Source organism: Aureimonas sp. AU40, from assembly GCF_001463785.1.
Classification (GTDB): domain Bacteria; phylum Pseudomonadota; class Alphaproteobacteria; order Rhizobiales; family Rhizobiaceae; genus Aureimonas.
Window position 1 is genome coordinate 56939 of sequence record NZ_BBWL01000051.1, and the last position, 51462, is coordinate 108400.

At 68.3% G+C, this 51462-nt stretch carries 43 protein-coding genes and 1 pseudogene (1 of these 44 running past the window's edge); 23 read left to right on the forward strand and 21 right to left on the reverse strand.

Annotated elements, in window-relative coordinates; all coding sequences use genetic code 11:
- On the reverse strand, window positions 1-697 hold the 5' portion of the coding sequence (locus AUL32_RS19385; RefSeq protein WP_082659855.1) for an aromatic ring-hydroxylating dioxygenase subunit alpha. The gene continues 392 nt to the left of window position 1, outside the view; 697 of the gene's 1089 nt are visible here — the first part of the coding sequence; it begins with the start codon at window positions 695-697; the stop codon falls past the left edge of the window.
- A 114-nt stretch (window positions 698-811) separates the two neighbouring features.
- Here AUL32_RS19385 and AUL32_RS19390 point away from each other — a divergent pair, with 114 nt between their 5' ends.
- A complete protein-coding gene (locus AUL32_RS19390; RefSeq protein WP_062118670.1) occupies window positions 812-1735 on the forward strand; it encodes a LysR family transcriptional regulator in 924 nt (307 codons plus the stop codon).
- Window positions 1736-2264: 529 nt separating this feature from the next.
- Here the strand turns inward: AUL32_RS19390 and AUL32_RS19395 are convergent.
- From AUL32_RS19395 to AUL32_RS19415, 5 genes are read right to left on the reverse strand one after another with little or no spacing between them, the layout of a single operon-like run.
- On the reverse strand, window positions 2265-3992 hold the full coding sequence (locus AUL32_RS19395; RefSeq protein WP_062118673.1) for an acetyl/propionyl/methylcrotonyl-CoA carboxylase subunit alpha: 1728 nt from the start codon (window positions 3990-3992) through the stop codon (window positions 2265-2267).
- Window positions 3989-5605 (reverse strand): urea amidolyase family protein, encoded by a 1617-nt coding sequence (locus AUL32_RS19400; protein ID WP_062118676.1) that lies wholly within the window; start codon window positions 5603-5605, stop codon window positions 3989-3991. Before AUL32_RS19400 ends, AUL32_RS19395 begins: the two co-directional genes overlap by 4 nt.
- Before the next feature lie 11 nt (window positions 5606-5616).
- Window positions 5617-6417, reverse strand: a complete 801-nt coding sequence (locus AUL32_RS19405; protein ID WP_062118679.1) for a putative hydro-lyase — start codon at window positions 6415-6417, stop codon at window positions 5617-5619.
- Window positions 6414-7184, reverse strand: a complete 771-nt coding sequence (locus tag AUL32_RS19410; protein ID WP_062118682.1) for a LamB/YcsF family protein — start codon at window positions 7182-7184, stop codon at window positions 6414-6416. Before AUL32_RS19410 ends, AUL32_RS19405 begins: the two co-directional genes overlap by 4 nt.
- A 22-nt stretch (window positions 7185-7206) precedes the next feature.
- Window positions 7207-8481: an NRAMP family divalent metal transporter gene (locus AUL32_RS19415; protein WP_082659857.1), complete on the reverse strand. Its 1275-nt coding sequence runs from the start codon at window positions 8479-8481 to the stop codon at window positions 7207-7209.
- Between the two features lie 335 nt (window positions 8482-8816).
- Between AUL32_RS19415 and AUL32_RS19420 the strand changes: the two genes are divergently transcribed.
- Window positions 8817-9479: a GntR family transcriptional regulator gene (locus AUL32_RS19420; protein WP_244497986.1), complete on the forward strand. Its 663-nt coding sequence runs from the start codon at window positions 8817-8819 to the stop codon at window positions 9477-9479.
- Window positions 9480-9492: 13 nt separating this feature from the next.
- On the opposite strand, the gene AUL32_RS19425 is transcribed toward AUL32_RS19420, so the two are convergent.
- The 6 genes from AUL32_RS19425 to AUL32_RS19450 all read right to left on the reverse strand — a co-directional run bounded on the left by AUL32_RS19425 (window position 9493) and on the right by AUL32_RS19450 (window position 16597).
- Window positions 9493-10923: an amidase gene (locus tag AUL32_RS19425; RefSeq protein ID WP_062118687.1), complete on the reverse strand. Its 1431-nt coding sequence runs from the start codon at window positions 10921-10923 to the stop codon at window positions 9493-9495.
- A complete protein-coding gene (locus AUL32_RS19430; RefSeq protein WP_062118691.1) occupies window positions 10923-11780 on the reverse strand; it encodes an ATP-binding cassette domain-containing protein in 858 nt (285 codons plus the stop codon). Before AUL32_RS19430 ends, AUL32_RS19425 begins: the two co-directional genes overlap by 1 nt.
- Window positions 11777-12601 carry an ATP-binding cassette domain-containing protein gene (locus AUL32_RS19435; protein ID WP_156421543.1) on the reverse strand — a complete coding sequence of 275 codons (825 nt, stop codon included), beginning with the start codon at window positions 12599-12601 and terminating at the stop codon, window positions 11777-11779. Before AUL32_RS19435 ends, AUL32_RS19430 begins: the two co-directional genes overlap by 4 nt.
- The gene (locus AUL32_RS19440; RefSeq protein ID WP_082659861.1) at window positions 12601-13455 is read right to left on the reverse strand and encodes an ABC transporter permease; all 855 of its coding nucleotides are present in this window, start codon (window positions 13453-13455) and stop codon (window positions 12601-12603) included. The genes AUL32_RS19435 and AUL32_RS19440 overlap by 1 nt, the downstream gene beginning before the upstream one ends.
- A complete protein-coding gene (locus AUL32_RS19445) occupies window positions 13452-14399 on the reverse strand; it encodes an ABC transporter permease (protein WP_062118695.1) in 948 nt (315 codons plus the stop codon). Before AUL32_RS19445 ends, AUL32_RS19440 begins: the two co-directional genes overlap by 4 nt.
- Window positions 14400-14809: 410 nt before the next feature.
- Window positions 14810-16597 (reverse strand): chloride channel protein, encoded by a 1788-nt coding sequence (locus AUL32_RS19450; RefSeq protein WP_062118698.1) that lies wholly within the window; start codon window positions 16595-16597, stop codon window positions 14810-14812.
- A 558-nt stretch (window positions 16598-17155) separates the two neighbouring features.
- Here AUL32_RS19450 and AUL32_RS26305 point away from each other — a divergent pair.
- Together AUL32_RS26305 and mqo are read left to right on the forward strand one after the other, a co-directional pair.
- Entirely contained in the window at window positions 17156-18196 is a 1041-nt protein-coding gene (locus AUL32_RS26305; protein WP_280137593.1) for an HWE histidine kinase domain-containing protein, read from the forward strand.
- Window positions 18197-18581: 385 nt separating this feature from the next.
- Window positions 18582-20264, forward strand: coding sequence for a malate dehydrogenase (quinone) (mqo, locus tag AUL32_RS19460; RefSeq protein ID WP_082659865.1), 1683 nt, complete (start codon window positions 18582-18584; stop codon window positions 20262-20264).
- Window positions 20265-20341: 77 nt separating this feature from the next.
- On the opposite strand, the gene AUL32_RS19465 is transcribed toward mqo, so the two are convergent.
- The 5 genes from AUL32_RS19465 to AUL32_RS19485 form a co-directional block, all read right to left on the reverse strand.
- Complete coding sequence (locus AUL32_RS19465; RefSeq protein WP_062118707.1) at window positions 20342-20533, reverse strand: hypothetical protein; 192 nt, start codon at window positions 20531-20533, stop codon at window positions 20342-20344.
- A gap of 258 nt (window positions 20534-20791) precedes the next feature.
- A complete protein-coding gene (locus tag AUL32_RS19470) occupies window positions 20792-21583 on the reverse strand; it encodes a DUF1684 domain-containing protein (RefSeq protein ID WP_062118711.1) in 792 nt (263 codons plus the stop codon).
- 137 nt (window positions 21584-21720) lie between these two features.
- Window positions 21721-23178: an FAD/NAD(P)-binding protein gene (locus AUL32_RS19475; protein WP_062118713.1), complete on the reverse strand. Its 1458-nt coding sequence runs from the start codon at window positions 23176-23178 to the stop codon at window positions 21721-21723.
- On the reverse strand, window positions 23175-24350 hold the full coding sequence (gene ssuD, locus AUL32_RS19480) for an FMNH2-dependent alkanesulfonate monooxygenase (protein ID WP_061978112.1): 1176 nt from the start codon (window positions 24348-24350) through the stop codon (window positions 23175-23177). Before ssuD ends, AUL32_RS19475 begins: the two co-directional genes overlap by 4 nt.
- 44 nt (window positions 24351-24394) lie before the next feature.
- Window positions 24395-24943 carry a flavin reductase family protein gene (locus AUL32_RS19485; protein WP_062118717.1) on the reverse strand — a complete coding sequence of 183 codons (549 nt, stop codon included), beginning with the start codon at window positions 24941-24943 and terminating at the stop codon, window positions 24395-24397.
- A gap of 504 nt (window positions 24944-25447) precedes the next feature.
- On the opposite strand from AUL32_RS19485, the gene AUL32_RS19490 reads away from it, so the two are divergent.
- From AUL32_RS19490 to dhaL, 10 genes are all read left to right on the forward strand, one after another.
- Window positions 25448-26251, forward strand: a complete 804-nt coding sequence (locus tag AUL32_RS19490; RefSeq protein ID WP_062118719.1) for a MetQ/NlpA family ABC transporter substrate-binding protein — start codon at window positions 25448-25450, stop codon at window positions 26249-26251.
- Between the two features lie 25 nt (window positions 26252-26276).
- Window positions 26277-27440, forward strand: coding sequence for a methionine ABC transporter ATP-binding protein (locus AUL32_RS19495; protein WP_062118722.1), 1164 nt, complete (start codon window positions 26277-26279; stop codon window positions 27438-27440).
- Entirely contained in the window at window positions 27433-28086 is a 654-nt protein-coding gene (locus AUL32_RS19500; RefSeq protein WP_061978108.1) for a methionine ABC transporter permease, read from the forward strand. Before AUL32_RS19495 ends, AUL32_RS19500 begins: the two co-directional genes overlap by 8 nt.
- A gap of 5 nt (window positions 28087-28091) precedes the next feature.
- Window positions 28092-29294: an SfnB family sulfur acquisition oxidoreductase gene (locus AUL32_RS19505; protein WP_244497987.1), complete on the forward strand. Its 1203-nt coding sequence runs from the start codon at window positions 28092-28094 to the stop codon at window positions 29292-29294.
- Complete coding sequence (locus AUL32_RS19510) at window positions 29285-30538, forward strand: SfnB family sulfur acquisition oxidoreductase (protein ID WP_062118728.1); 1254 nt, start codon at window positions 29285-29287, stop codon at window positions 30536-30538. The genes AUL32_RS19505 and AUL32_RS19510 overlap by 10 nt, the downstream gene beginning before the upstream one ends.
- Window positions 30539-30550: 12 nt before the next feature.
- Window positions 30551-31912 carry an LLM class flavin-dependent oxidoreductase gene (locus AUL32_RS19515; RefSeq protein ID WP_062118731.1) on the forward strand — a complete coding sequence of 454 codons (1362 nt, stop codon included), beginning with the start codon at window positions 30551-30553 and terminating at the stop codon, window positions 31910-31912.
- A 795-nt stretch (window positions 31913-32707) separates the two neighbouring features.
- Window positions 32708-33655, forward strand: a complete 948-nt coding sequence (locus tag AUL32_RS19520) for a substrate-binding domain-containing protein (RefSeq protein ID WP_062118735.1) — start codon at window positions 32708-32710, stop codon at window positions 33653-33655.
- 77 nt (window positions 33656-33732) lie between these two features.
- A complete protein-coding gene (locus AUL32_RS19525) occupies window positions 33733-35262 on the forward strand; it encodes a sugar ABC transporter ATP-binding protein (RefSeq protein ID WP_062118745.1) in 1530 nt (509 codons plus the stop codon).
- Window positions 35252-36256, forward strand: coding sequence for an ABC transporter permease (locus AUL32_RS19530; RefSeq protein ID WP_062118748.1), 1005 nt, complete (start codon window positions 35252-35254; stop codon window positions 36254-36256). Before AUL32_RS19525 ends, AUL32_RS19530 begins: the two co-directional genes overlap by 11 nt.
- Window positions 36257-36277: 21 nt before the next feature.
- The gene (gene dhaL, locus AUL32_RS19535) at window positions 36278-38056 is read left to right on the forward strand and encodes a dihydroxyacetone kinase subunit DhaL (protein ID WP_062118750.1); all 1779 of its coding nucleotides are present in this window, start codon (window positions 36278-36280) and stop codon (window positions 38054-38056) included.
- Between the two features lie 51 nt (window positions 38057-38107).
- Here the strand turns inward: dhaL and AUL32_RS19540 are convergent, their stop codons facing one another.
- Complete coding sequence (locus AUL32_RS19540) at window positions 38108-39043, reverse strand: sugar-binding transcriptional regulator (RefSeq protein WP_244497989.1); 936 nt, start codon at window positions 39041-39043, stop codon at window positions 38108-38110.
- A 376-nt stretch (window positions 39044-39419) separates the two neighbouring features.
- Here AUL32_RS19540 and AUL32_RS19545 point away from each other — a divergent pair, with 376 nt between their 5' ends.
- The 9 genes from AUL32_RS19545 to AUL32_RS19585 all read left to right on the forward strand — a co-directional run bounded on the left by AUL32_RS19545 (window position 39420) and on the right by AUL32_RS19585 (window position 48752).
- On the forward strand, window positions 39420-40463 hold the full coding sequence (locus tag AUL32_RS19545) for a substrate-binding domain-containing protein (protein ID WP_062118756.1): 1044 nt from the start codon (window positions 39420-39422) through the stop codon (window positions 40461-40463).
- A 122-nt stretch (window positions 40464-40585) separates the two neighbouring features.
- A complete protein-coding gene (locus tag AUL32_RS19550; RefSeq protein WP_062118760.1) occupies window positions 40586-41824 on the forward strand; it encodes an urea ABC transporter substrate-binding protein in 1239 nt (412 codons plus the stop codon).
- 58 nt (window positions 41825-41882) lie between these two features.
- Complete coding sequence (locus AUL32_RS19555; RefSeq protein ID WP_062118762.1) at window positions 41883-42749, forward strand: branched-chain amino acid ABC transporter permease; 867 nt, start codon at window positions 41883-41885, stop codon at window positions 42747-42749.
- Entirely contained in the window at window positions 42749-43798 is a 1050-nt protein-coding gene (locus AUL32_RS19560) for an ABC transporter permease subunit (protein ID WP_062118766.1), read from the forward strand. Before AUL32_RS19555 ends, AUL32_RS19560 begins: the two co-directional genes overlap by 1 nt.
- A 1-nt stretch (window position 43799) precedes the next feature.
- Entirely contained in the window at window positions 43800-44528 is a 729-nt protein-coding gene (locus AUL32_RS19565) for an ATP-binding cassette domain-containing protein (protein WP_062118768.1), read from the forward strand.
- Window positions 44528-45229 carry an ABC transporter ATP-binding protein gene (locus AUL32_RS19570; RefSeq protein ID WP_062118770.1) on the forward strand — a complete coding sequence of 234 codons (702 nt, stop codon included), beginning with the start codon at window positions 44528-44530 and terminating at the stop codon, window positions 45227-45229. Before AUL32_RS19565 ends, AUL32_RS19570 begins: the two co-directional genes overlap by 1 nt.
- Window positions 45230-45312: 83 nt before the next feature.
- Entirely contained in the window at window positions 45313-46827 is a 1515-nt protein-coding gene (locus tag AUL32_RS19575) for an amidase (RefSeq protein ID WP_062118773.1), read from the forward strand.
- A 9-nt stretch (window positions 46828-46836) separates the two neighbouring features.
- Window positions 46837-47133, forward strand: coding sequence for a putative quinol monooxygenase (locus AUL32_RS19580; protein ID WP_062118776.1), 297 nt, complete (start codon window positions 46837-46839; stop codon window positions 47131-47133).
- A gap of 14 nt (window positions 47134-47147) precedes the next feature.
- Window positions 47148-48752 (forward strand): GMC family oxidoreductase, encoded by a 1605-nt coding sequence (locus AUL32_RS19585; protein ID WP_062118777.1) that lies wholly within the window; start codon window positions 47148-47150, stop codon window positions 48750-48752.
- A 25-nt stretch (window positions 48753-48777) separates the two neighbouring features.
- On the opposite strand, the gene AUL32_RS19590 is transcribed toward AUL32_RS19585, so the two are convergent.
- The 3 genes and pseudogenes from AUL32_RS19590 to AUL32_RS19600 form a co-directional block, all read right to left on the reverse strand.
- The gene (locus AUL32_RS19590) at window positions 48778-49194 is read right to left on the reverse strand and encodes a MarR family winged helix-turn-helix transcriptional regulator (RefSeq protein ID WP_062118779.1); all 417 of its coding nucleotides are present in this window, start codon (window positions 49192-49194) and stop codon (window positions 48778-48780) included.
- A gap of 364 nt (window positions 49195-49558) precedes the next feature.
- Window positions 49559-50740 carry a hypothetical protein gene (locus AUL32_RS19595; protein ID WP_062118782.1) on the reverse strand — a complete coding sequence of 394 codons (1182 nt, stop codon included), beginning with the start codon at window positions 50738-50740 and terminating at the stop codon, window positions 49559-49561.
- Between the two features lie 17 nt (window positions 50741-50757).
- A pseudogene (locus tag AUL32_RS19600) lies at window positions 50758-51462 on the reverse strand (amino acid deaminase); the annotation flags it as partial.

Sequence of the window (51462 nt, forward strand, 5' to 3'; positions counted from 1 at the left end):
GCACGAAGATCGCCTTGATGATGGCGTTCGAGGGATAGCGCACCTCGTAGTGCTGCTTGCGGTCGCAATGGCCGCTGAATTTCAGGAAGGGCGCGTAGAAGGGCGCCGGCTCGGAATCGATCATCCAGCGCCAGACCGTGACGCCGTTCGGCGCGACCGTCGTTTCCAGCGGCGTCTCCTCGCAGGCCGAGCTGGCGAAAGAACTCTGGTGAACCCAGGCGACATGCGAGGGGTCCAGCAGATTGTCGGTCATGTAGAGATAGTTGCAGGCGAGCGTCATGGACTCGCCGCGATTGATGCCCCAGGCCGGATCGCCCCAGTGCTCAACCGTGAAAATTTCGGCCGGGTCGGCCTTTTCCGCCTCGCCCATCCAGATCCAGAGCAGGCCATAGCGCTCGTGGATGGGGTAGGCGCGAACGCGCGCCACATGCGGAATGCGCTCGGCGCCAGGAACGCGGGTGCAGGTGCCCGTACCGTCGAAGGTGAGGCCGTGATAGCCGCACTCGACGTCGTCGCCCTTGATGCGGCCCATGGAGAGGGGGAGCTTGCGATGCGGGCAGGCATCCTCCAGCGCGGCGACCGCGCCGTCGCGGCGGCGATAAAGGACGATGTTCTCGCCGAGCACGCGGACGGGCATCAGACCCTCGGCGACTTCGTGATCCCAGGCCGCGACATACCAGGCGTTTCGCAGAAACATCGATCGATCCTCACCGTCTCATTCCCAACATTGTCGAAACTTTCGGCAGACGGAGCAACCGGCTGAAAACTGTGCTATGTTTTAGTTATTCTAAATCCAAACTGCCTGAGGACCATGGCGCCCATCCCGCATCTCAAAGCGCTCCAAGCCTTCGCCGCCTTCGGCACGCATGGCAGCGTGAGCGAAGCGGCACGCGAACTCGGCGTTTCGCCCGGCGCGGTGACGCAGCAATTGCAGAAGCTGGAAGAGCATCTGGGCCTTTCGCTGATCGAGCGGCGCGGCCGGCGGATGGAGCTGACGCGCTGGGGCCGGCTCTACCATGCCGAGATCCATGCGGGCTTCGCGCGGCTGGCCGGCGCGGCGGAGATCGTGCGCCGGGCCCGGGGCGACACGGCGCTCAGCCTCAGCGCGCTCACTTCGGTGCTCGGCAAATGGATCGGGCGCGAGATCTTCGAGTGGCGCGCGCTGTGTCCGGGCTCGGTGGTGCAGCTCGTCGGCACGGAACAGGAGCCCGATCTGGAGCGGGACGGGATCGACTTTCGCATCTTCTACGGGCCGCAGCCGCGCTATCTCCACGCGGCGGAACTCTTCACCGACTGGGCCGTGCCGGCCTGCTCGCCGCGCCTGATCGAGGGGCGGCGGCTGCGAGAGGGCGCCGACATTCTGAGCTTCCCGCTGCTTCACATCGTCTGGGCCGGGGCCGCCTCGCTGGCACCGAGTTGGGAGGACTGGGCGGCGGACGTGGGCGCGCCAGCGGGCGAGATTCCGCGCGACCTTTCCTACATGCTGTCCTCCAGCGCGATCGACGCCGCCGTAGCGGGGCGGGGCTTCGTGCTGGCGCAGATGTCGATGATCGCAGACGAGTTGGAAAGCGGCCGCCTGGTCGTTCCCTTCGACCGCCGGCTGCGGCTGGCCGCGCCGTATTTCCTTGCCTGGAGCCCGCCCTCGCTGGACAAACCTTTCGCGCGGGACTTCCACCGCTGGCTGATCGCCAAGGGGCGCCGGCAAGGAGCGCTGTCGGCGCCGGTGCCGCAGTAAACTGACGGGCAGCTATCAATCGCAAATCATTGAGGAGACGTTCAAACGTCGACGGGGTCGGTCGGCGAGGTCGCGGGATGGTTGCCGAGCGCGGGTCAAGTCCCGGCCGCGCCGGCTGAGATTGCGTCATCGGGATTGGAGATATTTCGCCAGGGCCGTCAATTCCGCGAACTGCTAGGCAACATCTCCTCTGGTAGCTCGCTCGCACAACCCTCTGATTAAGATGAGAAAAACTCAAGCTTCATAATTTGTCTTATGGAACACGAATAATGGGGTGAGTGTCAGCTGGCAGTCCGTTGCCCAAGAAGCCCGGTGCGGGCCGATCAAGATCGCCGCATCTAGGCTGACAACGTCCAAAGTGCCGTAGGCAGAGCCAAGTGGCAAGCCGCCCCTTATGCAAGAGCACGAGCCGAACGCCCTCAAGCGCCGACACCGGTCGCCCAGGTTCAGCGCCGTGCCGGCTCGCGGCGAACGGAAGCGCCGGGCCGACCATCGCCCCGACGCATCGCGCCGCCGTGCGGCACCTGCCTCAGGCGGGCTCGATCCGCCCCAGAACCGCGCCAGCCTCCTGATATCCGTCCTTGGAAAGGATGCGCAGGCGACCCGCATGCGGCGCCGTCACGTTGGTCTCCATCTTCATGGCTTCCATCGTGACGAGGATCGCGCCGGACTCCACCGCGTCGCCGTCCGAGAAGCGCCAGACCTGGAGCGTTCCGGCGACGGGGGCCGTGACCGCGCCGGGATCCGCCACGGCACTCGACACCGAGGCTTGCGCGGGCGCGGCGAGCGGGTTGAGGCCGGCGGCGAAGGATGCGGGCAGGCCGAGCAGGACGCGGCGTCCGTCGATTTCCACGGGAAGGCGCAGCATGGGCGCTTCACCGAGAGGCGCGGGCCGCGCCTGCTCGGCCAGCGTGTCGGCGAATTCCGTCTCGATCCAGCGCGTGTGAACGCCGAAACCGTCTTCCGCTGTGAAGGCCGACGCATCGAGAACCGCGCGGTGGAACGGCAGCACCGTGGCGACGCCCTCGATCGCGAACTCGCCCAAGGCCCGGCGCGCGCGGGCGAGCGCCTCCTCGCGCGTCGCGCCGGTCACGATCAGCTTGGCCAGCATGGAGTCGAAGGCGGGGTGAACGCGCGAGCCGGCGATGACACCGCTATCGAGCCGGATGCCGGGGCCGGAAGGCGGGTCGAAACGCGTCACCTCCCCCGGCGTCGGCAGGAAGCCGCGCGCGGGGTCCTCTGCGTTGATGCGGAACTCGATGGAATGGCCGCGCGGCGCCGGAACCTCCGAAAAGGACAAAGGAAGGCCGTCGGCGATGCGGAACTGCTCGCGCACGAGGTCGATGCCCATCGTCTCCTCGGTCACGGGATGCTCGACCTGCAGCCGCGTGTTGACCTCGAGAAAGGAGATGATCCCGTCGCGACCGAGCAGGAATTCTACCGTTCCGGCGCCGGTATAGCCGGCCTCCGCGCAGATGGCGCGGGCGGATTCATGGATGCGAGCGCGCTGCTCGTCGGTGAGGAAGGGCGCGGGCGCCTCCTCCACCAGCTTCTGGTTGCGCCGCTGCAGCGAGCAGTCGCGCGTGCCGAGCACCGCGACATGGCCGTGCCGGTCGGCGAGGACCTGCGCTTCCACATGGCGCGGCCGGTCGATGAAGCGCTCCACGAAGCACTCGCCGCGCCCGAAGGCGCTGGTCGCTTCGCGCACGGCCGACTCGAAGAGCTCGGCCACCTCGTCCATCTCCCAGGCGACCTTCAGCCCGCGCCCGCCACCGCCGAAAGCGGCCTTGATGGCGATGGGGAGCCCGTGCTCGCGAGCGAAGGCCAGAACCTCCTCCGCGGAGGCGGCCGGGCCGTCCGTACCGGCCACCAGCGGCGCGCCGACGCGCTCGGCGATGCGCCGCGCCTCGACCTTGTCGCCCAGCGCCTCGATCACCGCCGGGTCGGGGCCGATCCAGGTGAGGCCGGCGTCGATCACGGCCTTTGCGAAATCCGCCCGCTCCGACAGGAAGCCGTAGCCGGGATGGACGGCGTCGGCGCCGGCCTTCAAGGCAATCGCGACGAGTTTCGCGCCGTCGAGATAGGTGTCGGCCGGCTTGTCGCCGCCCAGCGCATAGGCCTCGTCGGCGGCGCGGGCGAAGGGCGCGTCGGCATCCGCGTCGGCATAGACCGCGACCGAGCCGAGCCCGGCGTCGCGGCAGGCGCGAACGATGCGAAGAGCGATCTCGCCGCGATTGGCGATGAGGACTTTTTTCATGGCGTGGTCTCGTCAGCGAGAGGCCCGATCTCCGCAAAGGGGCGGATCGGGCGGAAGCGGATGCGGGCATGAACCGGGATCTGGCCCGCGAGGTCGAGATGGTATTCGGCGACCGTCGCGATCACGGGATAGCCGCCGGTCAGCGGATGATCGGCCAGGAACAGGACGGGCTGGCCGCTATGGGGCACCTGAATGGCGCCGGTCGCCGTGCCCTCGCTCGGCAATTCGCCCATCCCTTCGCGCTTGGAAAGAGGCACGGCGCCCTCGAGACGGATGCCCACGCGGTTCGACTGCGGCGTGACCTCGAAGACCTGAGACGCCAGGAGCTCGATCGCCTCCTCAGTGAACCAGTCCGTACGCGGCCCCATGACGACGTCGAGCACCACGGTCTCGCCGCGCGTCGGGCAAAGGAAGGGCGCTTCGAGCGCGGGGGTCGCCGCGCCGACGATCGCTCTCGCGACCGGGTCGGCGCGCAGCACGGCCCCCGCCGTCACCACCGGCGGGCCGACATGGGCGAGCGTGTCCGTGCTGGCGCTGCCGAGAACGGGCTCCACGGCGAAGCCACCGCGCAGCGCCAGATAGGTTCGCACGCCGGCTTTGGGCGCGGCGATCTCCAACCTGTCGCCGGGCTCCAGGGCCAGCGCGCGCCACGTCTCGGCCGGCACGTTGCGCCCAGCCGCGTCGGTCAGCGACAAAGGCGCGGGCGCGCCGGCGATCGCCACAACGGCGCTCGCTCGCGCTTCCAGCCGAAAGCCGCCGCCGGTGATCTCCAGCACCGGCGCGTCGGTCCGGTTGCCGACCAGCCTGTTGGCCGCGCGCATGGCGCCGCCGTCCAGTGCGCCGGAGGCAGAAACGCCCTGGCGCGTTTCGCCGAAGCGGCCGCGATCCTGAAACAAGGCGGGCATGGGCGCGGCGAGAACGGCCAAGCCCCCTGCCCGCGCCTGCGCCTCGGCCGCGGGCACGGCGGCCGTGGCCTCCTCGCGAAGCCGCTCGGCCTCGACCGGCGCGATGGGGACGAAGCGCACCCGATCTCCCGGTTGGAACAGGGCCGGCGGGGTGCGAGCGAGGTCCCACATCGGCACGGGCGTCGTGCCGATGAGCTGCCAGCCGCCGGGGCTCGGCTGCGGATAAACGCCGCTGAACGGTCCGGCCAGCGCCACCGAGCCCGCCGGAATGCGCGTGCGCGGGCTCTGCCGACGCGGCACGTGCAGCGTCTCGTCGCCGCCGACGAGATAGCCGAAGCCCGGCGCGAAGCCGGAAAAGGCGACGGTGAACTCGGAGGCCGCGTGGCGGCGAATCACCTCCTCGACGGAGAGCCCGGTCAGCGCCGCCACCTCGGCGAGATCCTCGCCGTCATAGACGGTCGGCACCTCGACCAGCGCGCCACCGCGCTCGGGCCGGGCGGCGAGATCGCGCGCGCGCAGGGCCTCCGCCAACGACTCGGGCGAGAGGATTTCGGGTTGGAAGCGGATCATCAGCGTGCGCGCCGCCGGCAGAACCTCGTCGACGCCCGCCAGAGGCTCGGCCTGAAGCGAGGCGAAGAGTGCCAGCGTCTCGCCGAGATCGGCAAGCTCCACCAGCACCACGCGAAGACTGACCGGCAGGATGCGCATCGGAAGAACTCTCAAACGTGATAGGCCGCGTCGGGAATGTCGGTTACGAACATGTGGCCCGGCGAATGGGTGATGGCGAAGGGCACGCCGGAGGCCATGACCGCCGCCTGCGGGGTGACGCCGCAGGCCCAGAAGACCGGGATCTCGCCGGGCTCGATGCGAACGGGATCGCCGAAGTCGGGCTTGGCGAGGTCGGATATGCCGATCCGCTCCGGTGCGCCGACATGGACGGGCGCGCCGTGCACGGCGGGAAAGCGCCCCGAGATCATCGCCGCATCCGCCACGCGCTCGGCCGGAACTGGGCGCATGGAGACGACGAGATTGCCCCTGAGGCGCCCGGCCGGGCGGCAGGCGCGGTCGGTCAGATACATCGGCACATTGGTGCCGTCGGTGATGTGGCGCACCTCGATGCCGGCCTCGACCAGCGGCGTCTCGAAGGTGAAGGAGCAGCCGATCAGGAAGGCGACGAGATCGGGATGCTCGGCCCAGGCGGCTGTCGCGTCCGGCACTTCCTCGGCCAGCTTGCCGTCCCGCCAGATGCGGTAGAGCGGCAGGTCGGTGCGAAGGTCCGCTTGCGGCGCGAGCGTCGTGGTGACCGACCCCGCATCCGTGATGTCCAGCACCGGGCAACTCTTGGGGTTGCGCTGGGCGTAGAGCAGGAAGTCGAAGGCCCAGTCGCGCGGCAGGACGATCATGTTCGCCTGCGTCAGGCCCGGCGCGACGCCGGCCGTCGGCGCCACTTGGCCGACGCGGTAGCGAAGCCGCGCCGCGCGGGCGCTTTCCAGCTGCGCCTGCGTGGCGACGGCACTCATGCCCGCTCTCCCGTGAAGGGCCGCACGGCGATGGAGGAAGCCTCGAAGGCCTCGCGCACGGCGCGCGCGATGGCGACCGCGCCGGGGCTGTCCCCATGAACGCAGATCGACTGCGCGGTGAGGCGCACGGTGGAGCCGTCGATCGCTTCCAGCGTGCCGGACTGGGCAAGCTGCACCATGCGGCGGGCGACCGTTTCGGGATCGTGGATCACCGCGCCTGGCTCGCGGCGCGAGACGAGCGTGCCCTCCGGCGTATAAGCGCGGTCGGCGAAGGCCTCGGCCACGGTCGCCAGCCCCGCCTCGCGGGCCTGCGTGAGGATCGGCGCACCGGCGAGCCCCATCAGGACCAAGGTGGGGTCGGCCAGCTTGATCCCTTCGATCACCGCCCGTCCCTGGCGCGCGTCGCCGGCGATGCGGTTGTAGAGCGCGCCATGCGGCTTGACGTAGGTGACCGAGGTGCCGGCGGCGCGGGCCAGACCCTGCAGCGCGCCGATTTGGTAGACGACGTCGGCCACGAGTTCCTCGTGCGCCACGTCCATGTCGCGCCGACCGAAGCCGACGCGATCGGGGTACGAGACATGGGCGCCGACCCGGACGCCCCGCTCGGCCGCCTCGCGCAAGGTGCGCAGGAGACCGGCGGGATCGCCGGCATGGAAGCCGCAGGCGATGTTGGCGCTGGAGACGATGGAGAGCATCGCCGCGTCGTCGCCCATGGCCCAGGCGCCGTAGCTTTCGCCGAGATCGCTGTTGAGGTCGATGGCGGACATGGGCGTTTCGTCCTTTCGCGGGTCAGCGGCTGAGGAAGGCGAAGATCGGGCCGATGGAGCGATAGCCCATCCACCAGGTCAAGGCAGCGGTGGCGACGCCGAGGCCAAAGAGCCAGACGGGGTGACGATAGTCGCCCATCAGATCCCGCCGTGCCCAGGCGGCGTAGAGGATGATGGTGAGGCCGATCGGCAGGACAAGCCCGTTGAAGCCGCCGACGAAGACGAGAAGCGCGGCGGGCGTGGTGCCGATGGCGAGGAAGATGGCGAGCGACACGGAGATGAAGACGACGGTGGCGTAGGACCGGGCGCGATCGCTCATGCCGGTCTTGAAGGCGGTCATGAACGAGACCGACGTATAGGCCGCGCCGATGATCGAGCTCATGCCGGCGGCCCAGAAGATCAGGCCGAAAACGCGGAAGCCGAACTCGCCGACGGCGTGGCCGAAGGCCTGGGCGGCGGGGTTGGCGGTGCGGCCCGACAGGTCCAGCGTGACGCCGGACGAGACGACGCCGAGAATGCCGAGGAACAGGATGAAGCGCATGATGCCCGTCACCGTGATGCCGTTCAGCGCGGCCTTGGTGACGGAGGGGATGTTCTCCTTGCCGACCAGCCCCTTGTCGAGAAGGCGGTGGGCGCCGGCATAGGTGAGATAGCCGCCGACCGTGCCGCCGACGATCGTGGTGATCGTGGGGAAGTCGATCGTGTCGGGCCAGACGGTCTGGCGCAGCGCCTCGCCGACCGGCGGGCTGGCGGAATAGGCGACGAACAGGATCAGCGCGATCTTGATGACACCGAGCGCGATCATGGTGCGGTCCATGACCCCGCCGGCGCGCTTGTTGAGGAAGATCCCGATGGCCAGCAGCGCCGAGAGCGCGCCGCCGATCTTGGGGTCGAGCCCAACCAGCGCGTTGAGGCCAAGGCCCGCGCCCGCGACATTGGCGATGTTGAAGAACAGCCCTCCCAGGATGACGAGGAAGGCCAGGAGATAGCCCGAGCCGGGGATCGCCGCGTTGGCGATGTCGGAGGCGCGCATGCGCGTGGCGGCGACGATGCGCCAGATGTTGATCTGGACGATGTAGTCGATGACGACCGAGGCCAGAATGCCGAAGGCGAAGGCCGCGCCCATGGTTTGGGTGAAGGTCGCGGTCTGGGTGATGAAGCCGGGCCCGCTGGCGGCGGTCGCCATCAGGAAGACGGCCGAGACCAGGGCGAAGCGCTTGGACTCGTTGCCCCGCCCGAAGGTCGAGGACGCGGCCGGCACGTCCGGCCGGGGGGAAGGAACTGGATCCATCGTCATGCTCCCATGGGGCGGCGCGCGCCGGAGGATTGGGGCCGAATTGCGGTCACAGCTTCCAACGATTGAACGACAAGGTCAATATTGTTCAACGATTTTTGCATGACTGTCCTGCAATTTGTGCAGGACGCAGGCAGAATGTCCAACAAGCGATCAACGTCTTGCGCGGCTCTTGCGCAAAGTCCGGCTCTACCCATCGTCTAGGGTGCGCTCGAGGCTTGATGTCGGCCCCGGCTTGGCCGATGGTCCGCGACGATTCGAGACACGAGCCAAGGAGCGGGGATGCCGGCGCGAACGACCAAGACCGCTTGGGCCAGCTCTGGGCGCGGCCTTTCCGATTGAGCGCGGTCGTTGCCAATCCGCTGGCGCTGACGGCGCGCATCGCCGAGGCGCTGCGCGACCGCATCATCGCGGGCGAGCTTCTGCCCGGCCAGCGCCTGTCCGAAACGGCGTTGGCAAGCGATCTCGCCGTGTCGCGCAACACGCTGCGCGAGGTGTTCCGCCTCCTCACCAAGGAAGGGCTGCTGCACCACGAGCCCAATCGCGGCGTTTTCGTCTCGGTGCCTTCGGCCGCCTCGATCCTCGACATCTACCGTGTGCGCCGGATGCTGGAATGCCAGGCCCTGGCCCAGGCCTATCCCGGCCACCCCGCCGCCGCGCGCATGGCCGAGGCCGTGGCCGAGGCGCGGGCGCGCCATGCTGAGGCCGACTGGCAGGGCGTCGGCAGCGCCAACATGCGCTTTCACGCCGCCGTGGTGGATCTGGCCGACAGCCAGCGCCTGTCGTCCTTCTACGCGCAGGTCGCCGCCGAACTGCGCCTTTGCTTCGGCCAATTGGACGATCCCGAGCGCTTGCACGCCCCCTATATCGAGATGAACGCGTCGATCCTGGCCGAACTCGAAGCGGGCCGGCCCGAAGAGGCGAGCCGCGCCATGGAGCGCTATCTCGTCCGCTCCGAGCGCATGATCCTAGCCGCCCTCGCCCGTCTCTCCACGAGTTGAAGGCCCGAACGGGTCAGGCCGGCAGGAGCGCGTCCTGCGGCGCGGGCGCGGCCATGCGCGGCGGCTCGGGCCAGCGGATCGGCGCCCTCCAGCTTTCGAAGAGTTTCGACAGGCGCATCACCAAGAGATCGCCGAAGCGCGGGCCGACGATCTGCATCCCGATCGGAAAGCCGTCCGGCGTGAAGCCCGCATTGATCGAGGCGGCCGGCTGGCCGCTCATGTTCCAGGGCACGGTGAAGGCGATGTGCTCGAAGGGGCGCCCGGCGGGGTCGTTGGTGGGCGAGGGCCATTCGGCGGGATAGTGCACCACCGGCGTGGTCGGCGAAAGCACGACGTCCACCTCCTGAAACAGGGCGGCGCAGGCGCGTGCCATGTCCAGCGTCCGGTTGAAGCCGCGGGCGACCTCCACGCCCGAGAGCCGCCCGCCCCGCTCGGCCCACTCAGTGATCGCGGGCAGCACGCGCCCGCGCGCCGCCTCGTCCAAGAGCGCCATGTCGCCCCCGAACTTGGCGCGCCAGAAATCGTCCAGCCCGTCCAGCATGGTGCGGGTGAGAACGCCGGGCACCTCGATGATACGCGCGCCCGCCGCCTCGAAGCGTTGCGCCGCCGCCTCCACCACTGCCCGCACGCTCTCGTCCACCGGCAGACCGCAGCCGGCGTCCAGCATCAGGCCGATCCGCAGGCCCGAGACATCCACCGCGAACTCGCCCCAGGCCAGCGCCTCGTAGGGAAGGCTGGTAGCGTCGCGCGCGTCGGGCAGGGAGAGGACCGGCATCATCAGGGCGGCGTCGGCGACGCTGCGGGTCATCGGCCCGGCAGAGCGGCCGACATAATAGGGATCGATCGGAATGCGCCCGTTGCTGGGCTTCAAGCCGAACAGGCCGCACCAGTTGGCGGGCAGTCGCACCGAACCGCCGATATCGGTGCCGAGATGGAGCGGGCCGTAGCCGGCGGCGGCGGCCGCGCCCGCTCCGGCGCTGGAGCCGCCGGGGTTCCGGGCGAGGTTCCATGGGTTGCGCGTCAGCTTGTGGAAGGTGGAAAGGCCGGACGAGAGCATGCCGAAATCGGGGCATGTGGTCTTGGCGAAGAGGATGGCGCCGGCTTCGCGCAGGCGCGCGGCCGAGGGCGCGTCCGCTGCCGCCGGCACAAGCGTCGTCGCCGCCGTGCCGAGCGGGATCGGCGTGCCCTCGGTCGCGATCAGTTCCTTCACCGTAACCGGCAATCCGTCGAGCGGCCCCATCGGCGTGCCCTTCGCCCAGCGCGCCTCGGAGGCCTTCGCCGCCGCACGGGCCGCTTCGGGATCGTAGGCGTAGAGCGCCGAGATATGCGGCTCCCAAAGCTCGATCCGGCGCGTGACCCAATCGAAATACTCCACCGGAGACAGGCGCCGCTCCGCGAAGGCGGCGAGAACAGCGGCGGCGTCGAGAGACAACAGATCGATCATCACGGGGCCTGGACAGGAGCTGGGGAAACGGGCGGGGAGCGCCGGCGGCGGCCGATCGTGTGCAGCGTCGGCTCGGCCGCGAGGAGCCGTCTTGTGTAGTCGTGCTGCGGCCGGTCGAGAACGTCCCGCACGCCCCCCTCCTCCACCACGCGCCCGGCGCTCATGACGGCGACGCGGTCGGCGATCTCGTCCACCACGCCGATATTGTGGCTGATGAAGAGCACCGACAGGCCGTGCCGGTCGCGAAGATCGAGGATCAGCCGCAGGATCTGCGCCTGAACCGAGAGGTCGAGCGCGGAGACCGCCTCGTCGGCCACCACGAGGCGCGGCTGCGTGACGAGCGCCCGGGCGATGGCGATGCGCTGGCGCTGGCCGCCGGAAAACTCGTGGGGGTAGCGCGCCCCGTCGGCCGCGCGCAGGCCGACGCTTTCCAGAAGCCGCGCGACAAGATCGGTTCGATCCCGGCCCTTTGGCGCGTCCGGCACGACATGGAGAGGCTCGGCGACGATGCGCTCCACCCTGTGGCGCGGATCGAGCGAGCCATAGGGGTCCTGAAACACCATCTGGAAGTCGCGCCGCTTGGCGGCGAGCGCGCGGGGCGAGAGACCGAAGAGGTCCTCGCCCTCGATCAGGACCTCGCCCGAGGTCGGGCGGTCCAGTGCCATGACGATGCGCGCCAACGTGGACTTGCCGCAGCCCGATTCCCCGACCAGCCCCAGGATCGAGCCGCGCTCCAGCCGCAGCGACACGTCGTCCACGGCGCGAAAGGCGCGGCTTGCCCCGTTCGCCCCGCGCACGCGGTAGTCGCGCGACAGATGGCGCACGTCGAGAACGGGAGGGGTTCTCGCCTCGCTCATCGCGCCGGCTCCCGATCGGCGGCGGGCGAGGAGGCAAGGCCGGCGCGGGCGCGGCGCGGCAGGGCGGCGAGGAGTTCGCTGGTGTAGCTGCTGGCGGGATGGCGCAGGACACGCTCGGTCGGCCCCTCCTCCATCGTCCGGCCGCGAAGCATGACCAGCGTGCGATCGGCGATCCGCGCGATCACGCCGAGATCGTGGCTGATGAGGATCAGCGCGAGGCCGAGCTCGTCCACCAGCTCCTCCAGAATGTCGAGCACCTCCTTCTGCACGGTCACGTCCAGCGCGGTCGTGGGCTCGTCGGCGATCAGCAGATCAGGCTTCAGCGCCAGGGCGATGGCGATGCCGACGCGCTGGCGCTGGCCGCCGGAGAGTTCGTGGGGATAGCTGTCGATGCGCCGGGCGGGATCGGGAATGCGCACCCGCTCCAGAAGCGCGAGAGCCTCGGCCCGCGCCTCGCGCCGCGTGGCGGACGTGTGCAGGCGAATGCCCTCCGCGATCTGCGCGCCCACGGTCATGGCCGGGTTCAGAGCCGTCATCGGCTCCTGGAAGATCATTCCGATGCGCCGTCCGCGCAAGGCGCAGCGCTCGCGCTCCGAAAGGGCCAGCATGTCTCGCCCCTCGAACAGGATCTGCCCCTCGGCCCGCGCACCGCGCGGCAGGAGGCCAATCGCGGCCAGTGCCGTGATGGACTTGCCCGAGCCGGACTCGCCGACGATGCCCAGCGTTTCGCCGCGTGCCAGCGTGAAGGACAGATCGTCGACGACGCGAACGAAGCCTTCCGGCCGCCGGAAGGTGACCGAGAGCGAACGAACGTCCAGCATCAGACGGCTCCCCTTCCGCGCGGGTCGAGATGGGCGGCGAGCCCCCGACCCGTGAGATTGAGCCCGAGAACGGTCAGCGCGATCGCAAGGCCCGGGATCACCGCCATATGCGGCGCCTGGAGGAGATAGGTCTGGGAATCGGCCAGCATCCGCCCCCAGGTCGGGGCCGGCGGGGTCGGCCCGAGGCCGAGAAAGGACAGGCCCGCCTCGGTCAGGATCGCGAGCCCGAGCTGGATCGTCACCTGCACGATGATCTGGCCGGAAATATTGGGCAGGACATGCTCGGCGGTGATGCGCGCGGTGCCCTTGCCGGCCATCCGAGCGGCGAGAATGTACTCGCGCGCCCAGATCTGGCGCGCCGCGCCGCGGGTGACGCGGGCGAAGACGGGGATCATGAAGACACCGATGGCGGTCGCGGCCGTCAGCGAGCCGGGGCCGAGGATCGCCCCGAGCATGATCGCGGAAAGGATGGGCGGCAGGGCGAACAGCGCGTCGCAGACCCGCATGAGGGCCGCGTCGAACAGGCCCGGCCGGGCGGCGGCGAAGACGCCCGCCAGCGTGCCGAGCGCGGCGCCGAAGCCGACGCTGCCGAGCGCGACGGAGAGGGAGTTGCGCGCGCCCACCATCATCATGGAGGCGATGTCGCGGCCAAGCTGGTCGGTGCCGAGCCAGCCCGCCTCCAGCGGCCCCTTCAGCTTGCGCAGGATGTTGAGCTTGGCCGGCTCGGCCGGGGTCCAGACCAGCGACAGGAGCGCCAGCGAGGCCAGCGTCAGCGTGATCGCGAGGCCGATCAGGAGCGAGCTGTTCCACAGGCGGCGGGGCACGGGCGCGGAGGGCAAGGCCAGCGTGCTCATGCGCGCCTGCGAAGGCGCGGATCGACGATCGTGTGCAGGATGTCCACCACCAGATTCACGAGGATGACGATCACGGCGAAGAACAGGACGACGTTCTGGATCACCACGAGATCGCGCTGCGACAGGGCCTGCCAGGCGAGGCGGCCCATGCCGGGAAGGTTGAAGACGTTTTCCACCAGCACCGCGCCCGCGATCAAAAACGAGAATTGCAGGCCGAGCATGGTGAGCACAGGCACCAAGGCGTTGGGCACGGCGTGGCGCCACAGGGCTCTGGCGGGCGAGGCGCCCTTGGCCCTCGCGGTCCGCACGAAATCCTCGTTCAGCACCTCCACCACGGCGGCGCGCGTGATGTTGACGAGGACCGCCGATTGCGGGATCGCCAGCGCCACGGTCGGCAGAATCAGCGCCCGGACCGCCGGCCAGACGCCGGCATCCCAGCCTGGAAAGCCCCCCGCCGGCAGGAGCCCGAGCCCCAGCGCCACGCCCATGACGAGCAGCAGGCCGATCCAGAAATTCGGCACGGCGATACCGGCCTGGGCATAGAAGGTGGCCGCCATGTCCACCGCGCCGCCGGGCCGGGCGGCGGCGAGCGTGCCGAGCGGCAGGGCGACGAGAACCGCCAGCGTCGCCGCCATCAAGGTGAGCGGCAGCGTCACCGCGAGGCGCTCGGCGATGAGGTCGCGCACCGGCACGCCGTAGGTGTAGGATGTGCCGAGATTACCCATGGCAAGGCCCCCGAGCCACGCGGCGTAGCGCTCGATCAGCGGCGCATCGAGCCCCATCGACGTGCGCAGCGCCGCCAACGTCTCGGGCGTCGCCGAAGTCCCGAGCATCGTGGCCGCCGGATCGCCGGGCATGACCTCCATCACCGCGAAGACGAAGACCGAAAGGATCAAGAAGGTCAGCGCGAAGCCGGCGAGGCGCCGGGCCAGGGCTATGAGCATGGGCAACTCCGATCTCGCGCCTCCTCGCGTCCGTCGATACCGATCCAGCCGCCAGAGGGACGGGATCAGTTCTGCCACACCCCGGGCCCGATCGCGACAGGCGCGGCCAGCGCGAGGGCCGGTCGGCCAAAGCCAAGGGGACGAAAACAACTCGCGAATCGTCCGCCTAACTTACTATAAGCGGTGCACACTCCGATGTGCGAGCCTTCGCGGTGAAATTGATGCACTGCACCTGTCGCCGCAATCTGGAATTCGCGCGATCGGTCTAAGAGGGCGACGCCGCGAGTCCGCTTCCCCGAAGCGGCGATCGGCGCACGGTGCCCGACAAGCCCAATCGCAAAACAAGAGCGCTACCGCGTCTCGACCTGATCGGCGCGAGGCCTGTAGCTCGAAGCGCCCGGCGGTTGGCCTCACGCCACGCCCGTCGCCTCGCGTCGGCGCAGGTCCAGTTCCTCGCTGTAGCGACGCAGCACGTGGCTTTCGGTGAGGAGGCCGACGACGCGGCCCGCCTCCGCCCCATCCACCACGGCCAGCGCCTCGCTCTCGGTCGCTTCGAACAGGGCCATGGCCTCGCGCGCATTCATGGAAGGGCGCAGCGTCGCGTCGGTGAAGCGAAGCAGAGTCGAGACCTCGGCGTCGAGATCGGTGAGCCCGTCGGCATAGGCATCGGGCACGAGCACAAGGCCGGCATAGGCGTCGCTGGCCGGGTCCACCGCCACCACTCGCTGTTGCGAACCGAGCGGAAAGGAGCGGCGGAACGACTTCAGGGACAGGTCGGTCGGTACGGTGCGAAGATCCCGCCGCATCATGCGCCCCACCGTCAGGTTGCGGATCCAGCCGACATCGTGAGCGCTGCGGATGGTCTCGCCGCGCAGGTGGAAGCGCCAGGTGGCGAAGGAATAGCCGAAGGTCCGCCGCACCGCGAGCGAGGTGGTGACGGAAGCAGCCAGCACCAGCGCCGCGATCGGAAAGTCCCCGGTCATCTCCAGCGCCAGAAAGGTCATGGTCAGCGGCCCGCCGACAATGGCGGTGGCGAGCGCGCTCATGCCGACCACGGCGAAGACCACGGGCTCGACGCCGGGCAGAACCGGGCCGGCGAGATCGGCGAAGAGCCGCCCCAGCATGGCGCCGAGAAACAGCGAGGCGAAGAACAGGCCGCCGCGAAAGCCGCTGCCGATGGAGATCGCCGACGCCAGCGCCTTGAGCGCCAGGATCACTGCGAGCGAGGACAGCGACATGGCCGCGTCGATGCGAATTTCCAACGCGCCGTGCCCGGACGAGAGGACCTGCGGCGTCAGGAGCGCCAGGGCGCCGAGCAGCAGCCCGCCCGCAAAGGGGCGGAGCGGCTGGGGCAGCCTTGTCTGGCGGAAGCCGCGCTCCACCAGCGTCACCCCTTGCATGATGAGAATGCCGAGCCCCGCCGCGAAGGCGGCCAGCACCAGCGCGGCGGGCCAGACCGAGGCCGGCAGGGCGCCCGGCGCCACGATCTCGACGAGATGCGGGCTGTCCGACAAGAGGCACGAGACGAACATGCCCGACAGCGCCGCCGCGACGACGGGCGCCAGCGCCGCCACGGCATAGGTGCCGATGATGAGTTCGAAAGCGTAGAAGGCGCCCGTCAGCGGGGCGTCGAAGGCCGCCGCGATGGCCGCTGCCGCGCCGCAGCCGACCAGCGTGCGCATGTCGCCGCGCCGCATCTCGAAGGCGACGCCGCAGCGTGAGGCGAGCCCGGCCGAAATCTGCGTATAGGCCGCCTCGAGTCCGACCGAGGCGCCGAACCCGTTGGACACGAGGTTCTGCGCCACCACCACGATCCCGTCGCGAAACGACATGCGCCCGCCATGCAGGGCATTGGCCTCGATCGGATCGATCAGGGCCCGCGCCTTGCCGCGCGCCTGCCAGAACAGCATGAGACCGAGGATCGCCCCGCCCATCGCGGGGACCAGCGCCATGAGGGGCGAGGCCAGCGCCTGCGACCCGCTCAGCCGCTCGCCCGGCGCCAGCGCGAAGAAGGCGACATGCAGGGCTTGCGCCGCCGCCGAGATGCCCATGACGAGCAGCCCCCCGCAGGCGCCGACGATCGCGGCCAGAACCACGAGCGCGATCTCCTCGCGGCGCACCAGCGCGCGAAAGCGCCCCGGCGCGCGCGCCGTCGCCTCCGAGGCCGACACGTCGGCCGCGGCATTGGGAACCTTCATCTCCACGCCTGCCCGGCCTCCCCTTCCGCTCGCGCCTGTCCTGCCCAGCCACGTCTTACTAAGTCCCATGGCCAAAGCGGGACGCGGGATCAAGCGCGGGAAGCATAAGGCGACATCCAGAGTGGCGACACGACCCGATTTGCCCGCCGTGGCAGGTTCGCGCTTGAAGAAGCCCCCGCCCCTCGCTTCGTCTCTCGCGCGTCTGACAAAACCTCCGGGCGCGGGATAGCCGAGGATTCTCGTTCGAGGGCGATAAGCTACGGGCGGAAGACCCCACAAGGTCGTGTGCGACACTCTTCCTCCCCCACCCGAATCGCCCGACCAGCCTCCGGCCTGGAAATTTCGTCGGGCGCTTTTCGACATCCGGCCAGCCGTGCCTCGCCCTTTCCTCCCCGCGATCGCCCCTCGCTGACGCACTGCACAGCGCGTGGGACCTTTTGCCGGGGACGCCCGTTAATCTGGCCTCGACGGGGCGGGCGCCCTCGCCTATCGTCCGGCCGCGCCATGGGAGGACTCGTCCTGCCCAAGGCCGACTGCGAATGCCCAGGAGTTTCGATCGTGAGCGACAACGCCCGGCCCAGCGTGGAAACGGAACTGGGCATTCCCACGGGCGGCAGCGAGGACCCGTTCGCCTCCGCCGTGCGCACCACGCGCATGCCCATGGTCGTCACCGATCCCAAGCAGCCCGACAATCCGATCGTCTTCTGCAACGACGCCTTCCTGCATCTCACCGGCTATTCCCGTGAGGAGATCCTTGGGCGCAACTGCCGATTCCTGCAGGGCCCCGCCACGCGTCAGGCCGACACGCAAAGGGTGCGCGAGGCGATCGCGGCGCGGCGCTCGATCGAGGTCGATCTCCTGAACTATCGCAAGGACGGCACGACCTTCTGGAACGCGCTGCTCATCTCCCCCGTCTTCTCCAAGGGCGAGCTGACCTATTTCTTCGCCTCGCAGCTCGACGTGACCGAGCGCAAGCGGGCCGAGGAGCACAGTTTCCTCCTCAACCGCGAGCTGAGCCACCGCGTGAAGAACACGCTGGCGACGGTACAGACTGTGGTTCTGCAGACGCTGCGCGACGGCGCCGTGCCGGAGCGCGTCGCCTCCGCCATCACCGGCCGCCTGCAGGCCATCGCCCGCAGCCACGACGTCCTGACCGCCGAGGCCTGGGCCAGCGCCATGCTGGTGGACGTGATGCAGGGCGCGCTCGACCCGCTGCACGAGCGGGTGGGCGATCGCCTGCGCGTCGGCGGGCCGGACGTGCGGCTGAAACCGCGCATCGCCACCATGCTCTCGCTCGCCATGCACGAGCTCGGCGACAATGCCTGGCGCCACGGCGCCCTGTCCAACGCGGACGGACGGGTGGACGTGACCTGGACGGTGGGCGGCGGACGCTTCGCGCTGGAATGGCGGGAATCGGGCGGCCCGCCCGTCACCCCGCCGACCGCCATCGGCTATGGCCGGCGGATCGTGGAGCGCGTGCTCGCGGCCGAGTTCGGCGGCAGTTCGCAGATCGACTTCGCCCCCTCCGGCCTCGTGTTCCGCCTGGAGGCGCCCTCAGTGGGGCTGGAGGTCGAGCGTACCGCCTGGACGCCGCCCTGACTGCTGGCCGGCTTTCCACGATCCCGAACGACTCACTGGACCGAGCCGATCAGGCTCCGGTTTTTTGACGCGCGCGCACGCCACTGCTCTTCGCATATGCGTTCTTTAGAGTTTTTCAAAGCATAGACGATATGCTGCAATGCGAGAAATTGGTATTCGATCTCTGGCGCCTGCGAAAGATGAATGTCTTTCCTAATATTTAAGCCCTGCATGAGGCTATCTCTCGCCTTTCCGACTGGCGGAATGGCCGGATGATTGTCTAGGCCGTGCCTTTCCTATAACGGGACCGCAGAGCCATTCGGCCACACCGACAACGCATTCAGGTTTCATCGTGATCGACAACAACGGCCGCCCGTCCGCTGATCTTCTGCATCAAGCCCTTCCCATGAACCGACGGCAGGTTCTCGGCACCGCGCTGGCCGGCCTCGCGGTGGCGGCACTGCCGGGCGCGCCGGCGCTGGCGACCGCCGCCGCCTCCAAAGTGGACGTGCTTCTGATCGGCGGCGGCATCATGAGCGCCACGCTGGGCGTCTGGCTGCGCGAGCTGGAGCCCGGCTGGTCCATGCAGATGCTGGAGCGGCTCGACGGCGTGGCGCTGGAAAGCTCCAACGGCTGGAACAATGCCGGCACCGGCCATTCGGCCCTGGCGGAACTGAATTACACGCCGGAAAAGGCGGACGGTCAGATCGACATCTCCAAGGCGGTGGAGATCAACGAGGCGTTCCAGATCTCGCGCCAGTTCTGGGCCTGGCAGGTGCGCAACGGCGTTTTGAAGAACCCGCGCTCCTTCATCAACCACACGCCGCACATGAGCTTCGTCTGGGGCGACGAGAACATCGCCTATCTCGAAAAGCGCTTCGAGGCGCTGAAGGCGAGCCCGCTTTTTGCCGGCATGAACTATTCCACCGATCCCGAGCAACTCCGCCAGTGGGTGCCGCTCATGATGCAGGGGCGGGATGCCCAGCAGAAGATCGGCGCGACCTGGACGCCGCTCGGCACCGACATGGAATTCGGCGAGATCACCCGCCAGTTCGTCTCCCATCTTTCCAGCCAGCCCGGCTTCGATCTCCAGACCTCCAGCGAGGTGGAATCGATCGAGCGCAACGGCGACGGCACCTGGCGCGTCACCTACAGCAATCTGAAGGACGGGTCGGAGCGCACGGTGGACGCGCGCTTCGTCTTCATCGGCGCGGGCGGCGGCGCGCTGCATCTTCTGCAGAAGGCCGGCATTCCCGAGGGCGAAGATTACGGCGGCTTCCCGGTCGGGGGCTCGTTCCTGGTGAACGAGAACCCGGACGTGACGATGCTGCATCTGGCCAAGGCCTATGGCAAGGCCTCGGTCGGCTCGCCGCCCATGTCCGTGCCCCATCTCGACACGCGCGTGCTCGGCGGCAAGCGCGTCATCCTGTTCGGCCCCTTCGCCACCTTCTCCACCAAGTTCCTGAAGGAAGGCTCGTATTTCGACCTTCTCTCCTCCGCCACGACCAGCAATGTCTGGCCGATGATGCGGGTCGGCATCGACGAATATCCGTTGGTGGAATATCTCGCCGGCCAGCTCATGCTCTCCGACGAGGACCGCATCGCGGCGCTACGCGAGTATTTCCCGCAGGCAAGGGCTGAGGACTGGCGCCTGTGGCAGGCGGGCCAGCGCGTGCAGATCATCAAGCGTGACGCCGACAAGGGCGGTGTTCTCAAGCTCGGCACGGAAATCGTCTCGGCCAAGGACGGCAGCATCGCGGCCCTGCTCGGCGCATCACCGGGCGCCTCCACGGCGGCGCCGATCATGCTGAAGGTCCTGGAGAAGGTCTTCACCGATAAGGTCGCGACGCCGGACTGGCAGGCCAAGATCCGGCAGATCGTGCCGAGCTACGGCACCAAGCTGAACGACGACCCCGCGCGCGTCCAGGCGACTTGGGCCTACACGGCCGAGCATCTCCAGCTTCCGACGCCGCCACAGATCGACGTCGCCGCGCTCAAAAGCCCGGCGCAATTGGTGACGCCCGCCAGCAACGCGCCGGTCGCCCCGGCCAAAGCGGAGGCCAAGCCGGTCCACGACTTGGCACCCTGAGGCACGAAGCGCATCGGCCGGGCGTTCGAAACCCGGCCGATGAAACAATGGCGGATGGACCGCCGATCAACGGGGGTTCAGACCTCGTCGGCTTCCTCGGTCGAGGTCAGCATCGTGTCGATCTCGTCCGCGATCACGTCGAGCTGCTCGCGCGTCGCCTTCAGTTCGAGCGTCGCGCCGGTCTCGTCCTCGATATGGAGTTGCGCGGACAGGCCGTCTTCAGCCGGCACGATGCGGAACTGCGCGAGCGTCTTGGTGGCATTCGCCATGTCGGGTCTCCTGTGTGGTGCTCGGAAACGCGTGAGGTGGCGCATGGCTCCGCCCAGCCGAGCGAAGACTCCGTGACAAGGCGACCCAGACGTTAGCTCGACACGCAATGCCGAACCGCCGGCGCGCGCGTCGTCTCGAAGCTCCATCTCCGCGAAAAGGGGGCCGAGGCGGATTGGCGTCGAAGACCGCAAGCTTGGCGATGGCAGGGGGTACTACGGGCCAAGCCTCCGTTCACCCCCTACCCATCGCCATGCCCATCAACCGTGATCGGGCGCGAGTTCTCCGGCCTCGATGCGGATCGGCAGGACGTTGCCGAGCGGCGGCAGCGGGCAGACCGCGAAGTCGGTGAAGGCGCAGGGCGGGCTGACGGCGCGGTTGAAGTCGAGAAGGATGGACGTCTCCGTCACCTCTTCGCCGAACAGGAAGCGGGCCGCCGGATAGGTTTCGCCGCCGCGCGCGGTCAGATCGCGGAACACGAACTGCGGCGATTGCGGCGTGCCGTGCGTCGCCAGCAACTCGTAGCGCTGACCCTCCCGCTCGAACACGGCCTTGTGGGTCGCCTCCACCTCGGTGCGAATGCTGCGGCTCGTGTCGATCTCGACCGAGTGGGGCGCGTCGAGGCGCACCCAATCCGCCCTGATCCGCCAGGACGGGTCGAAGGGAAAGCTCGGCAGCGGCGCACGCGCCGCGCCGGCCGCCGAGGCCGTGTCGCGAACGCGCAGGGCGTTCTCCCCGTTCAGCGTCGTGACCTCCAGAAGCAGCGTCCCGGCCGTAAAGCGCGGCGGCTTCGACTTGCTGAGCGGCAGAGGGATCGGCGCACCGCCATCGGCGGGCGCGAAGGTGACATGGCCCTCGGCATCCTGCGTCAGCCGCCCGACCTCGTCCGGCCCCGCCGAGAGGACGATGTCGTTCGTCTCGGCCCGCCCGATGCTAACGCTGCCCTCCTCCAGCGGCGTGCGGCTGATGATATTCAGCCAGCCGTCCGGCGCGACAAGCGCGGCCAGGCGCCTCGCCTTCCAGGCTTCGTGCTCCGCTTCGAGATCGCTCATGACTGTCCTTCCGGTCGAGAGGCATCGGGCGCACCGAAAACCCCGGCCCGCCCTGGCGTCGATATCGGGCGGGGAGACGCATCTTGCCATGGCAGCGGCGAGGGTTTTCGATGGGCGATGATCTATCGTCCGTCGCCTCAGGCCGTGCGGCGCAGCGCGCCGGGATCGAACGGGGTCGTGCCGCCGCCGGCCGCCGGGCGCCCGATTGCCCGAACCAGCTCTGCCGCCAGATCCTCGGCATAGGCGGTCACCTGCGGCAGGCCCATCAGCTCGCCGAACGTGCCGCGCGCCAGCGGGCCGGCGATGTAGAGGCCCGGCACGGACGCGTCGTCCTTGTCCAGCGCCCGCCCATCCGGTGCGGTGGAAAGCCCGAGGCCGACCCGGTCGAGGCGGACAAGGCCGGCGGCATGAAGCGAGGCGGCGGGGGCCTGATCGACGATCGTGCGATGGGCCGGACCCGTCGTGTTGACCACGATATCGAAGACATGGGTCTCGATCTCGGCCCGGTGACGCCGCCGCCAACGCAGCGCCAGCCCTTCGTGCGTGATCACTGAGCCCTGAAGCGAGGCGGCAAGACGCTGGAGGCGGCCTTGCCCCTCCAGCCGGTCAAGCCCCGCCTCGACCTGCGGCGCGATGCGAAACCGATGCACGTCCCAGACGCTGCGCAGATGGCGCACGAGCCGCGCCCGCTCGCTCTCGGGCAGCGCCTGCCAGAGGGACTGGCCCTGTCCGCGCACGGCGTCGATCACGGCCTGCCAGGGCACGCCGTCGCGAGCGGCCTCGCCGATTTCGCGCCGGATGCGACGCAGCAGCGCCAGAGCGCTTCGTGCCGGCGGGTCGAGAAACTCGCCGCGCGGCTCGAGGGCCATCGGCGCGTGGCCGCGCGAGCGAAGGCCGCCGCGCGAAAGCGTGACGATCGGCCCGCGATGGCCGAGCCGGTCGAGCGTCACCACGACATCGGCCGCCGTCAGTCCGTTGCCGACCACCAGAACCCGTGCGCCGGGCGAGACCTTCGCCAGCGCATCGGCATCGTAGGGATCGGCGAGAAAACCGGGCGCGAGCGCGATGGGCCGCAGGGCGGAGGGAATGGCGGGAAGCGGATGGGTGCAGGCGAGCGCCACGACATCGGCGGCAAGCTCGTCGCCCTCGCTCAGCGCGATGCGAAAGCCGCCCTCGGGGCGCCGCTCGATGCGCTCGGCTCGCGCGCGGCGGTGGACGATCCGCCCCGCGCGGAGCATGGGCACCAACTGGTCGTGGACATAGCGGCCGAACAGGCCGCGCTGCGGAAAGGGCCGGCCCTGTTCGTCCTTGGCCTCGCCGTCGCCCGCCATCGCGCCAGAGGCCTCCAGCCAGCGCTCGAAGGCGCCGGGATCGCCCGTGTCGAGGCTCATGCGCCCGGCCGGCACGTTGATGCGATGCGTCGACTCACCCGTGGAATAGGCAAGGCCCGCGCCGAGCACGGCGCGCGGCTCGACCAGAGTAATGCGCCAGCGCGCGGCATCCGCCCGCCGCGCCAGATGGTAGGCGAGCGCCGCGCCGGAAAAGCCCCCGCCGACGATGGCAAGGGTCGGCGAGGAGTCCGGGCTTTGCGTCACGACTGGCTGGCGAGCCGGGCCTGCGGGCGGCGGTCGCCGGCAATGCTCTCGCCGAAAGGCCCGGTGTTGACGCTCGCCTGGCGCGAAGGGACGGCATGGGCCAGCGGCAGGCGCGGCAGAACCAGCTCGCCGAAGCGATAGGCCTCTTCCAGATGCGGGTAGCCCGACAGGATGAACGTGTCGATGCCCAGGCGCCGATACTCGTCGATCCGCTCGGCCACCGTATCGGGATCGCCCACCAGCGCCGTCCCGGCGCCGCCGCGCACTAAGCCGACGCCGGCCCAGAGATTGGGGCTCACCTCCAGCTTGTCGCGCCGCCCGCCATGCAACTGGCTCATGCGCGACTGGCCGACCGAGTCCATGCGCGCGAAGACCTTCTGCGCCTCGGCGATCGTGGTGTCGTCGAGCCGGCTGATGAGCTCGTCCGCCGCTTCCCAGGCCTTCTCGTTGGTCTCGCGCACGATGACATGAAGGCGGATGCCGAAGGAGAGCTTGCGGCCGCGCTTCTCGGCGAGCGCGCGAACCGTGTCCAGCTTCTCGGCCACCAGCGCCGGCGGCTCGCCCCAGGTCAGGTACTTGTCGATCTCGCCGGCCGCGACCTCGTTGGCCGCTTCCGACGAGCCGCCGAAATAGAGCGGGGGATAGGGCGCCTGCACCGGCGGGAAGAGAAGCCGCCCGTCCTCGATCGTGAAGTGCTTGCCCTGGTGCGCGACGGTCTCGCCGGACAGGACGCGCTTGTAGATTTCCAGGAACTCGCGCGTCACCTCGTAGCGCTCGGAATGGCTGAGGAAGATGCCGTCGCCTTTGTTCTCCTGCGGATCGCCGCCGGTCACGACATTGATGAGGAGCCGGCCGCCGGAGATGCGGTCGAGCGTCGCGGTCATGCGCGCGGCGAGCGTCGGCGACTGGAGGCCGGGGCGCACGGCCACCAGAAAGCGCAGCTTCTCCGTCAGCGGCGCTAGCGCCGAGGCGACCACCCAGGAATCCTCGCAGGAGCGGCCCGTCGGCAGAAGCACGCCGTAATAGCCGAGCTGGTCGGCGGCCTGCGCCACCTGCCGGAGATAGGGAAGGTCCACCGCGCGGCCGCCCTCGCTGGTGCCGAGATAGCGGCTGTCGCCATGGGTCGGCAGGAACCAGAGGACGTTGATCTTGTCGGGCGTCTCGAATGGCATGGTCGGGCTTTCGGCAAACGGGAAAGGGAGGCGGCGCGGGCGCGTCACTCGCCGGGCGCGACGCGGCCGTAGCGACCATGGCTGTAGACCAGCGGCTCGCCGCCCGAGACGGCGACGGCGCGCACCGTGCCGAGGATCAGCGCGTGGCTGTGCCGCTCGATGATCTCCTCGACCTCGCAGTCCACCGAGGCGACCGCGCCCACCAGGACGCCCGCCCCGGTCTCCAGAACGGTCCAGTCCGCGCCGAGATAGCGCTCCCGCCCCTTCACGCCGCCGCGCCCGGCGAAGCGATCGGCGATGGGCTGCTGCCCCTGCGCCAGAAGATTGACGCAGTAATGGCCGAAGCGCCGGATCACCGGCCAGGTGGAGGACGAGAGGTTGATCGAGACGATCATGGTTTCGGGATCGACCGAGAGCGAATGGGCGGTGGTCACCGTCGCGCCCGTGCGCTCGTCGCCGGTTCCCGCCGTCACCACCGACACGCCGCCGGCGAGATGGCGCATGGCGTCCTTCAGCGCCGGTGCGGGAACCGCGCCGCCGAGGGACACGAGGCCGGGCGCCCGCGCGGTGAATGTCTGGGAAACGAGTGTCATGACGGCGTCCTCGCGTCTGCCTATCCTTGGAATGCTCCCAGCTTAAAACGCCGAGCCATCCCCTCCGCAAAATAATATACCAAAGTTGTGGATTGAAGAGGATCGTCTGACCCGCACGCGCCGTCGCCGGGAACGATCGTCCCAGCGCGGGACAGAACCGGGGCGAGTGCGGGGCGGCTATTAGCTGTTCGATTGGGGGTGTCGCGCCATGGCACCACGACTCGTTCACCGGATCTGCCCGGTCTCGTCAATCGCCCGGTCGCCGCGCATCGCCAGCGTCGCGGCATGCGGAACGGTTTTTCCCAAGCGGCGCTCGAAACGGCAAATCTATACTTCTTCTATGGACTGATGGAAATTACTCTGGGTTCAATCACGATCGGCGGGAAACCCCTGCCGGCCGGACTTCGCAGCGTCGCGCCGCCCTTCGCAGGCCCTGCGCCCTGACCCGATCGACCACCCTTTCCGCCTCGTCCGATTTCCCTCTTCCCTTAGAGACTCCGCCCCATGAAGACGCTTCTTATCGCCGGCCTTGCCACCGCCACCTTCGCCCTGCTTTCGCCGGCGCTGGCCGACCCGATCAAGATCGGCGTCACGCCCGGCGCCTATGCCGACTCCGTCGCCACCGCGGCCGAGGAAGCCAAGGCGCAGGGGCTCGACGTGGAGGTGGTGGAGTTCTCGGACTGGACGACGCCCAACATCGCGCTGGCTTCGGGCGACATCGACGCCAACTATTTCCAGCACAAGCCGTTTCTCGACAACGCCATCGCCCAGCGCGGCTACGACTTCACCGATATCGGCGTCGGCACGCTCGCCAATATCGGCCTCTACTCGCTGAAGCATAAGAGCTTCGACGAGATCCCGGAGGGCGGCTCCGTCGCCATCGCCAACGATCCGGTGAACCAAGGGCGTGGGCTTCTGCTTCTGGAAAAGGCAGGGCTCATCAAGCTGAAGGAGGGCGTCGGCTTCAAGGGCACGCTGGACGACATCGTCGAGAATCCCAAGAAGCTCACGTTCACCGAAGTCGAGGGGCCGCAGCTCGTGCGCGTGACGGGCGATGTCGACCTGGCGCTGGGCTACCCCCATTTCATCGTCGCCGCCAAGGCCTTCGATCCCGCGTCCGGCCTCATCTATTCCGGCATCGACGACCGGCAGTTCGCGATCCGCTTCGTGGTGCGCAAGGACCATGCCGACAATGCCGATCTGAAGAAGTTCGTCTCGATCTACCAGACCTCGCCCAAGGTCCGCGAGGCGATCGGCAAGGCCTTCGCGGACAATCCCAAGCTCTACACCATCGCCTGGCAGAACTGAGCGGCGCCTTGAGAGAGAACCGGCCATGACGGATGCGACCTGGATCTTCGAACGCGCCCGGCGCGAGGCGGACGCGGCGCCGCCCGCCCGCCGCCCCGGCACGCCCTCGCCTGCCCTCGCGCCCCGTACTGCCTTGAGCGCCGATCAGCCGAAACGTCGCTCCGGCTCGGTGCGCCTCGAAGCGGTAGGCAAGAGCTACCGGAGCGCAGGCGGCACGGTGCGCGCGCTCGAAGGCGTCGATCTCGACATTCCCGAAGGGGGCATCTTCGGCATTATCGGCCGCTCGGGCGCTGGCAAGTCGAGCCTGATCCGCCTCGTCAACCGGCTGGAAGAGCCGACCGAGGGGCGCGTTCTGGTGGACGGCGAAGACATCGCCGCCCTGAACGGCGACGAACTCGTCGCCTTTCGTCGGCGGGTCGGCATGATCTTCCAGCACTTCAATCTTCTCTCGGCCAAGACCGTCCGGCAGAACGTCGCCTTGCCGCTTCTCGTCGCGGGCGTCGATAAGGCCTCGATCGCCCGACGCGTGGACGAGGTGCTGCGCCTTGTCGGGTTGGAGGGGAAGGAGGACGCCTATCCCTCGCGCCTGTCGGGCGGGCAGAAACAGCGGGTCGGCATCGCCCGAGCGCTGGTCAGCGATCCCGAAATCCTGCTTTGCGACGAGGCGACCTCGGCGCTCGATCCCGAAACGACGCTGCAGATCCTGGCGCTCCTGAAGGACATCAACCGACGCCTGGGCCTCACCATCATTCTCATCACCCACGAGATGAGCGTGATCCGCGAAATCTGCGACCGGGTGCTGGTGCTGGACAAGGGCAAGGTGGCCGAAACCGGCCCCGTCTGGCAGGTCTTCGGCGATCCCCGCCATGCCGCCACACAGGCCCTTCTCCTGCCGCTTGCCCGCGGCCTGCCGGAGGATCTGGCCGCGCGGCTTCGCGCCGAGCCGGCGCCAAGCCTTTCCGGCGAGGCGATCGTCGAGCTGCGCTTCACCGGCGACCGGGAGCCCGATCTCGGCGCCATCGCCGGCGCCTTCCCGCGCGGCGCGCGCCTTCTCGACGCCGCGCTCGACCGGATCGACGGCCACACCAGCGGCCGGGTCCTTCTCGCCGCGCGCGTTGCGGGCGAAGCGCCGCTCGGCGTCGAGCTGTCCGACCTTGCTCCCCAATCGAGGATTCTCGGCTATGTCTGACGCCATGATCGCGCGCCTCACACAGGCCCTTCTCGACACGCTCGCCATGGTCGGCCTGTCGGCGCTGATCGCGCTTCTGGCCGGTATTCCGATCGCGTTGTTCCTGGTCCTTTCCCAGCCGGGCGGCATCGTGTCGGCGCCGCGCACCCACAAGGCCGTCGCCGCCGTTGTCAACGGCTTTCGCGCCACGCCCTTCATCGTGCTTCTCGTGGCGCTTCTGCCGCTTACCCGCTTCCTGACGGGCACAACGATCGGCGTTCCGGCGGCGATCGTACCGCTCGCCATCTCGGCGACGCCCTTCTTCGCGCGCATTGCGGAAGTCTCGCTGCGCGAGGTGGATGGCGGGCTGATCGAGGCGGCCCAGGCGATGGGCTGCCGACGCCGCCATATCGTGCGCCACGTTCTCCTGCCCGAGGCGCTGCCTGGGCTCGTCGGCGGCTTCACCATCACGATCGTCACCATGATCGGCGCCTCCGCTATGGCGGGCGCGGTGGGCGCCGGCGGACTCGGCGATCTCGCCATCCGCTACGGCTACCAGCGCTTCGACACCACCGTCATGGCCGTGGTCATCGTCGTGCTCGTGGCGCTCGTCTGCCTCGTCCAGTTCGCAGGCGATTTCGCCGTCCGTCGCCTTCGCGCCCGATGACGGCCATGAGCGGGAACACACCCCTTCCTCCGCGCTGGATCGGCAGCGACGGCGAGGCGATCGAGGTCGCGACCGCGCTCGCAGCCGACTTCGCGCGTGAGGCGCCCTTGCGCGATCGCGAGCGCCGCCTGCCCTTTGCCGAGATCGAGCGCTACACCGCGAGCGGTCTCGGGGCCATCACCATCCCGGCCGACCATGGCGGCGCCGATGTCTCCTTCGTGACGCTCGCGGAAGTCTTCGCGATCCTCTCGGCGGCCGACCCCGCGCTCGGCCAGATCCCGCAGAACCAGTTCGGCGTCGTCGCGCTCCTGCGCGACATCGGCACGCCGGACCAGAAGCGGCGCTTCTTCGCCGATGTTCTCGCCGGACGGCGCATCGGCAATGCCGGGCCCGAAAAGGGCGGCGCCTCTATGCTGCACATGAAGACGCGGCTTCGCCAGACGCCCGAGGGGCTGCGCCTGTCGGGCCGGCGCTTCTATTCCACCGGCGCGCTGTTCGCGCACTGGATTCCGACGCGCGCGCTGGACGATGACGGCAAGCCCGTGCAGGTCTGGGTGCGGCGGGAGGATTTGGGCGTCGAGGTGATCGACGACTGGACCTCCTTCGGTCAGCGCACCACGGCGAGCGGCTCGGTCGCCTTCACCGATGTTCCGGTTGAGCCCGGGAATGTCATTCCGGTCCATGCCTTCGCGGACCGGCCGGGCCTTGCCGGCCCCGTGTCGCAGATCATTCAGGCGGCGATCGATCTCGGCATCGCGCGCGGCGCCTTCGCCGACACGCTCGCCTTCGTGCGCGAGCGCTCGCGTCCCTGGGTGGATTCCGGGGTAGAGCGGGCCGTGGAGGACCCGACGATCCGCCATTCGGTCGGCGCGCTCGCGACCTCGATCCACGCCGCCGAGGCGGTGCTGCGCGAGGCCGCCGGGGTGCTGGACGACGTGGCCGCCGAGCCGGTCACCGAGCTTTCCAGCGCCCGGGCCTCGCTCGCCGTCGCCGAGGCCAAGGTGCTGACCACGGAAGCGGCGCTGGAGGCGAGCGAGGCCTTGTTCGACCTCGCCGGCTCGGCGGCGACGCGCGCCGGCCATAATCTCGACCGGCATTGGCGCAACGCCCGCGTCCACACGCTGCACGATCCCGTGCGCTGGAAGCTGCATCTTCTCGGCAACCACGCGCTGACCGGCGCCCTGCCCCGCCGCCATCAATGGAATTGAGACAGACCGCCTTGGACACGCGCCACCTTTTCGAGCCACCCGCCGCGCCCCCTGTCGCTCCGGCTCATGTCATTGCGAGCGAAAGCGAGGCGCTGGAGATCGCCCGCACGCTTGCCGGGGAATTCCGCGCCGGGGCGAGCGACCGCGACCGCGAGCGACGCCTGCCCTGGTCCGAGCTCGACCGCTTCTCCCGAAGCGGCCTCTGGGGCATCACCGTGCCACGCACCTATGGGGGCGCGGGCGTTTCCAACGCGGTGCTGGCCGAGGTGATCGCGACGATCTCGGCGGCGGACGGCTCGCTCGGGCAGATCCCGCAGAACCATTTCTACGCGCTGGAAGTGCTGCGCGTCGGCGGCTCGCCGGAGCAGCAACAGGCCTTCTTCGCCCGTACGCTCGCCGGCGAGCGCTTCGGCAATGCCCTGGCCGAGATCGGCGCGCGGGACTTCCAGCGCCGCACCCGGCTGCTGCGCGAGGCCGAGGGCTGGTTCCTCGAAGGCGACAAGTTCTATTGCACCGGCGCGCTCTACGCCCATTGGATTCCGACCCTCGCGATGGCCGAGGAAGAGGGCGGGCTCGTTTCCCATCTCGTCTTCGTGCCGCGCGAGGCCGAGGGTGTCGAGGTGGTGGACGACTGGGACGGGTTCGGCCAGCGCACAACGGGCTCAGGAACAGTGCGCTTTCGCCGCGTGCGGGTGGAGCCGGACTGGGTCGTGCCCTTCGGCGCCTCGTTCGAGCGCGCCACGACGATCGGCCCCGTCGCGCAGATCATGCATGCCGCGATCGATCTCGGCATCGGCCGCGAGGCCTACGCCGACATGCTCGCCTTCGTCAAAGCCCGCGCCCGGCCCTGGATCGATTCCGGAACCGAGCGCGCGGTGGACGATCCGCTGACGATCCGCGAAGTGGGCGAGGTCCATGTCCGGCTTCGTGCGGCCGAGGCCCTGCTGCGCCGCGCCGGGCGGATCGTCGACCAGGCGCAGGGCAAGATGACCGAGGACAGCGTGGCCGAGGCTTCGATCGCGGTGGCCGAGGCGCGCATCGCCACCACAAAGGCCGGCCTTCTGGCGGCGACCAAGCTGTTCGAACTCTCCGGCACCTCCTCGACGCTGGCCGAGGACAATCACGATCGCCACTGGCGCAACGTGCGCACCCACACGCTGCACGATCCCGTGCGCTGGAAATACCAGGCCGTCGGCCGCTACCATCTGACCGGCAAGCGCCCGCCACGCCACGGCGCCCTGTAGAGAAAGCCGCGAATGCCGAAAGAGATCGTCCTCAACGCCTTCACGATGAACTGCGTCGGCCATATCAATCACGGCCTCTGGACCCATCCGCGCGACCGGTCGGCCGACTACACCAAACTGTCCTACTGGACCGACCTCGCCCGCACGCTGGAGGCGGGCCTGTTCGACGCGGTCTTCATTGCCGACATCGTGGGCGTCTACGACGTCTACCAGGATTCGATCGACCTCACGGCGCGCGAAAGCATCCAGCTTCCCGTCAACGACCCGACCCTTCTCGTGCCGGCCATGGCGGCGGTGACGCGCGGGCTCGGCTTCGGCGTCACGGTCAACACGGGCGTCGAGCATCCCTATACGTTCGCCCGGCGCTTCTCGACGCTCGACCATCTGACGGACGGGCGCGTCGGCTGGAACATCGTAACCGGCTATCTCGACAGCGCCGCGCGCGCCGTGGGCCGCGACGCCATGGCCGAGCACGACACGCGATACGACCGGGCCGACGACTATCTCGATTTTCTCTACAAGCTCTGGGAAACGAGCTGGGAGGACGGGGCCGTGCGGCGCGATAAGGCGGGCCGCGTCTATGCCGACCCGGCCCGCATTCACGAGATCCATCATGCGGGTCCGTTCTACCGTTCGCGCGGCAGGCATCTCTCAGAGCCCTCGCCGCAGCGCACGCCCGTCCTGTTCCAGGCCGGAACGTCGGGCCGGGGCCAGCGCTTCGCCGCGACCCATGCCGAATGCGTCTTCATCTCCGCGCCCGACCCGCAGACCGCCCGGCGCCTGTCGCGCCAGCTTCGCGAGGCGGTGGTCGCGGCGGGACGGCGGGCGGACGACATCCGCATTCTCGTCGGCCTCAGCGTCGTCACCGGCGAAAGCGACGCGGCCGCGCGCGAGCGGCACGAAGATTATATCCGTCACGCCAACCCGGAAGCGGGCCTTGCGCATTTCGCCGCCGGCAGCGGCATCGACTTCTCGCGCTTCGATCTGGACGAGGAGATCGCCTACGGCCCGACCAACGCCATCCAATCCACCACAGCGCTTGCCCGCGAGCGCGGACTGACCAAGCGCCAGCTTCTGGACGGGCTCTCGCTCGGCGGGCGCTATCCCCTGATCGTCGGCAGCGGCGAGACGGTGGCGGAGGAGATGGGACGCTGGATCGAGGAGGGCGAGATCGACGGGTTCAATCTGACGCGCACCGTCGTCCCCGAAAGCTTCGAGGACTTCGTCCGCTTCGTGGTGCCCGCGCTTCAGGAGCGCGGCTTCTACAAGACCGGCTACGGCGAGGGCACGCTGCGCCAGCGCCTTTTCGGACGGGGAAACGGCTTGACGGAGGGCCATCGCGGCCACGAGATCCGTCGGCAGGCCAGGGGATAGCGTAAGGCTTAAGCAAAGGGCGCGGGCACGGCTGGTTCGGCCTCGCCTGCGGCTTGCTCACCCCCCATGTGCGGGCGCCGGTCAGCATCGCGGCAGTGGGGCTGCCACGTTCAGATGCGCAATTCCCTGTCCTATGTCCCGAGCGCCCGGCGGAGCCCTGGCGCCACGCCTTCATCCAGCCCGACCGCCCTGGCGCGGCTAAGGCGCTGCGCCGCACCATCGACCGACTCCGGGGACAGTGTCCGGCGTATGGGCACCTTAATCGCCGATAGCAAAACCGACATGCTGGCGCATCTGGCCTTTCCCGGTCAGCGCCTGGCCCGGAACCCTTCGACAGACTCGCAGAGCGACTGAGCAAGGAGGGGGAAGCGCCGTGCCGACGTCGTCGGCCTTTTTCCCAAACGAGAGTTCCGTCATCCGCCTCGCCGGTGCTGTCGTGCTCGCAGCCAACAACGATGGACAAGCGCAGAAACCCTCCAGGCAAACCGAGCCGATGGCCAAACTCGTGGCCCCGGCGCCAAGCCAAAAGCTGCGCGAGTTTTCTGCCACATCGGCGGACACGACCAGTTCCCGGCCTTTTTCCCCAGCTCACACTCCAAGACAGCGGACGAAAAACCCTCCGAAGACCGCGGTTCTCTTAGGCGCGGAACGTCTCCTGAACTCCTCAAAACACACGCTGAGATACGATTGTAAATTTGATTTTACATCTGTATGGATAGGGACGGCGCCCGTTTGGAGAGGTGGGTGCCGATGGTGGAGGGCGCGTTGACGCGCTGGACGAACGGGAGACGAACGATGAAGAAACTGGCACTCGCCCTGGCTGGCGCGGCGGCCCTGATGCTTCCCTTGACCGCGAGCGCGCAGGACGCGCCGGGCACGATGAAGAAGGCCAGCTACCGCTTCCTGATCGTGCCGAAGGTCGTCCATCCCTGGTTCGACAAGGTCAACGAAGGCGCCCAGATGGCCGCGGCCGCCCTCAAGGCGCAGACCGGGTCCGATATCGAGATCGTCTATTCCGCGCCTCAGACGGCCGACGTCGTGCAGCAGGTTCAGATCGTGGAAAGCGCGATCTCCACCCGCCCCGATGGCATCGCGATCGACCTCTTGGACCCGTCGGGCAACCGCGCCTCGCTGGAAGCGGCGCAGGGTCAGAAAATTCCCCTGGTGGTCTTCGATTCCGTCGCGCCCGAGGGCATGAAGATCCCGACGATCGGGATGGACTTCTGCAAGCAGGCCAAGATCGCCTCGAACCGTCTGGTCGAGATGCTGGGCGGCGACGGTGAGGTTGCCATCATGATGGGCGTTCCGACCGCCCCCAACCACTCGATCCGCGCCCAGTGCCACCGCGACGTCTTCGCCGCGCATCCCGGCATCAAGGTCGTGGCCGAGGGCATCGACAACGACAGCATCGAGACCGCGCAGAGCCAGGCGGCCGCGATCATGCAGGCCCACCCGAACCTCAAGGGCTGGGTGGCATCGGACGCGGCCGGTCCCATCGGCATCGGCCAGGCGATCGTGGAATCGGGCAAGCAGGACAAGGTGAAGATGGTCGGCCTCGACAATCTCAACGAGATGCTGGACCTGATCCGCTCGGGTGTCGCCGACAGCTCGTCCGCCTCGCTCCCCGAGATGCAGGGCTACTGGTCCGTCATGCTGCTTTGGGCCCAGGTCACCGGCGCTCCCGTGCCGGATTATGTCGACACCGGCAGCGCGTTCCTGACGAAGGCGAATGTCGGCGGCTGAGCCATCGCGCGCGGGGGGTGGCTGACGCCGCCCCTCGCGCCGCTCCGCCAAACGACCGGCCACCATCGGGAGGAAGCATGGCCTATCTCGAAACACGGGGGCTCAGCCGTGAATTCCCCGGCGTAAAGGCGCTTACCGACGTCGATCTCTCGATCGAGCTCGGGCGCACCCACATCCTGGCCGGCGAGAACGGCGCGGGCAAATCGACGCTGGTCAAGATCCTCATCGGCTCCGACCGGGCGAGCGCGGGAGCGATCCGCATCGACGGCGCGGACCCGACCGAGCGCCCCGACCTCTTCCGCAAGATCGCCTACGTTCCGCAGGAACTGTCCCTGTTCCCGGACGTCAGCGTGGCGGAAAATCTGTTCATGCCCTTCGACCGGACGGGGCATGGCGGCCTCGTCAACCGGCGGCGCCTCGAAGCCGAGGCGCAGACCTATCTCGACCGGTTCGGCATCGAGGCGCGGCCGGGCGATCTCGTGCGCCACATCTCCGTGCCCGATCAGCAGCTTTTGCAGATCGCGCGCGCTTCGACCAACCGGGAAATGAAGGTCCTGATCCTCGACGAGCCGACCTCGGCGCTGACGGCGCGCGAGGTGGAGCGCGTGTTCAAGGTCATCCGCGGCTTCCTCGACCGGGACCATGCGATCGTCTTCATCTCGCACAAGATGGAGGAGGTCTTCGCCATCGGCGACGACTACACCGTCCTGCGCAACGGCGAAAAGGTCGAGGCTGGGCGCATCGCCGACATCGACGAGCCGGCGCTGATCCGCGCCATGTCCGGCCGCGCGATCACGATGGAAGATCATTTCCGGCCCCAATGCCCCGTCAGTGAGCCGATCATGGAGGTGGAGGGGCTTTCCGGCCCCATGTTCCAAGATGTCAGCTTCACCTTGCGGCGCGGCGAGATTCTCGGTTTCGCCGGTCTCGTGGGCGCGGGGCGCTCGGAGCTGATGCAGACGATCTTCGGCTTCCGCAAGGCCGGCGGGGGCACCGTGCGCGTCGAGGGCCAGCCCTGGCGTCTCGACGACACCGCCTCGTCCGTGCGGGGCGGCATGCTCTACCTCTCGGAAGAGCGCAAGCACCACGGCATATTCCCGCTCCTGTCGCTCCGCGAGAACATCGGCATCTCCGTTCTCTCGCTGACCACCGGCGGCGCCGGGATCGACAGGCGCAAGGAACACGGCATCGTCCAGCGGATCATCGACGATTACGGCATTCGCACGTCGGGCATGGGCAAGCGCATCTCGCAGCTTTCGGGCGGCAACCAGCAGAAGGCCATCATCGGCCGGGCCATGGCGACCACGCCGCGCATCCTGATCTTCGACGAACCCACCAAGGGCATCGACATCCGCACCAAGGCCGAGATCTACAAGATCATGAAGTCGCTCGCCGAGGAGGGCGTCGGCATCATCCTGATCTCGTCCGAGATGACCGAGCTGCGCCGCTGCGCGAGCCGCATCGTCACCATGCATTCGGGCCGCCTCACCGGCAGCTTCGACGCCGCGACCACCGACGCCGAAACCCTTGTCGGCGCGATCTTCGCCACCGGCCCTTCCCCCATCCTTCCAGGACACGTCCCGTCGGAGGCTCCCCATGTCAACTGATGCCGCATCGACCAAGGACGCCAGGACCGAGCGCGCCGGCGCGCTGTGGCTCCTCCTGCGCAATCCGCTCGCCGGCGTCTTCGCCGCGCTGCTGGCGATCTTCGTGATCTCGGCTGTGATTTCGCCCTACTTCCTGTCGGGCTACAACATGTCGGTGATCGCACGCGGGCTCGCCTTCGTCGGGCTGATCACGATCGCGCAGTCCTCTCTGATGATCCTGGGCGAGCTCGACCTGTCGCTCGGCGTCATCGGCGGCCTGTGCGGCGTCGTGTCGGGCATGTTGATGGTCCAGGCCGGGCTTTCGCCGCTGGCCACGCTTCCCCTGGCGCTGTTTCTCGGCATGGCGCTCGGCTTCCTCAACGGGCTCCTCGTCACCCGGCTCGGACTCCATTCGCTGGTGCTCACGATCGGCACCGCCGGCATCTACGGGGGCGCGATCCTCGTTCTCACCAAAGGCGTCGCCATCACCGGCATCCCGGCCGACATCCAGTTCCTGGGGCGGGGCGACGTGCTTCTCCTGCCGGTTCCGTTCGTCATCATGCTGGTCGTGCTGGCGATCGCGCTCTTTCTCATCCTGAAGACGCCGATGGGCCGCTACATGTATGCGATCGGCAACAATCCGGCCGCCGCGCGCATGCTCGGCATCCGGGTGGATCGCATCCGGCTTCTGGTCTTCACACTGGCGGGACTTCTGTCGGCGCTCGCGGGCCTACTGATGGTCGCGCGCCTCGGCACGGCCCAGCCGTCCATCGGGCAGACCTGGGTTCTCGCGCCCATCGCGGCGGCCGTGATCGGGGGCGTCGCCACCACGGGCGGCGTCGGCTCGCCGCTCGGCGCGATCTTCGGCGCGGGCATCATCGCCATCATCGAGAACATCATCGTGCTCTTCGGCGTGTCCCCCTACTGGCAGGGCATCGTGTCCGGCGCGATCGTGGTTCTCGCGATCTCCTTCGATGCGCTCTCGCGCCGCTATCTCCGCCGCGACGCGGCCTGACAGTCTCGAAAGACCAAGCTTGTGACCAAGACCAAGAAACTCATCAACGCCCCCGAGACGATCATCGCCGAGCTGATCGGCGGAATGACCGCCGCCCATTCCGATCTGCTGCGCGTCGAAGGGCAGACGGGCCGGGCCATCGTCGCGGTGGACGGGCCTCGCGACGGCAAGGTCGGCGTCGTCGTCGGCGGCGGCTCGGGGCATGAGCCCGCCTTCGCCGGCTATGTCGGGCGGGGCCTGGCGGACGCCGCCGCGATCGGCAACATCTTCGCCTCGCCCTCGCCCGAGCACATCCTCGACGCCGCGCGCGCGGCCGACGGCGGGGCGGGCGTGGTCCTGCTCTACGGCAACTACACCGGCGACGTCCTGAACTTCACCATGGCGGCCGAGGAATTGGAAGCTTCGGGCGTCCCGGTCCGCCATGTGGCCGTGGCGGACGACGTCGCGTCCGCGCCGTTCGATCGGCGGGGCGAGCGGCGCGGCATCGCGGGCGATTTCTTCGTCTTCAAGATCGCGGGCGCCGCCGCCGACAAGGGCGAGCCCCTGGCGCGGGTCGAGGCGCTGGCGCGCAAGGCCAACGACGCGACGCTGTCGATGGGCGTCGCGCTCGGCCCCTGCTCGCTGCCCCAGACCGGCAAGCCGAACTTCGAGATCGGCGACGACGAGATGGAAATCGGGATGGGCCTGCACGGCGAGCCGGGCGTGCGGCGCCAGACCCTGGCCTCCGCCGATACCGTCACCGACGAGCTGATGGAGACGATCCTGAACGAGCTCGCGCCGCCTGAGGGCTCGCGCGTCGCGGTGCTGGTGAACGGCCTCGGCTCGACCTCCTATGTCGAGCTCTACATCATCTTTAACCGGGTCAAGCAGCTGCTCGACGCGCGCGGCATCGCGATCCATCGCTCCTGGGTCGGCGAATACGCGACCTCTCTGGAGATGGCCGGCGCCTCGATCACGCTCCTGAAGCTCGACGACGAATTGACGGGCCTGCTCGACCATCCCTGCCGGTCGGTCGCGCTGACCGTCGGATCGGCGGAAACGGGCTCGACGGCCTCGGTTCGCACGGCGCTCGCCTCCCCGAGGAAAAGCGCGGCGCAGACCCCGGCGGAAGACGCCGGCCAGCGGCCGCTGCGCCGGGAAGGCGCGGTCACGCCGGCCCTCTTTCGCCACATGATGCTGCGCGTGGGCGACGAGATCATCGCCGAGAAGGACTGGCTGTCGGAGCTCGACGGCGTGATCGGCGACGGCGATCATGGCGTCACCATGGAAATCGGCTGGAAAGCGGTCCAGACGGCGCTTGCAGACGTTCGCGAGGAAGAAACGATCGAGGGGCTCTGCAAGCGCATGGCCAAGGCGTTTCTGGACGCGGTCGGCGCTTCGTCCGGTCCTCTCTACGCCACCGCGTTTCTGCGCGCCGGGGCGGCGGTCGGCGATCGGCTGAACCTCGACGGGGCAGGCATCGCCACCTGGCTCGCCGCCGCCTTGCAGGGCATTCAGGATCGCGGCCGGGCGGAACCCGGCGACAAAACGATGATCGACGCCTGGGTGCCGGCTGTCGCCGCCGCCAGGGAGCAGGCGGGGGGCGGTGCGTCGGAGCTTTCCGTTCTGCAGGCGGCGCGCGACGGCGCCGAGGCCGGCATGAAGGCGACCGCCGACCTCGAGTCGCGGCGCGGGCGCTCCTCCAAGCTGGGCGTCCGCTCCAAGGGGCATATCGATCCGGGCGCAGCCTCGTCCTTCGTCATCCTGCGCGCCATGACGGCGGCTCTCGAAGGCGCGACGCCAGAGCCGCAGCCGGCCTGATCCCGGACGGGGCGCCCCCTTTCGCGGGCGGGCGCCCCGGTCCTCGATCGTTCAGCGCGGGCCGGCCAATAGGGCGCGCGCCACGCCTTCGTTGGTGACGAGGCGGTTGACATATCCGCCTCGCAGGATCGCACGGATGATCTGGATCTTGTCGATGCCGCCCGACACGAGGACCGAATAGGGCTTGAGCTTCAGCTTGTCGGGACTGAGCGCCATGACCGACTCGTTCAGGAAATGGTCGATCGGCCTTCCCTGCATGTCGAGGAAGCATCCCATGAGCTCGCCCACCGCGCCGAGGCGAAGGATGTCGTCGAGATGGTCCTTGACCACGCGGATCTGGGTGAGCGTCGTGTCCTGCGTCAGTGCTCCGCAGGAGGTCATGCCGAAATCGGCGATTTCGGTGCGGGCCAGGACATCGGTCAGCTCGTCGTTGAGCAGCAGGGCTTCCCGGCTTTCGGCGGTCGCGCAGTAGATCGGCGCGGTCAGATAATGGCATTCGACGCTCATCAGCCGGGCGAAGCTGGTGGCGACCTCGAACGTGTTGGTGCCCGACGAGCGCGTGACGCCGCCCGTCAGCCCGACGACCCAGGATCGCGGATGCGGCTTGGCCGGAATCTTGCGAACGGCAAAGCTCAAGGTTCGCCCGCTGGCAATGCCGATCCCGAGATCCTTGCCCTCGATGAGAGCCGCGGTCAGGGTTCCCGCCGCTTCGCCGATCACCCTCTTCTGCTCGATATAGTCGGAGACGTCGGGCACCACGACCACCTCCACCAGCCCGTAGCACTCTCCCACCGCTTCGCCTAGGGCGATGCAGTCGCTCAAGGGGAGTTTCACGTCGACATGAACCATCCCGTCGGCGCGAACCTGGCCGATGATCTTGTTCACCTTCAGCCGCGTGAGGTTCAGCTGGGAGGCGATCTCCTGCTGGGTCAATCCACCGACGAAATAGAACCAGGCCACCCGGGCGCGTTCCAGTTCGTCGCTCAATCCTTCGATATCCGCTCGCATGGCGGAGTGCTTATCACAGGACAAGCCGGTCGGCGCTCGGCAAGCGGATCAATTTCCACAAGGCGACTATAGTGTCGCGGCGGGCCGAACCGAACGCTTCTCAGCCGATGTCCACCCCTCCGCGAAGCAGCGCACCGGCACCGCTTCGAACAGGCGAGGGAGACCGCTGTCGCGAAAACGGCCGTGACGGTTCTTCGAGATAGCCGAGCGATCGGGCACGTCGCCATCCAGCCGGGTCCGGTCGCAACGGACCCCCTTGATGTTGGCACGACATCTGCATGCCAACGAACCAGCATGCCGCGACGGGGGTCAGACATGGCCTTCCGCCCGCAGGCATGGGAAGGAAACTTCGGCGATGAAACTAGGCTTGCTCGTTCCACAAAAAGGCCCCAGCGGTCTTTGGGCCGCGTCGGCCATCTGCTGCGCGGAACTGGCCGTTCTCGAACTGAACGAGCGGGGCGGCGTCCTCGGCCAGCCGGTCGAACTCGTCTCGATCGATGCGGGGGCGAGCGGCGCGAGCGCGGCCTTTGCCGTCGAAGGGGCCATCGGCGAGCGCGGCGTCCAAGCGATCGTCGGGATGTTTCCAAGCTATGCGCGCACGCCAGTAGCGCGGGCGATCGGTCGCCGCGTCCCCTTCGTCTACACGCCGCAATTCGAGGGGTTCGAGCGCGACAAGAGGATCGTGACCACCGGCGAAACCGCGCGCGAGCTCCTGGAACCGGCCATCGAGTGGTTCAAAGGCCATGGCGGGCCCAAACGCTTTTTCCTCTGCGGCAACGACTATATCTGGCCGCGCGCAAGCCTTGCCGTCGCCCGCGCCATGATCGGTCACTCCTCGGTCGGCTCCGTCGTCGGCGAGCGCTACCTGCCGCTCGGCGACCAGAGCTACCACGAGCTGCTGGCCTGCATCGCCGCCAGCCGGGCCAACGTGGTTCTGCCTTTCTTTCTCGGCTCGGAAGCCATCGCCTTCCATAGAGCCTTCTCGGAAGCGGGCCTTACATCCCGTGTCCTGCGGTTCACGCCCGCCTTGGACGAGACGATCCTCTACGGGATCGGCGAGCGGGCGACCGACAATCTCTATGCCTCGTCGGCCTATTTCGGCGCCGTTGCCTCGCGCAACAACGGCGCCTTTCTGGAACGCTACCACCGCTTGCACGGCGAATCCCCACCGCCCGCCAACGCTTTCGGCCAGTCCTGCTACGAGGGCGTCCACTGCCTGGGCTCGCTGATCGAAGCGGCAAACACGCTCAACGCGGGTGCGGTTTCGCGAGAACTCGGCCGCACGCGCCAGCATCGGACGGCGCGCGGAGAGGATCGCGATCCCATCGCCGGGGCCCGTCAGCCGATCCATTTCGCGCGGGTGGACGGTTACGATTTCACCTTTCTGCCCGCAATTTAATCATTTTTATGCGCCGCCAAAAAATTAGGAGCCGCACCGCAATAATTACTTGCCAAGTGAAATAATTTTGACTGAACTGGCCTTGTTCGCCGATGTCCGGCTCCGTTTTCCGGGACGCTCACATGGTCATTTCCCGTCGTCACTTTCTGCGCTCGTCCGCGACCTTCGCCGTCGCGACGCTCGCTTCGCCGGCGATCTTCACGCGCGGCGCCTTCGGCCAGGAGGACCCGATCCTCGTCGGCTCACTCCACGACCAGTCCGGCCCGATCGCCGCGTCCGGCGTGCCGATGGTGGAGAGCCTCAATCTCGGAATCTCGGAGGTCAACGCAGCCGGCGGGCTCCTGGGCCGCCCACTCAAGCTGGTGCATTACGACACGCAGTCGAACATCCAGATGTATTCGCAATATGCCCAGCAACTCGCCGTGCGCGACAAGGTGGCCGTGGTCCACGGCGGCATCACCTCCGCCTCCCGCGAGGCCGTGCGGCCGACCTTCTCGCGCTTTCGCACGCTCTACTTCTACAACACGCTCTATGAAGGCGGCGTGTGCGACCGCAACACGTTCTGCACCGGCACGACGCCGGCGCAGACGGTCGAGAAGCTCGTGCCCTACGCCATGGGAAAGAGCGGTAAGCGCGTCTACATCATCGCGGCCGACTACAATTACGGCCAGATCACCGCCAAGTGGATGCAGAAATACGTCAAGGACCATGGCGGGGAGACCCTGTCGGTCGACTTCTTCCCCCTGGACGTGACCAATTTCGGGCCGACCATCTCCAAGATTCAGGCCGCCAAGCCCGATCTCATCCTGTCGGCGCTGGTCGGCGGCAACCACACCGCCTTCTATCGCCAATGGGCGTCGGCCGGGATGAAGAGCCAGATCCCCATCGCCTCCACCACCTTCGGCCTCGTCAACGAGCCCTCGACGCTGGACGCGGCCGAAAGCGACGGCATCATCGGCGCCTACGGCTATTTCGAGGAACTGACGACGCCGGCCAGCACGGCCTATGTCGGCGCGCTGAAGAAGGCCTCACCCTCCATTCCCTATATCAGCGAGCTCGCCTGCGGCACCTACGAGGGCTTCCACCTCTGGGCCGAGGCCGTGAAGAAGGCGGGCACGATCGAGCGCATGGCGGTAATCGAGGCCCTGGAAACGGGCCTGTCCTTCGACGGTCCGAGCGGCAAGGTCACGATTGATCATCCGACCCACCACACCACGCGCAACGCCTATCTGGCGGATGTGAAAGAGCGGAAGTGGAACGTCCTCGAGACCTACACCGACGCCAAGCCCCTCGACACCGCCGCCGTCTGCGACCTCGTTAAGAACCCCGGCGACAACAAGCAATACGAGATCTCGATCTGAGCTTCGCCATGCGGGGGCATGGCCCCCCGCGTCTCCCACTCCCGACGCGGTTCTGTCCATGGATCTTTCCGTCATTCTCGCGCTCGACGTCCTGAACGGCGCGGCCTCGCTCTTCCTCCTCTGCCTCGGTCTCGCGATCATCTTCGGCATGATGAAGATCATCAATCTGGCGCATGGCGAGTTCGTGATGCTCGGCGCCTATGCCACGGTCCTGTCCACCAATGCCGGCCTCAACATCTGGATCGCGATGCTGGTGGTCGCCCCGGTCTTCGTCGGCCTCGTCGGACTCGTCATCGAGCGCTGCCTGATCCGCTTCCTCTACGGGCGGCTCGTGGATTCCATGCTGGCGACCTGGGGCCTCAGCCTGTTCCTGATCGGGCTGGTGACCACTCTCTTCGGCAACACGATCAACGGCGTGCCCACCCCGCTCGGCGGCTTCGAGATCGGCGCCTATCGCTCGTCCTGGTACACGATCTTCCTAGTCGCGATGGCCCTGGCGATGATGGCCCTCGTCTACGGCGTCATGCGCTTCACGCGGTTCGGCCTCGTCGCGCGCGCCGTCATGCAGAATCCCGGCATGGCCGCCACGCTGGGCGTCAACCCCGCCCGCATCTACATGGCCACCTTCGCTCTCGGCGCGGCCGTCACGGGGCTCGCCGGCGGGCTCCTGGCGCCCGTCTCGGGCATCACCCCGGTCATGGGCTCGGCCTTCGTCGCCAAGAGCTTCATCACCGTCGTCGGCGGCGGCGCGGCGATCATCTCCGGCACCGCTTCGGCGGCCGGACTCTTCGGCCTCGTCAACCAGATGGGCGCCTATCTCACCACGCCGGTCTATGGCGAGGTCATCCTGTTCCTGTCCGCGATCCTACTCATCCGGCTCCTGCCGCAGGGCATTTCCGGCCGCTTCTTCAAAGGCACGCTCTGATGACGCGCCAGACCTCGCTCGCTCTCCAGTCGCTCGCCGTCCTGGCCGCGATCCTCGTCGTCGCCGCGCTGCCGAGCTACATGGATCTCTTCACCCTCATGCAGGTGACGCTGTTCGCCGCGATGGGCGTCCTGTCGCTCAGCCTCGCCTTCATCTGGGGCTTCGGCGGCATTCTTTCCTTCGGGCAGACCGCGTTCTTCGGCCTCGGTGCCTATGCCTACGCGATCGCCGCGATCAATTTCGGCGACAGCACCAACGCCATTCTCCTCGCCGTGCTCGTGCCCGGCCTCTTCGCGGCGGCTCTGGGATACTTCGTCTTCTACGGGCGGATCAGCGAAGTCTATCTCGGCGTCATCACGCTGACCGTCACCCTGATCCTGTTCAATGTCGTCAACTCCACCGCCGGCGACAGCTACACGATCGGCACCGCGCGGCTCGGCGGTTTCAATGGAATCCCGGCCGTGCCGACCTTCAACATGCCCTATAGCCCCAGCGACATCCTATCGCCGGAGGCCTCGTGGTGGGTGACGGCGGGCGCGCTGATCGGCGTCTATCTTCTCCTGCGGCTTCTTCTGGCCAGTTCCTTCGGCCGCGTCGCCGTCGCCGTGCGGGAAAACGAGACGCGTGCCGCCCTGCTCGGCTACGATCCGCGCATCATCAAGCTCGGCGTCTTCGTCGTCGGGGGGGCGGTCGCCGGGCTCGCGGGCGCGCTCTACGTCAATTGGGGCGCCTTCGTCGGACCCACGATCTTCTCCCTCTCGATCTCGGCCGAGATCATCATCTGGATCACGATCGGCGGGCTCGGCACGCTGCTCGGGCCGATCGTCGGCTGCTTCCTCATCCAGTATCTCGTCAGCCAGATCGGCTCGCAGCAGGCGTTCAACGCCAATCTGGTGCTCGGCGTCATTCTCGTGGCCTTCGTCCTGCTCCTGCCGCAAGGCATCGTGCCGACGATCCGCGACGGGCTCCTGCGCCTCGCGCGCTTGGGCCGGCCGCGCCGGGACGCCAAGGCGCTGGCGAGCGAACCCCATGCCGCTGGAGCCAAGTGAGATGAGCACCCTCGTTCCGCTTCTGCAGACGCAAGGCCTGACGATGCGCTTTGGCGGCGTCGTCGCCAATGACGGGGTCGACTTCACGCTCGGCGAGATGGAGCTTCGCTGCCTGATCGGCCCCAACGGGGCGGGAAAGAGCACCTTCTTCAAGATGCTCACCGGGCAGCTCGTCCCCAGCGCCGGCACCATCGCCTTTCGCGGGCAGCCGGTCGCGGGAAAGGCCTCGCACGAGATCGCCCGCATGGGCATCGGCATCAAGACGCAGGTGCCCAACGTCTTCAACGGCCTCACGGTGCGCGAGAACATCTGGCTGGCGGCCCGCCGCAAGGCCACGCCGCGCAGGATCAACCCGATCGTGGACGAGATCCTGGAGAAGATCCGCCTCGGCCCTCAGGCGAACGCCATCGTCGGCCAGCTGTCGCACGGCCAGCGCCAATGGGTCGAGATCGGCACTGTGCTCGCCGGCGATCCCGAGCTCATTCTCCTGGACGAGCCCGCCGCCGGCATGACGGACGAGGAAACCCATCGCACGGCGGAGATCATCCACGAGATCAATCTCACGCGGGCCATCGTCGTGGTCGAGCACGACATGGCCTTCATCAAGATGATCGCCCGGACGGTCACGGTCTTCCATCAGGGCCGGATCATGATGGAGGACACGATCGACAAGGTCCTGGCCGACACCCGCGTTCGCGACGTCTATCTCGGCAAGAAGGTGGCCGCCTGATGCAAGCGCTTCTCGACGTCTCCGGCCTCAAGGCCAGCTACGGGCGCGTCCCGATCCTGACCGGCATCGACTTTCACATGGCGCAGGGCGAGTTCCTCGGCATTCTCGGCCACAACGGCATGGGCAAGACGACTTTGATGAAGACGCTGATGGGGCAACTCGCCGCCACCGGCGGCTCGGTCCGCTTCAACGGCGAGGACATCACGAAGCGATCGACCCACAGCCGCTCGCGCCTCGGCCTCGGCCTCGTGCCGCAGGGGCGCGAGATCTTTCCCACGCTCACGGTGCGCGAGAATCTGCGCATGGGGCTGGCGAGTTCGAAACGCGAGGACCCGGCGGTCATCGAAGACGTGCTGACGGATTTCCCGCGTCTGGTGCGTCTCCTCGACCGGCGCGGCGGCGCGCTGTCGGGCGGGGAGCAGCAGCTTCTGGCGCTCGCGCGCTGCCTCTGCACCAAGCCGAAGCTGATCCTGCTGGACGAGCCGACCGAGGGCATCCAGCCCTCGATCATCGAGGAGATCATCGAGACCCTGCTCGGTCTCAAGCAGCGCTGGAGCCTCTCGATGATCATCGTCGAGCAGAACCTCGAATTCATCACCTCGCTCTCCGACCGGGTCCTCGGCATCACCAAGGGCCGCATCACCGGCGAGGTCAGCCGCCAGGATCTCCTGGCCGGGCGCGTCGGCATGGCCGCCGCCTGATCCCGTCACCGCCGCGCTCCGCGAGCCCGGCGCCCGTCCCAACCCCATCCCGTCAAGCTCGCACACCGCGAGAAGGAGGCCGCATGCCCATCACCCGCCCGAATGCAGACCAGGTCCTGGCGCTCGCCGACAGCCTCGGCATGACCATGACGCCGGAGGAGGCCGGCTCCTATCTCAAGCTGATGCAGGCCAATTTCGACGCCTACGACACGGTCGACGCCCTGCCCGACTTCGTGCCGCCGGTGCGCTATCCCCGCACGCCGGGCTACCGGCCGGTGGGCGAGGAGAACAGGCTTGGCGCCTGGTACTACAAGAGCGAGGTGAAGGGCGCGCCCGAGGGCAAGCTCTCGGGCAAGACCGTCGCCTTGAAGGACAATGTCTCTCTGGCGGGCGTGCCGATGATGAACGGCGCGGCGACGCTGGAAGGCTTCATCCCCCTTGCCGACGCCACGATCGTCACCCGCATGCTGGACGCCGGGGCCACGATCATGGGCAAGGCGGTCTGCGAGCATTTCTGCCTTTCGGGCGGCAGCCACACGTCCGACCCCGGCCCCGTCCACAATCCGCACAAGCATGGCTATTCGGCCGGTGGCTCCTCCTCGGGGTCGGGTGCGCTGGTGGCGGCGGGCGAGGTGGATATGGCCATCGGTGGCGATCAGGGCGGCTCGATCCGCATCCCCGCCTCCTATTGCGGCGTCTACGGAATGAAGGGCACGCACGGACTCGTGCCCTATACCGGCGTCATGCCGATCGAATCCACGATCGACCATACGGGTCCGATGACGGCCAACGTCGCCGACAACGCTCTGCTGCTCGAAGTCCTGGCCGGGCCCGACGGCATGGACCCCCGCCAATACGCCCCCAAGGTCTCGTCCTACACCGAGGCGCTCGGCAAGGGCGCCAAGGGCCTGAGGATCGGGATCCTGAAGGAAGGCTTCGAAATACCCGGCATGCAGGCGGCGGTGGCCGACAAAGTGCGGGCCGGAGCCGCGCGCCTCGAGGCCATGGGGGCGGTCGTCGAGGAGGTCTCGATCCCCGAACACAGGCTGACGGCCGCCGTCTGGAACCCGATCGGGCTGGAAGGCCTGACCATGCAGATGATGTTCGGCAACGGCATGGGGTTCAACTGGAAGGGTTATTACGATGTCGGGCTGATGGACGCCCACGCCGCCTGGCGCGACCGGGCCGACGAGCTCTCCAAGACGCTCAAGCTCTCGATGCTGGTGGGCCAATGGGGCCTGACCCATTATCGCGGACGGTACTACGGCAAGGCCCAGAATCTCGCACGCCAGATGAAGGCGGCCTACGAGGCGGTCTTCGCCTCCTACGATCTTCTTCTGTGCCCGACGCTTCCCTGCGTCGCCACGCCGATCCCCGGCAAGGACGCCCCGTTGGAGGAGGTGGTCGTGCGGGCCTTCGAGATGGTGTCGGCGACCTCCCCGATGGACGTGACCGGGCATCCTTCGATGTCGATCCCCTGCGGCCTCGTGGATGGGCTGCCCGTCGGGCTGATGCTGACCGGCAAGGACTATTCCGAGGCGACGATCTACCAGGCGGCGGCGGCCTTCGAGGCCGAAGGCGACTGGAAGAGCTTCTGAGGCGGGGCGATGAAGTCGATCAGCGCCGTGATCCGGGTCAAGCCGGGCCAGGAGGAGACGATGCGCAGCGCCCTGCTCGAGGTTGCCGCGCATGTCCGCGCGAGCGAACCCGACACGGTCGGATTCTTCGTCTCCCAGGACCCCGCCGATCCCGCTCTCTTCACCACCTACGAGCGGTTCGCGGACGAGGCGGCGATGGCGAGGCACAATGCCTCGCCCGCCGTCGCGCGCTTCTTCGCCATCGCCAAGCCCATCCTGGCGGCGGAGGTCGTCCTGGTCACCGCAGACGAGCTCTTCGCCAAATAGGACCGGACGCAGCGATGTACGACACGATCATTGTCGGCGCGGGCTCGGCGGGCTGCGTGCTCGCCGGGCGCCTTTCGGAAGATCCCGATCGGCGCATTCTCCTCCTCGAAGCCGGCGGCCCGCCGCCACTTGCCTCGCGGATCCCGTCCGACTGGACGACGATGTTCGACACGTCCGTCGACTGGGGCTACCACACCGAGCCCCAGCCGGGCTGTCGAGGCCGGCGCATCTTCTGGCCGCGCGGCCGTATGATCGGCGGCTCCGGCGCGCTCAACGCGATGATCTACATGCGGGGGCTTCCATCCGACTATGACGGTTGGGAGGCCATGGGCTGCCCGGGATGGGGATGGTGCGACGTGTTGCCGGGATTCGTCGGTTTCGAGCGCAATCGCCGTCTCGGCAACGACCCGCTGCACGGCGCCGACGGACCGCTCGACGTCGAGGACCCCCCGCATACGGACGAGGGAGAACATCTCTGGCTCGCCGCCGCCATGGCCGCCGGCCATGCCCGCAATCCCGACTTCAACGGCGCTTCCCAGGCCGGCGTCGGCTTCTTCCAGACAACGACCCGCTATGGCGAGCGCTTCGGCACGGGCAAGGCCTATCTGGAGCCGGCCCTCGCCCGGCCGGGGCTGACGGTCGCGACGGGTGTTCTGACGACCCGAATTCTCGTCGAGAACGGCCGCGCGGTCGGCGTCGAGTATCTTGAAGGGGGGCGCCCCCAGCTGGCCTATGCCGCCTCGGAGGTCATCCTGTCGGCCGGTGCCATCGCCTCGCCGCACCTCCTCATGCTCTCCGGGATCGGGCCTGCCGACGAGCTTCGGGCGGTCGGGGTCGCGCCCGTTCACGATCTCCCCGGCGTCGGCAAGAGCCTTCAGGATCATCCGAACGTCGTGATCTCCTTCGCGGCCAACCGACCGATCGGATGGGGCGCGATGAGCGAGGCCGATCTCGCCCAATCGCTGGACGAATGGACAAGAAGCCGGACGGGACCGCGCACATCGAACTGGGTGTCGGCGGGCGGGCATGTCCGATCGCGTCCGGACGTCGAACCGGACATCCAGCTCTATGGCGTGGCCAGCGCGCACCGCGACTATTCGCGCTTTCTCCACCACGGATCGGGGTTTTCGCTCTATGCGACGCTGCAGCGCCCAGAAAGCCGGGGCGAGATCCGCCTGCGATCGGCCGATCCGCTGGAGGCCCCCGCGATCGACCCGCGCTACTTCTCGTCCGATCCGACAGGCGGGGACTTGGCGACCCTGGTCGAGGGCGTGAAGATCAACCGCGAGATCGCCGCCGCGTCCCCGCTGAAGGATGTGATCGATCGCGAACTTACCCCGTCCGCCGAATGCCGCACGGACGCGGAGATCGCCTGGCATGTGCGAGGCCATTGCACCTCGCTCTACCACCCGTCGAGCACATGCCGGATGGGAACGGACGACGAGGCCGTGGTCGATCCCCGAACCTTCGCCGTGCGAGGGCTGGATGGGCTTCACGTCGCCGACGCTTCCGTATTTCCCCGGATGATTTCCGCCAATCTCAACGCCACGGTGATCCTCGTCGCCGAGCGGGCGGCGGAGGTCCTGGATTCAGGGCGGAGCGGCGGCGAAGCGGCCTGATTTTGTCGATCGAACGACGGAGCCGTCAGGACAGCCTTTGAAGGAAGCTTTCCAGCATTTCCTTCAGTCGTTTCGCGTCGTCGTTGCCGTAGGTCTCCTCGACCCAGGTCTCGTGCTCGCTGACCTGTCGGCTTTGCGTGTCGAGAAGGCTCGTGCCCTTGGCGGACAGGAAGACGAGGATGCGGCGCCGATCCGCCGGATCGGGCGCGCGATAGACCAGCGCATCCTGCACCATGCGATCGATCAGCTTCGTCGCCGTGGGCGCATTCAACCCGAGCTCCTCCGCGATCGCGCCCATCGTCAGGCCCTGCCGCTCCGACAATGCCTTCATCACGCGCCACTGATCGACGGGAACGCCTTCGGCCGCCAGCCGACGCATCATCTGTCGATTGGCTTGAGAAAGAAGATGCGACAGGTGGTCGTTCAGGAGACGCTTGGGCATGGGCTCTATATCTGCTGGCCAAGCCAATCTAGGACCCAGGGCCGACTTTGAGAAGGCTTCGTCCTGAACAACCGGCGGGGGTGCGAACCTTCGGCTCGCAATCAGCGTCCATGAGACTTAGGAGTCTCACCGACGCTTCGAGAACGGCATCCTGCAGAGTTTGGCCGACATCTTCGTGCCCCAGCGTCTCGCCGCCACCCTGTTGAACACGGCGGGCCCGATCGACGCCAAATTCCACTATCGCCAGAACGACACGACGATCGCCATGCGGGCTGCCTGAGCCAAGGCCATCGGTTCAGGAGCGCTTGGCCTCAAGACATCGGATGGACAAGGGCCAGCCCTTCCCGAAAAGGACGAAGCTGGCTCATACACTCCTCAGCGCCGACGCGATCCAGTCGAGCCGGCGGGCGGGCACGAGGCCGTAATTGTAGAAGTTGAGCCCGTCGACACCGACCTCGAAAGCGGCCTCGACCCGCGTGGCGAGGTCTGGTGCCCCGGTCATTTCGGGATAGAACAGGCGATAGCCGAGTCCAAGAAAGCCGTCCGGCCCGACCAGCGCCCGGCCCTGTAGGGCCAGTTGCGAAACGGCGGCCGGGGTCCGGTCGTAGGCGCACAGCAGAAGCCCATCGAGAATGCGCGCGGCCGCCGCGAGATCGACGCCGCCGACCCAGGCTTCGGGCAGGTCGACCAGCACGATCCGGGTGGAGGGATGGGCGGCCTCCCTGATGTCGGCGAGGAGGCTCGTGACGGGTTCGCTCCGCCAACGGAGGAATTCGTGGAGCGCCGGCCAGCCCTCGAAGGCGTCGATCCCGCGCTCGGAAAAGTCCGGCCATCGCGCCTGCGGGATCTCGCGCTCGCAGGCCTCCGCGATGAAGCCGCGCACGGCGGCGCGAGCGGCGGGCATATCGACGCCGGCGCGCCCGGCCCTCGCCTCGCAATGCCGGCAGAAGCAGAGCGACAGGAGGAACTCGTCCTCCGCCAGGAGCCCGAGCCCGTCCTTCTCGTGGTGGTAGCCATGGGCGAAGCCCATGAAGTTCGGGCTTTCCAGTTCCAGCCGATCGGGCCGGTAGCCGGTCGTGATGTCGCGCACCAGGGTCGTGACATAGCGGCGGGCGGCCGGACTCGACGGGCAGAGCGCGTAATAATTAGGATCGTCGAAGGCCGTGCGCGTGACCTCGCCGGGATGCAGCATCCCGAGCCGCGTATTGTGCAGGCACACGGTCCAGGCCGAAACGGCCGGTCCGCCGGCGTCGCGCGCCCGGCAGAGCGCCGCCAGCATGTCGCCGCCCTCCTCCAGATTGCGGGCAACGAGCGGCTGGATCGGAGCGTCGGACCAGAGCGCGCGGTCGGGCCGGTAGTAGATCGTCCCGTCCTCGGGAAAATAGGCTTTTCGGACGGGGCTGCGCGGCTGAAGGAAGCGGCCCGCGTGATAGGACGTGGCGAGGCTCACCATGTTCAGCCCAGCGCGCTCCGTCACGTCGCGCAGGAAAGCGGGCAGGCCGACATCCTGAATGTCCCAGGCATAGGTCCAGATCGATTTCTGCATGGCCGCCTCCCGTCCTCTCAGCCGAAGCGCAGGGCCAAGGCCCCGGCGACCGCGCCGTCCTCCACCAGTTCGTAGAGGATGGCATGCCGGTCGAGACAGGTGCAGGGATGCGACAGGCCGAATTCGACCACATCGCCCGGCCGGATGTCGCAGCCCTCCCCGATCGCCAGGAACGCGTGCTGATCGTTGAGGCGAAGCACGCTCGCGCCCTCCGCGCTTGGCGTCGGCACCCCGTCGCGAAAGCTATGGAGAGGCGTGGGCAGGCCTTGGTCGATCGCGACGTCGCGCAGCCCCATGCCCGCGATGGCGAGCCCCGGCTCCGGCACCGACAGGATCTCGGCCCAGACGCGCAGCGCGGGGCGGAAGCCTTGCGCGGCCGAAACCGCCGCGCCGCCCACGACCAGACCGGCGCGCGCATCCAAAGCCACCATGCCGCGCTCGTAGATGCCGTGATCGTGGAAGAAGATGGCGCCGCTGCGAAGGACGAGCCTTGTCGCGGGGTCGCCCGCCAACACCTCGCGCAGGCCCGATAGGACGAGATCGAAGAAGACCGAGCCGCCCGCCGTCAGGATCAGCGGGCGCTTCGGCCCGACGCGCGCGCGCAAGCTTCGGTGGAACGCCGCGGTCGCGGCCATCAGCGCGTCGATGCGGGCGCGCGTGTCGGCCGGATCGGCGGTGGCCGCCGCGCCTTCATAGGCGCCCGTGCCGGAAACGCGCAGGCG

Coding starts and splice junctions, on each gene's coding strand:
- AUL32_RS19390 (WP_062118670.1), top strand. CDS start 812: ATGGCGCCCATCCCGCATCTCAAAGCGCTCCAAGCCTTCGCCGCCTTC.
- AUL32_RS19395 (WP_062118673.1), bottom strand. CDS start 3,992: ATGAAAAAAGTCCTCATCGCCAATCGCGGCGAGATCGCTCTTCGCATC.
- AUL32_RS19400 (WP_062118676.1), bottom strand. CDS start 5,605: ATGCGCATCCTGCCGGTCAGTCTTCGCGTGGTGCTGGTGGAGCTTGCC.
- AUL32_RS19405 (WP_062118679.1), bottom strand. CDS start 6,417: ATGAGTGCCGTCGCCACGCAGGCGCAGCTGGAAAGCGCCCGCGCGGCG.
- AUL32_RS19410 (WP_062118682.1), bottom strand. CDS start 7,184: ATGTCCGCCATCGACCTCAACAGCGATCTCGGCGAAAGCTACGGCGCC.
- AUL32_RS19415 (WP_082659857.1), bottom strand. CDS start 8,481: ATGACGATGGATCCAGTTCCTTCCCCCCGGCCGGACGTGCCGGCCGCG.
- AUL32_RS19425 (WP_062118687.1), bottom strand. CDS start 10,923: ATGATCGATCTGTTGTCTCTCGACGCCGCCGCTGTTCTCGCCGCCTTC.
- AUL32_RS19430 (WP_062118691.1), bottom strand. CDS start 11,780: ATGAGCGAGGCGAGAACCCCTCCCGTTCTCGACGTGCGCCATCTGTCG.
- AUL32_RS19435 (WP_156421543.1), bottom strand. CDS start 12,601: ATGCTGGACGTTCGTTCGCTCTCGGTCACCTTCCGGCGGCCGGAAGGC.
- AUL32_RS19440 (WP_082659861.1), bottom strand. CDS start 13,455: ATGAGCACGCTGGCCTTGCCCTCCGCGCCCGTGCCCCGCCGCCTGTGG.
- AUL32_RS19445 (WP_062118695.1), bottom strand. CDS start 14,399: ATGCTCATAGCCCTGGCCCGGCGCCTCGCCGGCTTCGCGCTGACCTTC.
- AUL32_RS19450 (WP_062118698.1), bottom strand. CDS start 16,597: ATGAAGGTTCCCAATGCCGCGGCCGACGTGTCGGCCTCGGAGGCGACG.
- mqo (WP_082659865.1), top strand. CDS start 18,582: ATGAACCGACGGCAGGTTCTCGGCACCGCGCTGGCCGGCCTCGCGGTG.
- AUL32_RS19465 (WP_062118707.1), bottom strand. CDS start 20,533: ATGGCGAATGCCACCAAGACGCTCGCGCAGTTCCGCATCGTGCCGGCT.
- AUL32_RS19470 (WP_062118711.1), bottom strand. CDS start 21,583: ATGAGCGATCTCGAAGCGGAGCACGAAGCCTGGAAGGCGAGGCGCCTG.
- ssuD (WP_061978112.1), bottom strand. CDS start 24,350: ATGCCATTCGAGACGCCCGACAAGATCAACGTCCTCTGGTTCCTGCCG.
- AUL32_RS19485 (WP_062118717.1), bottom strand. CDS start 24,943: ATGACACTCGTTTCCCAGACATTCACCGCGCGGGCGCCCGGCCTCGTG.
- AUL32_RS19490 (WP_062118719.1), top strand. CDS start 25,448: ATGAAGACGCTTCTTATCGCCGGCCTTGCCACCGCCACCTTCGCCCTG.
- AUL32_RS19495 (WP_062118722.1), top strand. CDS start 26,277: ATGACGGATGCGACCTGGATCTTCGAACGCGCCCGGCGCGAGGCGGAC.
- AUL32_RS19500 (WP_061978108.1), top strand. CDS start 27,433: ATGTCTGACGCCATGATCGCGCGCCTCACACAGGCCCTTCTCGACACG.
- AUL32_RS19505 (WP_244497987.1), top strand. CDS start 28,092: ATGAGCGGGAACACACCCCTTCCTCCGCGCTGGATCGGCAGCGACGGC.
- AUL32_RS19510 (WP_062118728.1), top strand. CDS start 29,285: ATGGAATTGAGACAGACCGCCTTGGACACGCGCCACCTTTTCGAGCCA.
- AUL32_RS19515 (WP_062118731.1), top strand. CDS start 30,551: ATGCCGAAAGAGATCGTCCTCAACGCCTTCACGATGAACTGCGTCGGC.
- AUL32_RS19520 (WP_062118735.1), top strand. CDS start 32,708: ATGAAGAAACTGGCACTCGCCCTGGCTGGCGCGGCGGCCCTGATGCTT.
- AUL32_RS19525 (WP_062118745.1), top strand. CDS start 33,733: ATGGCCTATCTCGAAACACGGGGGCTCAGCCGTGAATTCCCCGGCGTA.
- AUL32_RS19530 (WP_062118748.1), top strand. CDS start 35,252: ATGTCAACTGATGCCGCATCGACCAAGGACGCCAGGACCGAGCGCGCC.
- AUL32_RS19545 (WP_062118756.1), top strand. CDS start 39,420: ATGAAACTAGGCTTGCTCGTTCCACAAAAAGGCCCCAGCGGTCTTTGG.
- AUL32_RS19550 (WP_062118760.1), top strand. CDS start 40,586: ATGGTCATTTCCCGTCGTCACTTTCTGCGCTCGTCCGCGACCTTCGCC.
- AUL32_RS19555 (WP_062118762.1), top strand. CDS start 41,883: ATGGATCTTTCCGTCATTCTCGCGCTCGACGTCCTGAACGGCGCGGCC.
- AUL32_RS19560 (WP_062118766.1), top strand. CDS start 42,749: ATGACGCGCCAGACCTCGCTCGCTCTCCAGTCGCTCGCCGTCCTGGCC.
- AUL32_RS19565 (WP_062118768.1), top strand. CDS start 43,800: ATGAGCACCCTCGTTCCGCTTCTGCAGACGCAAGGCCTGACGATGCGC.
- AUL32_RS19570 (WP_062118770.1), top strand. CDS start 44,528: ATGCAAGCGCTTCTCGACGTCTCCGGCCTCAAGGCCAGCTACGGGCGC.
- AUL32_RS19575 (WP_062118773.1), top strand. CDS start 45,313: ATGCCCATCACCCGCCCGAATGCAGACCAGGTCCTGGCGCTCGCCGAC.
- AUL32_RS19580 (WP_062118776.1), top strand. CDS start 46,837: ATGAAGTCGATCAGCGCCGTGATCCGGGTCAAGCCGGGCCAGGAGGAG.
- AUL32_RS19585 (WP_062118777.1), top strand. CDS start 47,148: ATGTACGACACGATCATTGTCGGCGCGGGCTCGGCGGGCTGCGTGCTC.
- AUL32_RS19590 (WP_062118779.1), bottom strand. CDS start 49,194: ATGCCCAAGCGTCTCCTGAACGACCACCTGTCGCATCTTCTTTCTCAA.
- AUL32_RS19595 (WP_062118782.1), bottom strand. CDS start 50,740: ATGCAGAAATCGATCTGGACCTATGCCTGGGACATTCAGGATGTCGGC.